Origin of the sequence: [Ruminococcus] lactaris ATCC 29176 (assembly GCF_025152405.1) — a bacterium.
GTDB classification, from domain to species: domain Bacteria; phylum Bacillota; class Clostridia; order Lachnospirales; family Lachnospiraceae; genus Mediterraneibacter; species Mediterraneibacter lactaris.
In genome coordinates this window covers 1,326,446-1,384,116 of record NZ_CP102292.1, presented here as the reverse complement: position 1 = coordinate 1,384,116, position 57,671 = coordinate 1,326,446, and the positions used below count along the sequence as shown (strand labels likewise).

Below are 57,671 nucleotides of genomic sequence, written 5' to 3'. Positions count from 1 at the left end.
GCAGTGAAAGTGGTGAAGGATCTGGATGATATCAGCATCTGCACGCTGACCAGCAAGGATGTTGTCAGACACCCGCTGGTACAGAAGATTGTAAAAGCGTATGAAGACTATGAGAAGAAATCCGCACGACCAAGAGAGAACCGGAGGAAAAAGTAATGAGTCTGTATATTGAAGAAGAGGGTTCAGTCACACTGCCGTTTGATACAGAGGAGATTGCCATTGCAGTGACAGAAGCAGCACTGGACTATGCAGAATGTCCTTATGAGGCAGAAATCAACCTGCTCCTGACAGAGAATCAGGAGATCCATGAGATGAACCTGGAACAACGTGGCATTGACCGCCCGACGGATGTATTATCCTTTCCAATGATCGAGTATGATGCTCCAGGTGATTTTTCAGTAATTGATGAGGAAACCGGAGATGCATTTAACCCCGAGACCGGAGAACTGATGCTGGGAGATATTGTCATTTCCAAGGAAAAAGTCCTCTCTCAGGCAGAAGAGTATGGACATTCTCCGAAAAGAGAATATGCATTTTTGATTGCACACAGTATGCTGCATTTATTTGGATATGACCACATGGAAGAAGAGGAACGGGCAGAAATGGAGGCTCATCAGAGAGCAATCATGGAAAAAGTAGGGATTCCACGCTGAGCAGACAGGTGCAGAGTTCCCGGATGGGACTGCCCTGGAAGAAAAGCAAGAACTTTAGAATATGAGAGGAAGAAGTATGTCTGATACACCAACTAAGACAAAAGGCAGAGCCAAAAAGGATGATTATATCGTCCAGGGTTCGATACTGGCCGCAGCGGCGGTATTGACAAAGATCATCGGTGTCGTTTACAGGATTCCGCTGACCAATATATTAGGTGACGAAGGAAATGGATTTTACGGATATGCATATCAGGTTTATGCTATCGCATTGATGATCTCTTCGTTCAGTCTTCCGACAGCCGTTTCAAAACTGGTTTCTGTCAGACTTGCCAAAAGACAGAAACGGAATGCATTTCGGGTATTTCTGTGTTCCCTTGCATTTGCAGTGGGAGTCGGTTTATTTATTTCGCTGACGATTTTCCTGGGGGCGGGACTGATCTCTACCCATGCGATGAAATCCCCGTTAAGTGTCTATGCACTCCGTGTACTTGCACCGGGCTTGCTGATCGTTGCGGTAATGGCGGTCATCCGTGGATATTTTCAGGGAATGGGGACGATGATTCCGACGGCTATTTCACAGATCATTGAGCAGATTGTGAATGCGGTTGTCAGTATTGTAGGTGCGAGCGTATTATTTGGGATCGGTACAAAGGCAGGTGCTGAAAAGGGAGAAGAACTGCTCGGACCTGCTTATGGAGCAGCAGGAAGTACGCTTGGGACGGTCGCCGGTTCACTGGCGGGACTTTTATTTCTGCTTTTCGTTATGATTCTTTATAAAAAAGTGATCCGTCGTCAGTTGAAACGTGACCGCAGTCAGAACGTGGAAAGTTATTCGTTCATTCTGAAAGCACTGCTTTTCACAGCGATTCCGGTCGTATTCAGCACAGCGGTCTACAATATCAATCAGATCATTGACCTGACGATTTTTAATCATGTGATGGAAGCACAGGGATATGTGGAAAAAGAATATATGGCCTTGCAGGGAATCTACACCGGTAAATATGATACACTGATCAACGTACCGATGGCAATCGCCAATGCACTGGGTACTTCTGTTGTGCCAAGTCTGACAGCAGTTGTGACAAATGGTACGAGAAAGCAGGTTCACAGTAAGATCAACCAGACTTTAAGGATTACGATGGTTGTTGCAATCCCCAGTTGTATCGGATATTTCGTGCTTGCTTCACCGATCATGGTTCTTCTCTATAATGACAGAAGTACAACACCTGCCCATCTGCTGATGATGGGAGCGATTGTGGTAGTACTGTATGGTCTTTCTTCTGTGACCAATTCGATCCTGCATGGATTGAATTATATGACAAGTCCTGCCAAGAATGCGGGAGTTGCACTGGTGATTCACCTTGCAGCCTTTGTCCTGATGATGACAGTATTTAAAATGAATGTCTATGCACTTGTAGGAGGAAACATCGTCTTTGCACTGGCAATGAGTATTCTGAATCTGATCAAGATCCGGAAAGTCAGCGGGTTCAGGATGGATCTGCTCAGCACGTTTGGCAAGCCATTTACGGCTGCAGCAATTATGGGTGTCATTACATATGGTGTGTTCCGATTATTTGACCTGCTTGTGGGAGGAAGAGTTATTCCTGTTCTGGTCTCTCTGATCGTGGCAGTACTCGTATATGCAGTCGTCTTATTGAAGATCGGAACGCTGTCAGAAGATGATATTCTGGATCTGCCAATGGGAGGAAAGATTCTCAGGGCAGCGAAGAAATTCCATCTGATGCCGTCATAGAGCAAGGCTTTTCAGAAAGAGACAGATACAGGAATGCAGGGGTCTGAAAAGCATATTTAATATCAATTTTTCTTATAGCAGAATAAAATTTAAAAAAAAGCCGATACTGTATAAAAAAAGGAGTGGTCCTTATGAAGAAAAAATACATGGTCGGCTTTTTCCTTGCTCTTTTCTGTATGGTATTGCTGGTATCGGCAGGATATGCAGCCAGTTACCGGTATGTTATGCAGCGGCAGGAGGCAAGAGTGGAAGAAGCGGAAAAAAGGGAAGAAGACTTTTTACAGCAGAGTGTAATGACCGAAGGAGATGCGACAAAGAAGACCTCCGGGTATTATTTAAAAGAATTAAACGGCTACGTTGCGGTCTATCGTGCGGATGGGACAAGCCTCTATGAGACAACCAATATTCCAGTAGAGGCATTACCGGATGACCTCCGGGCAGATCTTGACAAAGGCCGTTATATAGAGACACCGGAAGAATTATATGGATTTCTTGAAAATTATTCAAGTTGAACCCAGGAGGGTGGACGAATAAAGCGGAATCGTGTATAATACACTGCGGATATTTAGAAAAAACTGAGACAGATTTACAAGTTTGAAAGGAAATGAAGATGGATCAGCAAAAGATAAAAAGAATTAATGAATTATATAAAAAGTCAAAAGCTGAGGGACTGACTGACGCAGAACGGAAAGAACAGAAGATTCTGCGTCAGGAATACATGGAACTTGTCCGCCGGAATCTGCGTGGACAACTGAACAATATTGATATCGAACAGAAAGACGGTACCGTGATCAACCTGGGTGAAAAATACGGTGCTAAATTTGAAAAAAAGGGGAATTAAAAGATGTTGAACGGACTTCCTTCCGATCCGATGATCTTGTTAAGTGTTGTGAATACGAAACTGAGAGATTTCTATCCATCGCTGCAGGCTTTATGTGATGATATGGAGATCAGTGAGGCCGAACTGAAAGAGAAACTGGCACAGATTGATTATGAATACGATGGCTTGAAGAATCAGTTCGTTTAAAAAAATATACATAGAAAAGGAATGAAAATGGAAAATACGAAGCACCATAGACTGACTTCCTTTGCAGAGACTGCAAGTGAGGCACCGCTGCAGGAACCGGATCGTCAGTATTATTTTATTGAAAAAGCAAAAGATATTTTTGCAGAAAAATGTAAAGAAGCCGACAGGACACTGACGTTCTGTGTTACGACTTTCGGTTGTCAGATGAATGCACGCGACTCCGAAAAACTGGTCGGTATTTTAGAGCAGATCGGTTATGTGGAAGAACCGGACGAGGAGAAAGCAGATTTTGTTATTTATAATACCTGTACTGTCCGGGAAAATGCAAACTTAAGAGTTTACGGACGCTTGGGACAGCTTGGAAGGATCAAGAAAAAAAATCCGCATATGATGATCGCTTTATGTGGCTGTATGATGCAGGAACCGGAGGTTGTAGAGAAACTGAAAAAGAGTTACCGGTTTGTAGACCTGATCTTCGGCACACATAATATATACAAATTCGCAGAGCTTCTTACGAACAGCATGCAGTCTGACCGGATGGTAATTGATATCTGGAAAGATACAGATAAGATCGTTGAAGACCTTCCGGTTGAGAGAAAGTATTCTTTCAAATCCGGTGTTAATATCATGTTCGGCTGCAATAATTTCTGCAGTTACTGTATTGTACCATATGTGCGTGGAAGGGAACGCAGCAGAGACCCGAAAGCGATCGTACGTGAGATTGAGCGTCTCGTAGCAGACGGAGTTGTGGAGGTTATGCTTCTGGGACAGAATGTCAATTCCTATGGAAAGAATCTGGAGCATCCGATGACATTTGCACAGCTTCTTCAGGAGATTGAAAAAATCGAGGGACTGGAGAGAATCCGGTTTATGACGTCCCATCCAAAAGATCTGTCGGATGAACTGATCGAAGTGATGAGCAGATCCAAAAAAATCTGCAGGCATCTGCATCTTCCGGTTCAGTCAGGAAGCAGCCGGATTTTAAAGAAGATGAACCGCCACTATACAAAAGAGCATTATCTTGAGCTTGTAGACAAGATTAAAAAAGCGGTACCGGATATCTCTCTTACGACAGATATTATTGTTGGATTCCCTGGAGAGACTGAGGAGGACTTCCGGGAGACACTGGATGTGGTCAGAAAAGTCCGTTATGACAGTGCGTTTACATTTATTTATTCCAAACGGACGGGAACTCCGGCAGCAGTCATGGAAGATCAGGTATCAGAAGCAGAGGTGAAAGACCGGTTTGACCGTCTTTTAAAGGAAGTTCAGACGATTTCTGCACAACGTTGTGCTATCCATGAGGGAACAATCCAGAAAGCACTGGTAGAATGTCAGAATGAGCATGATCCGAGTCTTGTGACCGGAAGGCTGAGCAATAATCTTTTAGTCCATTTCCCTGGAGATCCTTCTTTGATCGGCAGACTTGTAGACGTAAGTCTGGATGAATGTAAAGGATTCTATTATATGGGGAAAATGAAAGATACAGAATAGAAAAGGATAACCTATATGAAGAAAGATTCTTTCAATGCAAATGAGATACCCGCAGACAAAGGACTGTCCGGGAATGAAAAGATTGAAGAGGCGATCGCTGCACTGCAGGAAGAACCGTCACAGGAACTTCTTGCACATACTCTGACAGTGATCCGCAGAAGGATGCAGGAAGACGGGCAGTTGATTCTGGCTGTAGAGCCTCCTGCAGGTGAAGCACAGCTCCGGATTCAGGCAGTGCAGACTTCAGATGGAAAGCAGTGGTGGTCTGCTTTTACAGGATTTGAGGAAGAACTGAAAGGAAGTGGCAGCGTCATGTCAACATTTCTTACTGAGATCCGAAAGTTATTTGAATCTGCATTAAGTGTAAATGAGATCCAGGGAATCATTCTCAATCCGTGGAACAGGACTCTGATGCTGGACAAGACTCTGCTCCGTATTATACTTGGAAAATAAATCCGGCAATTAAATATTCAGAAAACTGAACCGGATGATGCTTTGGTCAGACCGGACAGAATTATGAAATAGATTCGCTCAAAGCGGGGAAGACTAAACTACATCAAGAATCGGGAGTGTAGGCATGGTAATGAAACGTTTGAGCGAATATTTATTTTTCTGGACATTAGGTGGTACATTATATTATTCTTTTGAAATGATATTCCGGGGATTTTCTCACTGGTCTATGTTTATGCTGGGCGGGTTCTGCCTGGTTTTCTGTATACAACAGGGCATTTGGACGGGATGGGATTCGCCCCTCTGGCTTCAGGTTTTATGGTGCAGCGTTTTTGTGACTACGGGGGAATTTATTACCGGGATTTTAGTCAACAAAGTGATGCACTGGCACGTATGGGATTACAGTGATCAGCCATTTCAGTTAATGGGACAGATCTGTATTCCTTTTGCAGTCTTATTTTCAGGATTATGCGTAGTGGGAATCTTTCTCGGAAGTTATCTGATGCATTTTTTATACGGAGAAAAAATTCCTCATTTTCATGTATTGTAAGAAGATGCTGCTGCCTGTTAAAAAGTGCAGTACGAACCGTGCGATCGGAGGATGGGCACCAAGTCGCTATCTGTCCAGACTGGAAGCCAGGGAAAAGGTTTCTACATCCGTGCTTCTTGAGGCGATTGAGCAGGCAACAGGAAAGGTGATCGCAGGAAAAGACAGCGAAGAAGTTGTTGCACGGTTCGGAGCAAAATTAATCTGACGGAGAAGAAGAGATACTACAAAATGAAAAAATACATAGAATGGGGAGAATTTGAACAGACTTTCCCGATCCGGTTAAATGCACAGCAGAAAAGTGCTGTGCAGAGTGTCAATGGTCCGGTTCTGCTGTTGGCAGTACCGGGTTCCGGGAAGACAACTGTTCTTGTAACCCGGCTTGGTTATATGATCTATTGCAAAGGAATTGATCCGGAAAAAATCCTGACCGTCACCTATACGGTGGCAGCAACGAAAGATATGTCCCGGCGGTTTGCCGGATACTTTGGAGAGGAACTGGCTGACCGACTGGAGTTCAGAACGATCAACGGGTTATGTGCAAAGATCATCAGTTATTATGGAAGAATGATCGGGAAGAAGCCTTTTGAACTGGTACAGGATGAGAAAATAACGGCAGGGATGCTGTCCATGATCTATCAACAGAATGAACATGCGTATGCAACGGAAAGTGACCTGAAGACGGTGCGTACTCTGATTACTTATATCAAGAATATGATGCTGACTGAGGAAGAAATCCTTGAACTAGATGAAGAAGCTGATCTGAAGATTTCCGTTATCTATAAAGAATATTGCCGGCAGTTACGTGCAAAAGGACTGATGGATTACGATGATCAGATGGTATATGCCTATACAATGCTGCGTTCCGTACCGGAACTGCTGAGGCATTTTCAGGAACTTTACCCTTATATCTGCGTGGACGAGGCACAGGATACCTCTAAAATCCAGCATGCCATCATTGCACTGCTGGCATCAGGATCGGAGAATCTTTTTATGGTGGGGGATGAAGATCAGAGTATTTATGGCTTCCGGGCAGCTTATCCTGAGGCTCTGCTCACATTTGAAAAAAATTATCCGGATGCAAAAGTCCTGTTGATGGAAGAAAATTTCCGGTCGGATGCCAGGATCGTTCTGGGGGCAGACCGGTTTATCCAAAAGAATACTCTGCGTCATGAGAAGCATATGAAAGCCGCCAGAAAACCGGTATCTGATATCAGGGAAATTTCATTAAGGAGCAGGAAAGCTCAGTATACATATCTTGCAAAGCTGGCAGAAGGATGCACCTCACAGACAGCTATTTTATATCGTGATAATGAATGCATCCTTCCACTGGTCGATCTGCTGGAGAGAAACGGAATACCTTATCAGATGCGGAATGCAGAACTTTCTTTTTTTTCACACCGTACCATACTGGATATCATCAATATCATAAAACTGGCTCAGAATCCAATGGATACAGAAGCATTTCTGCAGATTTATTATAAAATCGGCACTTATCTCCGCAAGCAGGATGCAATCCGTATCGCCCGGATCAGTGAAGAAAAAAGAATCCCGGTCCTGGATGTGGCTGCAGAGGATCCTGATCTGAACGGTCATGTACTCGGTAGTGTACGGTCGATGCGGACACATTTGCAGAATCTATTGCAGGATTCAGGAGAACGTGCAATTTACAGGATTATGCAGTTTATGGGATATCAGGAATATCTGAACCGTTCAGGGATGAGTGACAGCAAGCTGGAAATTCTCAGGATTCTTGGAAGCAGGGCAGATTCCCCGATGGAACTTGCAGAACGACTGGAGCAGTTGAAAGTTATGATCCGGGAGAAAGAACCGGATCGGAAATGTCCTCTGATCCTCTCCACGATCCATGCAAGCAAGGGGTTAGAATACGACAGTGTTTATCTGATCGATGTGGCAGATGGAATTCTGCCTGAATCAATTCCACAGAATCTGCATCAGGCCTCAGCAGAAGAGCTGAAAGCATATGAAGAAGAACGTCGGCTTTTTTATGTCGGAGTAACCAGGGCAAAGGATCATCTGACACTTTTTACGACCAACAGACCCAGTACATTCTGTTCAGAGTTTCTTGGGAAATCTTCCGTGACAGAAGAAGGCAGGAAAAATCTGATGCCGGTGGAAAGCAGGACCAGCCGGACATTCAAGCAGGCAAGACCCTATGCCGCAGTCGCCGGCATCCGGCAGACAAAAGCTTCAGAAGAACTGTATTTCCGCCTGAAAGAGGAATTGGGGACAGGTGTGATCGTGGAACATAAAAAATATGGAGAAGGTGTAGTGACCCAGTTGGATGACCGGCTTGTTCATATCATGTTCCAGGATGATACGCTTCGTATGATGGATCTTAAAATCCTGGCAAATGCAGGATTATTAAAAGTAAAGAAATAGAATCAGATCAGGAAATGAAAGAGGATCTGACAGAAAATCCTCAGAAGGGGGAACTTAACTTTGGAGAAAAATTTAACATCGAGCAGTGTCCTGAGAACGATCATTTATTTTGCACTGCCATATCTTTTATCTTATTTTTTACAAACGTTATATGGAATGGCCGATCTTTTTATTGTCGGACAGTTTTATGGAGTAGACAGTATCACAGCAGTCGCAAATGGCAGTCAGGTTATGCATATGCTGACTGTGATTATTGTCGGTCTTGCCATGGGGACAACGGTGGCGATCGGTCGTGCAGTGGGTGGAAGAAGACTGGAAGATGCTGCCCATGCGATCGGGAATACGATCACTTTATTTATGATCGTTGCAGTGGTCTTTACAGCCGGGCTTTTATGCTTTGTCCGTCCGATCGTTCTTTTAATCGGAACACCGGAAGAGGCTATAGCGGGAAGTATCCGGTATCTGACGATCTGCTTTATCGGTATTCCATTTATTACAGCGTACAATATTATGAGTTCTATTTTCCGGGGAATGGGAGATTCCAAAAGCCCGATGTATTTTATCGGGATTGCCTGTATGGGAAATATTGTACTTGATTATTTCTTTATCGGTGCAATGCAGCTCGGACCGGCGGGAGCTGCACTGGGGACAACGCTGTCCCAGACATTCAGTGTGATCATTGCCCTGATCTCAATGATGAAAAGAAAGACCGGGATTCATCTGAAAAAAACTGATTTCCGTCCGAATAAAAAAGTAATGTGGCAGATCTTGCGGGTAGGATTCCCGGTTGCAATCCAGGACGGCTGTATCCAGATTGCTTTTATCATCATTACAGTCATTGCAAACCACAGAGGTCTGAATGATGCAGCAGCAGTTGGAATCGTTGAAAAAATGATCAGTGCGATCTTTATCATTCCTTCGTCCATGCTGGCAACTGTCTCCGCACTTTCTGCACAGAATATCGGGGCAGGAAGGCATGACCGGGCATCACAGACCCTGAAATATGCGACGATCATTACTACAGGTTATGGCCTGATCATGACAGTACTGATCGAATTGACCGGGAAGAATCCGGTTGGATTATTTACTAACGATACGGTTGTCGTTTTACTTGGAACGCAGTATTTGAGCGGATATATTATTGACAGTATCTTTGCCGGTGTACATTTCAGCTTCAGTGGTTATTTTGCAGCATATGAAAAATCCTATATTGGATTTATCCATAATATCATTGCCATTGTGCTTGTACGTGTACCCGGCTCTTATCTGGCGTCAAAAATGTTCCCGGATACATTGTTTCCGATGGGACTTGCAGCACCTGCAGGCTCACTGCTGTCTGTACTGATCTGTATCGGAGCCTATCTGTGGATGAAGAAAAAAGGAACTTACGGAGAGCAGAAAATTAGTTCGGATAAAATGTAAGAATGGAGCAGAATTATGACAAAGAAGGAATCCGGTTATAAAGTTATTGTCTCAGAGTCTTTGGTTGATTATATCGGACAACGAACAGATTATGCCAATATTGGGAAAAAATATGGCTTTACAGCCCGTTGGAATCTGAAGGATGTTCCCTTTCTGGTTCAGGACGGCCTGTCGGAAGAACAGGCGGAAAGCTTAAAGCTGGAACTGAGAAATATCGGCATGACGGCACAGATCATGGAAAGTGAAGAAAAAGTGCAGATAAAAAAGAAAAATGGCTTTTTATCAGTATTTAAGAAACGAAAATAAAGATAAACCGTAAGGTTTTTCGATAACTCAGCATAAATTTAACATTCATACACGATTTGACCCGCCCCGATATGAGCATCAAAGTCGGGGACTTTTGGCCCCCGACATATTTAACATAGATTTAACATGAACTTGATACAGAATGCATATGAGTTTTCTACAATGCTGTCGTAGCGTTGGAGAACAGACACAATAACATTGCAAACTATCAAAAGATATGAGAGGGATCGTTATGAATGAAAAACTACAGATAGCATTCGGACTCCTGGGGGGTCTGGCAATCTTTATTTATGGAATGAATATGATGAGTGAATGCCTGCAGAAAGCTGCCGGCGAAAAAATGAAAAGCATTCTTGCACTTCTGACAAAGAATCCATTGCTCGGAGTACTTGCCGGAGCTGTTACGACTGCAGTACTGCAGAGCAGCAGTGCAACAACGGTGATGGCAATCGGATTTGTGAGTGCCGGACTGATGAGCCTGCCGCAGGCAATTTCGATTATTTTTGGTGCAAATATCGGAACTACGATGACGGCACAGATCATTGCTTTTAAGATCAGTGACTATATTTACATTATCATTTTTATTGGATTTATTATTGCTTTTGTAACAAAATCAGAAAAAATAAAAAGTATCGGACAGACCATCTTTGCGTTCGGACTTCTTTTCCTCGGAATTGAAACCATGGGAGATGTTATGAAACCACTGGCTTCCAGTCAGGTCTTTACAGACCTGATCGGAAAAGTCGCACATATTCCGGTTTTAGGTGTCGGGGTTGGGACACTGATGACTCTGGTGGTACAGAGCAGCAGTGCAACCATCGCAGTCCTTCAGAATTTTGCTGCACAGCCGGGGGCGGACGGAATGACAAGTATTCTTGGCCTTGCCGGTGCAATCCCGATCCTGCTCGGTGATAACATCGGAACTACGATCACGGCACTTCTTGCAAGTATCGGACAGAGCAAAGATGCAAAAAGAACAGCAGTAGCTCATTGTATTTTTAATATTTCAGGCTGCTTTCTTTTTATCTGGTTTGTAAAGCCATTTGCAGCACTGATCCAGTATATTTCTCCAAAAGGACCTGAGATTGAAGTGATCTCCAGACAGATCGCAAATGCACATACTGTATTTAACATTACCATGACGCTGATCTGGGTCTGCCTGATCAATGTAATGGTCAAGATCGTTATGATGCTGATTCCTGACGGAAAAAGCAAAGAGATCGATCCTGCCCGCCCATTATACCTGGATGAAAAGATCATCAGCCAGCCGATAGCTGCACTGCAACTGGTTGCAAAAGAGATTCTTCATTTAAGCGATATGGTGAAAGAAGCAGTGAAAGATACGATTTCCATTGTAAAGACGGAAGAGACCAGCCGTATGAATGCACTTACAGAAAAAGGGCATCAGATCCAGACACTGGCAGACCGGATCACAGAATATCTTGCCCTGCTCTTTTCTTCAGGAACCATGACGGAGCAGCAGGCGTCTCAGACTGCCAGTCTGATGTATGTTTTAAGTGATGTAGAGCGTATAGGAACCTTAAGTGTTGAGATTGCCGGATGTATACAGGAAAAGGCAGATCATCAATATAAATATACAGAAGAGGCAATGGATGAGCTGCAAAAGAGTCTGAAAACCCTTGAAAAGATGTTTGATGATTCGATGAAAGCATTGCAGAACCGTGACTCTGTGCAGGTCGAAAAGTTGATCAAGCGGAAGGATAAGATCATTGATCTGGATATTAAAATGCGAAAGGCTCATATCCAGCGTGTAAATAAAGGAAAATGTAAATCGAGTATGACAGCACCATTTACTAATATTCTTCATCTGATCGACCGTATGGGCAACAGTTGCGTAAATCTTGCGGATGTGGCAACGAATGAGATCAGCCTCGAGTATTTTATGGTGCAGCATTAGAAAATAAAGATCAGATCAGGTTATCAGATCATATATGAGATTACGGTGGGATCAGGGACAGAACAGAGCGTTCCTGGTCCTGTTTTTTATGAGGGCAGCGGGGGTAAATCGCAAAGCGTATTTTATCCGTTATATGATGTCGGGGTCAAAAGCCCCCGACTTTGATGCCTACGGATTGCTCCGTGCTACGCACTCCCACAATCCTACCCAATATTCGCATATCGTGGGATTATCATCCCACTTTTATGCTCATATCGGGGCGGGTCCTAAGGTCTTTCACCCACCTATGAGCAAGCTCATGTGGGCTTAGACCTTTTGACCCTGGCATCGTTATATGACAGGGGGTAGAGAATGTGCTATAATCATTTTTGAAATTTTCAAAAGCAGAAGGAGAAAATGACAATGAATCTGATCAATCAGTTTGGAAGGACGGTGAGCAGTGAATCTTTAAAAGATCCTGAAAAAGCCCGCCGTCTTCTTCTTATGGGATACAGGCTTCAGGAGAAACGGCTGAAGTTTTTCCCAGATAAAAATCTTCCCGATTCTGCACATTATGTGGCACGAATCGTTATGAAAAATATTATTCATGCACTTGCCCGACCGGAAAATGCAGCTATGGTCAGCATTTTTGTTCCGGGAGAACTGCTGACCGCAGCGGGGCTGACCCCTTATTCAGTGGAGGCGTTATCCTGCTTTCTTGCCGGTACAAAGTGTGAGCAGGCATTTCTCAGAAAGACAGAAGAAGAGGGATTCCCGGAAACGATGTGTTCCTATCATCGGGTATTTTTAGGAGCTGCTTTAACAGGAATTTTACCAAAACCGAAATGTACGGTGTATACCAATCTTGCCTGTGACGGCAATATGATGACCTTTCCTTATCTGAAGCAGACGTATGAACTGCCTGGATTTTATATTGATGTGCCATATGAGAAAAATCAGGATTCTGTCCGGTATGTTGCGGGACAGTTACGGGAACTGAAGCGATTCCTGGAAGAAGTGACAGGAAAAAAGATACCTGAAGAGGCAGTGCAGAAGGCAGTTTCAAATAGCCGGAAAGCAGCCGTCAATTATCAGAGGCAGCTTGCATTACGGAAAGATCATGATCCTGTTTCCTCCATGACGAATGAACTTTATGCGATCTTTATGTGTCATCTGCTGGCGGGATCAGAAGCGTCTGTCAAATATACGGAACTGTTACTGGAAGATGTAAAGAAAGCTCCGAAAGGGGCAGGACTTCATGTTCTGTGGATGCATATTATGCCATTTTTGCAGGAACCGGTAATGGAAGTTTTCAATTACAGTGATACAATCCACATCAGTGCCTGTGATTTTGTCGCAGACGGATTTCAGATGATGGATGCTTCAGATCCCTATGAGGCGATGGCAGCGAAAATGGTCAACTGTATTTATAACGGAGCGGTAGATAAGAGAATTGAAATGGCAGAACGTCTTGCCAAAATAACAAATGCAGATGGTGGAATCTTATTTGCCCACTGGGGATGCAAAGGAACGATCGGAGCCTCCGGTCTGATCAAAAGTTCACTGGAAGCAGCAGGACTTCCGACCATGATCCTGGATGGCGATGGATGTAATCCTGCCAATACAAGTGATGGACAGGTTTCTACAAGACTTCAGGCATTCGTGGAAATGCTGGAAGAGAACAGGGAGGGAAAATCGCATGATACATTATGTTTGTAAATATACCCCGGTAGAACTGTTCCGGGGATTCGGTGAGGAATGTGCGGTTCTGGAGGAAATGCCGGAAAATTTTGAACAGTCTGATCAGATTGCACATGCAAATTTATGCGGTTTTGGAAAATCAGTGATCCAGGCAGTCCTGGAGGGGAAAGCCGATCAGCTTGTACTTGTAAACTGCTGTGATTCCATGCGTCGCGTGTACGATATTGTAAAAAATACCGGAAAATGTAACTTCTTATATATGCTGGATCTTCCTCATGAAGATAATGAATGTGAAAAAGTTAAATTTGCCGGTTCGATCCAACGTCTGAAAGAGGCATATGAAAAATACTCCGGGAAAAAATTTGACCGGACACTTTTCCTGAAGGCTTTCGCAAAGACATCTGCGAGCAGAACTTCTTATATTGGTGTACTTGGAGTGCGTGTCAGTGGAATCCTTGAAAAAATGATCCGGGACAATCTTCATATGGATGTAAGAAATCTGACCTGTACCGGTGGGCGAAACCTGGCAGTTCTTCCTGAAGAAATGCAGGAAATGGAAGAAGACAGGCTGTTGCTTGCATATGCAGATGCACTGCTTGGACAGATGCCATGCTTTCGGATGAATAACAATACAAGAAGAAACCAGCTTTATTTAGACCCGGATTTAAAAGGAATTATTTACCATACGATCAAGTTCTGTGATTATTATGGATTTGAATACGCAAGTATTAAAAAGAACATCCAGGTGCCACTCCTTAAGATCGAGACAGATTTTACAAGTCAGAGTGCCGGACAGCTTTCAACCAGAATCCAGGCATTTTCAGAAACGATCGAAGGGTCAGAAGATATGAATCCTGAAAAGGAAATCAGCAGGGAGGAAAGAGAAAAAATGGAATCAGGAGTTTACTATGTAGCCGGAATCGACAGTGGTTCTACCAGTACAGACGTTGTTATTCTGGATCAGGACGGGAAAATCAAATCCACTATGATCATTCCTACAGGTGGCGGAGCAATGATGAGTGCAGAGAAGAGTCTGGATCAGGCAATAGAAAAAGCCGGTATCAAAAAAGAGGATCTCGTGCGGATCGTTACCACCGGTTACGGTCGTGCCTATATAGACAGCGGGGATGACAGCATTACTGAGATCACCTGTCATGCAAAAGGAGCAAATTATCTTAATCCGGATGTACGGACGGTGATCGATATCGGAGGACAGGATATCAAAGCAATCAGTATTGATGAACATGGTGCAGTTAAAAATTTCCTGATGAATGATAAATGTGCTGCCGGAACAGGACGTTTCCTTGAGATGATGGCAAGGACACTCGGACTTTCTTTGGAAGAAATGAGCGTAAAAGGATTGGATTGGAAAGAAAATGTAGTTATCTCAAGTATGTGTACAGTTTTTGCAGAATCAGAGGTTGTATCCCTGGTTGCCCAGAATAAAGAGGTGTCAGATATTATTCACGGACTGAATGTATCTGTCGCATCCAAAGTAGGGGCACTTGCCGCAAGGCTTGGAAAAAATAATCCGGGTGAATATATGATGACCGGTGGTGTCGCCAAAAATCAGGGAATCATCCAGGCACTGGAAGAAAAGCTCGGAGCGAAGCTCTATATCTGTGATGAGGCACAGCTTTGTGGGGCTCTGGGTGCAGCAATTTTTGCTTATGAAAAATGTAAAGTACAAAAGATATAATAAAGAAATAAAACAATGAAGAGAACGTTTGTTCTAAAAATAACTTGCATTGCGAAACGTATGTTTGTATAATAGGACTATGAGTACAGAATTTATAAATAGCAATTATACAATACAGGAAAAACTGCAGATTCTCGCAGATGCAGCCAAATATGATGTCGCATGCACATCCAGCGGTTCAAGCCGCCGGGGAAAGAAAGGAGAACTCGGCAATGCTGAAGCATGTGGCATCTGTCATAGCTTTGCGGCAGACGGAAGATGTATTTCTCTGCTCAAGATCCTGATGACGAATCATTGTGCTTATGACTGCAAGTACTGCATCAACCGTGCCAGTAATGATGTCAAAAGAGCAACCTTTACACCGGAAGAGATCTGTGAGCTGACCATAGAATTTTATAAGCGTAATTATATTGAGGGACTGTTCCTGAGTTCCGGTGTTCTGAAGAATCCCTCTTATACGATGGAGAAAATGTGTGAGACGTTGTTATTGCTTCGGACAAAGTACCATTTTAATGGTTATATCCATGTAAAGACGATTCCCGGTGCTTCTGATGAACTGCTCGCAGCGGCCGGTTATCTTGCAGACCGTATCAGTGTGAATTTAGAACTGCCTACAGAAGCAGGACTTCGTACACTGGCACCCAACAAAACGATGCAGACCATTCTGAATCCCATGGGAAAAGTGCAAAGTACGATCGCCTCTCACCGGATGGCAATCGGTAAGACAGCTCATATGGAACGAAGTCTCGGGAACCGATATTTAGATCACGGGATTTTTTCGGAAAATTCCAGACAGAGATTCAGAAAAAGCCTGAGTATGGGGAATACAGTGTCAGAAGCCCCCCTTGTTTCGCTATCGGAAAATGAACTACCTATCTCATTGAAGAACGGAAAGAGACCGGCATCAGAATATGTACTGGGATGGGAGAATGCCACCCAGTTGGCACCACAGGATATGTCAAAGTTAAAGCGTAGCTTTGCTCCGGCAGGTCAGAGTACTCAGATGATCATAGGAGCTACCGGTGAAAGCGATTATACACTATTGCAGACAACGCAGGCACTTTATCAGGGGTTTGACCTGAAGCGTGTCTTTTATTCAGCATACATCCCGTTAAATGAAGAGGCAGTATTACCGCAGATCGGTACACCTCCGCCTCTTCTGCGTGAACACCGGTTATATCAGGCAGACTGGCTTCTCCGGTTTTACGGATTCCAGGCAGGAGAACTGCTGTCCCCGGAAAAGCCGGATTTCAATGAACTGGTAGATCCAAAGTGTGACTGGGCATTGCGGCATCTGGATCAATTCCCTGTGGAAGTGGGGACTGCAGACTATGCCGTCCTGCTTCGTGTTCCCGGGATTGGTCCAAAGTCAGCCGGCCGGATCGTAAATGCAAGACGTTATGGAAGACTGGATTTCCCCAGCTTAAAGAAAATGGGAGTAGTATTAAAGAGAGCCCATTATTTTATTACCTGCCAGGGAAAGCAGATGTACCATACGCCGATTGAAGAAAATTATATCATCCGGCAACTGGTTCATACAGATAAAAAAGAATTGTGGGAGACTCAGCATGCCAATGAATCATTTTCACAGATGACCCTGGCAGATTTTGGAATCCGATAGGAGCAGAAGATTATGAAAATATATACTTGCAAAGACCGGCTTGAAGATATTCTGACCTGTATTTATGATGCATGGTCAGCGGCACTGCAGGTCGGACACGACCAGATACAGTTAAGAAAAGAACCGGTATTTCAGCAGACAATCTTTGATGAATATATTCATGTGGATGGAGATACTTCCAAAGCAGAAAAAGTGATCCGGTCCATCCGCAGGGATATCTCGGATGAAGCTTATCTGTATGTGTATTATGCATCATTGTCTGATGAGGAAGATGCACTTCAGGCAATTTATCAGTTCCTGCGAGTTGGATTTGCCACAGGAAGCAGTGTATTGGAGCAATATGCGAATCCATCTGTGATGCGGATCGTAGAACTGCGGAGAAAAGTTGGAAACGAATGTCATCATTTCCGGGAATTTGCACGATTTGAGTCTTTAAATGGAAGCGTTTACGTCAGCCATTTAGAACCGAAAAGTGATGTGATCATGCTGGTTGGCAGACATTTTGCAGATCGTATGCCCTCAGAACACTGGATGATCATTGATAATAAACGGAAGATTGCATGTATCCACCCGAAAGACGGGACAAATTACCTGCGTTATCTGACAGATGAAGAGTTCGATACACTGCGAAAGACAGAAGAATATACAGATACATATACCGATCTCTGGAAAACCTTTTTCCATGCAGTCGGTATCAAAGAAAGAGAAAATTATATCTGTCAGAGGAATCTGTTCCCGAAATGGAAACGGAAGCATGCGGTGGAGTTCAGGGAATAAGCCGAAGAGCTGGCTGTTTATAAATCCCCGGAATCTGATTGACTTCTTTTGCGTTGAAATTTTGGCATTTTTAAGATAGGATTAATTTATCAAAGATCGGTTTGATAAAATGTGTTTTTGATTTGAATCCCATGGTAATATTTGATTAAAAACGGATTTAGAAATAACGAAGTTTTTACTACTTGTATTAGTTGAACGAAAGATAAGGGAGAGATAGCATGAAGACAGTCAGAGTAGTAGCAGGGATTATCATCGAAGATGGTAAAGTTTTTGCAACGCAGCGTGGATATGGAGAATTTAAAGACGGATGGGAATTTCCAGGTGGAAAGATTGAGCAAGGTGAGACACCGGAAGAAGCAGTTGTAAGAGAAATCATGGAAGAACTGGATACAGAGGTCGAAGTGAAAGAATTATTCGATACTGTAGAGTATGATTATCCAAAGTTTCATTTATCAATGGACTGCTTTATCTGTAAGATTAAAAAAGGAGATCTTGTACTGAAAGAGCATGAGGCAGCAAAATGGCTGACGAAAGAGACTTTGCATACGGTGGACTGGCTTCCGGCAGATTATGGACTGGTGGAAAAACTCAGAGAGATGCTCAGTTTACAGTAGAAGAAAATATGATCACTTATGAATACAGAAGTAAAAATATTTTTACAGAGGGAAAGAAAATCTGATTTTTTATGAAGGAGCGTGAAATAATATGGCAAAACTGGAAAGAAGCATCAATGGGAATATGAATGAGTTACTCAACAGGATTGAATCGGGAATCTTAAATGGTAGTATGTCTGCATCTTTGGAAGATGCCAGTGATTTTGAAAGTGGCACTGCTAGATGTAGTGTAAGGGTATTTGAACGGTACAGTTGTGCCGGAAGTAACAGAGTCAGCCTGAGTGTCACACTTTTTCAAAATGGAGACGAGCCAATTCAGCTTTCGGCTATTACTGCCGGTGGAAGTCAGGCAGTATTTTTCAAGATTAATACTTTAGGAGAGGAATCATTTTTGGAGAAACTGATTAAATTATTAGATGAGTAATTATAAATAATAGTAGGTGGCAGAAAATGATTGATAATATAAGATTGAAATCAGTGCTTGCAGGACAACAACTTTGGATTGAAGCGGCTGTGAAAAAACTGGAGAGCAATTTTGTAACGATTGATATAGCAAGACGCGAAGATGGTAAGTTAATTATTATGGAACTTGGAGATGGACAGGTATCCGGTATTGTAGCAGGCAGGTGAAGATGGTGATACCGATAAATGAAAGATTACTATCCGGGAGAAAATTATATATCTCACAGAATGGAACCAGTGGTCCAGTCATTTTCTGGGGAATGTATCCGCATCGGGGAAATGAAGTAGAACATCTGAGAGAGTCTTTGATGGAAATAGCCCCGGGACAAAATTTTATGCTTGTTGCATTTCAGGTGGAAGACTGGAATCGGGATTTTTCACCGTGGGAAGCACCTGCTATGTTTGGAACAGAAAAATTTTCCGGACAGGGTGCAGAGACATTGAGATGGCTTACAGAAGAATGTATGCCATATATTGATCAGACATTTGATACAGAACGACGGGAACGCTGGCTGATGGGATACTCTCTTGCAGGGCTGTTTGCTTTGTGGGCAGCATATGAGCTGGATTGCTTTTCGGGCATAATCTGTTGTTCAGGATCTTTATGGTTTCAGGACTGGGATATTTATGTGAAAGAACATACTCTTCACAGTAAATGTAAGATTTATCTGAGCCTTGGAGGCCGGGAAGAGAAGACAAAGAATAAAGTGATGGCAAGAGTAGGAGACCGGACAAGGGAACAGAAAAAGAAATTGGAAAAGGATCCAATGGCAGAACAGGTGTTTTTGGAGTGGAATGCCGGAGGACATTTTGCTGATGAGGGGAAAAGACTTGCTAAAGGAATCCGATATCTGTTTCATATTTCACAATCAGGAGGAAATATTAAATAATGACTTATTATGATCGAGAAGACCAATTCCTGCGGCAGAGGTTGCAGAAAGAAATTCCGGTTTTAACAGCGTTAATAAAGAATTTGTATGAAGGACTGGATCGGAGATTTCATCTGAATGGAGCAAAAGTACCGGTGACATTTGGATTTGATACCGATTCTTTAGGATCTTATACCCGGCAAAGTGCTCATAACGAGGAGCATTTTCATTTTTCACTGTTCTTCATTGCATATGGAGTAAAAAATCCACTGTCTAAAGAAGATCGTATCGATTTATTTAAGCATGAATATGCACATTATATGCAGTACAATATGTCAATACCTGAAAAATATCAATGGCAGACAGGAACGCACGGGAGTGCGTGGAAGTATTGCTGCTCTCTTATAGGGGCAGTTCCGACTCCTTATTATAAGGCAGGAGAAGCACTAAGGGATCACGACTACGATAAGGTATTAAAAAATCGGATCCATGATAAGACGGTGCCAATCCGGGATACCTATCAACGTCTGCAAAAAGCACAGAAGCAAAAGAATGAAATTATCCATTATAAAATTGGAGATGAAGTTGCTCATCCCCGATTTGGAAATGGAATCGTAGAAAAAATTAGTCCAAGATCTGGCGGAGTACATCTTCATATTCGTTTTGATGGTGAAGTGAAATGCATAGATCAAAAGTGGCTGATGAAAAGAAGAGATTCATATAAATAGTGGAGGTGATTTTTGTGACACATGAAGAATTTGAAAAAGCTGTAAATTATTGGAAGGATAAGCAGCAGACAGACATTAGAATATCAGAAATAATTTGGTGAAAAGAGGTTATAAGAGATGAATGAGACATTAAAGGTAATGGAAGCCAGAAGAAGTTGTAGAAATTTTGATAAAAAGAAAATGGTATCTGCGGAAGATATTGAGGCCATTGTAAAGGCCGGCACTTATGCTCCAACAGGAAGAGGAAAGCAGAGTCCGATTATTATTGCAGTTACGAATAAGGAATTAAGAGATCAGATAGCGACTGAGAATGCAAAGATTATGGGAACTGATATGGATCCATTTTACGGAGCACCGGTAATTCTGATTGTTCTTGCCGATAAAACAATCCCAACCTATAAATACGATGGCTCTCTTGTTATGGGGAATCTCATGAATGCAGCAGAAAGTCTTGGTCTTGGAAGTATTTGGATTCACAGAGCAAAGGAAGAATTTGAATCTGATTTTGGAAAAAAGATTCTCTCGGATTTGGGAATTGATGGTGATTATGAAGGAATCGGACATTGTGCAATCGGGTATGCTGCCGTACCGGCACCAGCATCTGCCCCCAGAAAAGGAAATTATGTATACTATGTAAAATAGAAAAACCAACGATAAATTTGTGCCATTTAAATGGTATTGGAACAGGTGGAAATATGAACAGAACACAAGAAGTAGAACTTACAAATATGTGCTTCATTTATGATGAAAACAGGATTCTTGTTGAAGAGAAAAAAGGAACAAAGTATACCAATGGATTAGTCTTTCCAGGTGGACATATAGAGCAGGGAGAAAGCTTCAGAGATTCTGTAATAAGAGAGATAAAAGAAGAAACCGGATTAGATATTTTTGAGCCACAACCATGTGGGTTTAAGGACTGGATACAGGATGATGGAACGAGATACATTGTTCTACTGTATAAAACCAATAAGTTTTCGGGAACACTCAGATCCTCAGAGGAAGGGCACGTATTCTGGCTGGACAGAAAAGATCTTGATGAGGCAAACTTCATTTGGGATATGAGAGAATTAATGGAAATATTTGAGACAGATCAATACTCGGAATTCTTTTTTGAATATAAAAACGGAGAACACGAACCGGGGCGATTGTTGAGGTAGGTGTTCATTAAAAATTCTATTACTTGGGGCATACGGTTGCGAATAGAACAACTGTGGGAGATGTATCAGGTGCAATAAATCAGAAGTGGAACAATCCGTAGGCATCAAAGGCGGGGGCTTTTGATCCCGACATCATATATATAGACGGGAAAAGGGCAGAGTGTACGGAAAACAGCATAGAGGTATCAGATAAATTATGCCCCGATCTTGATAAGAGATATAGCATTGAAGTCAAGAAAAACAAAGGAGGATTACATCATGGAACGAGTAGAAAAATTTTTAAAAGAAGCAGAAACTTACTATTTAGCAACATTAGAAGGAGACCAGCCAAGAGTAAGACCTTTTGGAACTGTTCATATTTTTGAAGACAAATTGTATATTCAGACTGGTAAGGTAAAAGATGTTTCAAAACAAATCCACGCAAATCCAAAGGTGGAAATCTGTGCATTTAAGAATGGCGAGTGGCTTCGCGTAGCAGGAGAACTTGTAGAAGATGATAGAAGAGAAGCACGTCAATCTATGCTTGATGCATACCCATCTTTACAGAAGATGTACTCGGCAGATGATGGAAATACAGAGGTATTCTATTTTAAGCATGCAACAGCAACATTTTCATCATTTACACACGAACCGGAAGTTGTGAAATTTTAATGACGAAAGGTGAATGGTACAAGCTATGAAGTTGAAAAATATTTTGATAGTAGTTAATGATATACAAGAATCTATTTGTTTTTATAAAGAAATATTTGGATTAGATATAATTACGAAGCAGGAAGGCAACGTAATATTGACGGAGGGACTTGTACTACAGGATGCAAAGGTATGGGCAGATGTCATCGAAAAATCTACAACACCATATAATAATATGACTGAGCTGTACTTTGAAGATAATGATGTTGAAGGGCTTGTAGATAAACTTATTTCACGAAACATTTTGGTGGAATTTAAAACTGAATTAACAGAACTCGCCAGTGGACAAAAAATGGTAAGATTTTATGATCCATCGGGGAATCTTATAGAAGTTCGAACACCAGTTAAGTATAGCTGATGTAGAGAATGTAAGTATATCACAAAAAATCTTTCATATTTGATGATAAGAGAGAGTATGGAATGACTCTTAAAATTGAATTTGTACCCAAACAGAAAGCGTAATATATGACTTATTAAAATAGATGTAAATACCTATGTCGGATAAAGAGAGGTGTCTTTCTTAGTGGTAGGCATCTTTTTTTATTTAAAACCGTGTGGTATATTTCGCACATTTATATTGACAAGAGAATATATAAGTGGTATTTTTGTAATATAAGAGCGAAATATATCACATAAAGGAGATGGAGATTATGAATAAAAAAGAACCGATGAGTTTGTCAGAACACTATAATTTACGATATACCCTGAATGGAGTTGTGTGGCTGATATACGCCGTCATAAATCTGTTGCCAAATAACATTGTTACAAAAGTGCTGTGTATCGTTGCTTTAATTATGGCGATCATAACTTCATGCATTGCTTTATTTGTAAAAGCGGATGCTGATGATGAGATGTCAATTTTACACATATCAAAAGCAAAGGCAATGACGCTTGATATCACAGTTTCATTGTTTTTGATTATTGGTGTAGGCTCGGTAGTTCTTGGAAATATGGTAGTAAATATAGCCAAGTTATATCCGTTCGTTATCGGAGTGGTTCAACTTCTTACTGGCATTTTATTCTGGCTGGAAGAAAGGACGAGTGATTGATATGCCTATACTAAAAACAAAGCTGCATGAACTCCGCAAGGAAAATAATATGCAACAGGCGGAACTTGCAAAGTTGGTGGGGGTCCGCCGGGAGACAATTGGAAATTTGGAAAATGGGAAATATAATCCGTCATTGAAACTTGCTATGGATATAGCGAAAGTGTTTGAACGTACTGTAGAGGATATCTTCTTTTTCGAAGAAGAGGAATAAGTCCGTTTTTTGGTACAATACCTAGTATAATCCACTTTAAATAACAAACTATTTTAATTCACATTCCTATTATGGTATAATTGAACCATCGAGGTCCAATTATGCCTAATACAATTAAAACTATTTCTTTAACAGATGATGATAAATCTTACTTAAATAAACTGCTGACAAACTTGATATTGGAATCAGTGTGGTAAAACGTTGTCTTAACAAATTTAAAGAGAACGGTGTTGAAGCTTCTTTACGTGATAACAAAGGCCGTGGAAGAAAAGCGGAAATCACCGATGACGATATCACCTGGGTAATCAGTAAAGCCTGCCAAAAACCGTAGGGATCGCAGGTCTTAACTTTGTTGGAAATGCGGTTTATGCCGAAGTGCAGGATGGCAAAGAAAATGTGGCACAGTTTGAGCTGATTCCATGGATTCTGGGGCAGTGTGCTTCCATGAAAGAGGTACATGAACTGCTGGATCGAATCAATATTGTAAATACTCCATTCAGCCCACAGTTTCCTCTGGCTCTGTTGATAAACAGAGAGGATGCTGTGAGGTGGCAGAGGGTAAATATGAGATTACCTTGTATACATCCTGCTGCAATGCCACGAAAGGTATTTATTACTACAATACCTATGAAAACCACCAGATCAGTGGAGTGGACATGCACAGAGAAAACCTTGACAGTGACCACCCGATCCGTTACCCGGCAATCCAGGGTGAAAAGATTCATTTCCAGAATTAGAACATCAAAGGCCAATAAGAAGCTTTTTGATTAGGTACGCGAGCAACGAGCCAAAGTCCGTGCGTGCACGAGACCTTGGCGACTGTCGCGATAGTGAGCTAAGATTATTTTGCAGAATCTGCGTCAATCACTGCCTTGATCTGTTTCATCAGTGCATCATAATTTTTCTGATCATCAACACCACCCATGAACTGCTCTCCAATGATATTTCCGTTCCGGTCTACCAGAACAGTGGTAGGAAATGCCATGATATTGGAAGCATATTTTCCTGCATCAGAATCGGAGGTGAGGGAAAGGTTACGATATTTTGCTCCCTGGCTTTTCAGGACCTTTTTTGCTTCCTTAATTGCAGATTCATTTCCATCAAAGGTTTCTGTATTGATACCAACAACTTCACCACCCATGGATTTGATGGCTTCGTTCATTTCATTCAGTTTGGATAATTCACCAACACACGGTTTACAACCGGTAAACCAGAAATTCAGAACAGTTACCGCATTGTTGGAAAACAGAGAATCGTCTACTTTATTTCCGTCATAGTCGGTGGCACTGAAGTTCTTGAATGGGGTATCTGCATCAGAAGAGTCAGCTGCTGTTTCCGGGGTTCCTGCACTTTCCAGAGCTGCAATTTTTTCTTCGATTCCACGAATAGTTTCGATATCTTTATGGAGAACTTCAAGTTCTTCCTCTGTAAATTCATCTTTGTTGGAGTCTACAAGATCAGCAAGATAATCCCCATAGTTTCCGCTTGGGTCTGCAGAGCTTTTGTTTGCCATAGCAAATGCTTTGTTCCATTCATCCTGATGATCTGCAAACAGCTGGTTTTCCTGCTGGAATAAATCGTTGATCTCAGAACTGGATTCCGGAGTCGATGCTGCATCTGTAGTCTGTGTGTCAGTAGTGTCTTTTGTTTCCTTGCCTGTACAGGCGGTAAGTGATAAAGCTGCGCAAAGAGTAAGTACAGTGATGATATTTTTTCTTGTTTTCATGATAAAATCTCCTTTTATATATGTTATTTTGTAACTATTCTATTTTGCAATTTTAATAAAGTTAATCAGTTAATACAAACTTTACTTTGTTCCTTTATGTTTATGTATGCACATGTCTTTCCCCATAAATTGATAGTGGATTGCATCCTTTGGACATACCTTCATGCAGGCTCCGCAACGGATACATTCCGGATGGTTGGGTGTCTTGAGCACATTTACGTCCATCTTACACGCTTTTGTACACTGTTGGCAACCGATACATTTATCATTTTCGATTTTAATCCCTAAAAATGATATTTTGTTAAATAAAGAATATATTGCTCCCAGCGGGCAGATCCATTTGCAGAAAGGTCTGTAAAACAGAATGCTTAGTACCACAACCGTAATAAGGATGATGCTTTTAAAAGTAAATAGTTTGCCAAGTGCCGACCGGATAGCTGCATTGCCAAGAGAAAGTGGGATGGCACCTTCCAATACACCCTGAGGGCATATGTATTTGCAGAAGAAGGGATCGCCCATTCCAATCGAATTGGTGACCAACATTGGCAAAAGGATTACGAATACCAGAAGAATCAGGTATTTCAGATAACGCAGTGGTTTCAGCTTTTGTGTAGAGAACTTTTTGCCTGGTATCTTGTGCAGCAGATCCTGGAACCATCCGAAGGGACAGAGGAAACCGCATATAAATCGACCTAAGATTACACCAAGTAAGATGATAAATCCCGTGATGTAATAGGAAAATTTGAATTTTGAAGACCCAACCACTGCCTGAAAAGCACCGATGGGACAGGCTCCTGAAGCGGCAGGGCATGAGTAACAGTTCAAACCGGGAACACATACCGTTTTCCCATTACCCTGGTATATTTTTCCTTTAAAGAAATTCGGCAGATGTATATTTGTAAGTAATGTGGCTGCTGCCTGAACCCAGCCACGAAATCGTGCTATTTGTTTTGAGATGATACTTGTTTTCTTATCCAATTCCTACACACTCCATACATAATTTTATTGCCTTGGCAAGTACAACAGCTGCCTCGCCTCTGTATGCTCCGAATACGATCATGAGCACTCCAAAGGCAGGTAGTACAATCTGTGTGATACGTCTGTAATTCAAGATACGGATACTCCTTTCTACTGTATAATTTTATAACTGTCCGCCAGCAAACCTTTTGTTTTGGATAACGCATGTTACAGTTCACACAGCAGCCAGACACTTGCTGTCAGACTGCGTAAGAACATGATTCAGGAGTGAGCAGGCTTCTTTTGCGAAACACAATTTCAGATGAGCCTGCGAATCGTTACTGGAACAAGGTACGAGTGAACAGTAACTAACGCTTCACTGCATAAGACTTTGTTGACCTGTTGACTTGGCTATTATACAATAGAGGGTGTAAAATTTCTGTTAAGAAACGAGAATGGAGAAAAAATATTTTGAGATTATTAATTGTGGAAGATGAAAAAGAATTATGCGACACTGTAGCAAAGAGCTTATATAGTGCCGGGTATGAGGTTGATACCTGTTATGATGGTGAAGAAGCCCTGGATTATGTTCTGACGGAAGAATACGATCTGATCGTACTGGATCTGAACTTGCCGGGGATGGATGGAATGGATATTCTGAGGGAACTTCGTATGAAAAACGAGGAGACAAAGGTGCTGATTCTTTCTGCCAGAAGCCAGATTGCCGATAAGGTAGAGGGCCTGGATGCAGGTGCAAACGATTATATGGAGAAGCCTTTTCATCTCCAGGAGCTGGAAGCCAGGATTCGAAGCCTGACGAGACGAAAGTTTATACAAAAGGATGTATGTCTTAGTTATGGAGATATCAGATTCGACACGAAGAAGAGGGAAGCCTGTGCCAATGGTGAACCTGTGTCTCTGACGCGTAAAGAAAATGGGATTCTGGAATATATGCTGCTGAATCAGGGGCGTCCCGTAAGTCAGGAAGAACTTATTGAACATGTATGGGACGCATCTGTAGACAGTTTCAGCGGTTCCATTCGGGTACATGTGTCTTCTCTGAGAAGAAAACTGAAGGCAGTACTTAGTTATGATCCCATTGTGAACAAGATCGGTGAGGGATATCGGCTGGAGAGGAAGGAAAAATGAAAAAATTGTCATTACAGTGGAGACTTACCCTGATCACAACTCTTTTTATTGCGATCATCTGCGGATGCCTTACCATGTTTGTCTACGGAAGTGGAGTATATTACATGGATTCTCTCCAGGAAACTGTAGATGCCCAGAATACAGATGGTGACGACAGCCATCAAAACGAAATCTATATCAGTATACCCGACGACAAATGGGATGACTTCGCCAATGATTTTTCTGTACAGGTATACAATAATAAAGCGGATTATAAAAAGAAAAGCCTGTTTTTTTCCATCTTTCTGGCGATTCTTGGAGGAGTTGCCACTTATTATTTCAGTGGCAGGTCTTTAAAACCACTGAAAGAGTTTTCTGAAAAAATAGAAGAAGTGGAAGCCAGAAACCTGTCAGATTCCAGAATCGAAGAAAATAAAGTGAAAGAACTGAATCAGCTTAGCATTTCTTATAATAAAATGCTGGATCGTCTTTCAGAATCCTTTGAGATGCAGCGTCAATTCACAGCCAATGCAGCCCATGAGCTGCGCACACCTCTTGCAGTGATGCAGGCACAACTGGACCTATATCATACAACCGGGCATCCTGCGACAGATGCCTGTACCGAGAAAACAATACAGATGGTAACGGATCAGAACGAACGTCTCAGCAAGATGGTGAAGACACTGTTGGATATGAGTGAATTGCAGACCGTGGCCAGAGATGAAAAAATTGAAGTGGATGCACTGGTTGAAGAAGTGCTGGCAGATCTTGATCCTCTTGCCGAGGAAAAAAATGTTATTCTCGAAAGTGTTTGCGATGCAGTAACGATGATGGGAAGTGATATCCTGGTCTATCGGGTCGTATATAACCTGGTGGAAAATGCCATCAAGTATAACAATCCCGGCGGTAAGGTACAGGTTACGGTTTGCAGTGATAAAGAACAGATCTGTATACAGGTTATGGATAACGGAAGCGGAATTCCTGCAGATATGAAAGAACGAGTCTTTGAACCATTTTTCCGGGTGGACAAATCCCGCAGCCGGGCTCTGGGTGGCGTAGGTCTTGGACTGGCACTGGTCCGTGAGATCGTGAGAGTCCATGATGGAGCGATCCGTGTGCTGGATAATTCTAATGGAGGCACAACCTTTGAGATTCTCTTTCCGGAAACTGTGTAGCGTATCATTTGAAATGAAATAACGTACCTGAACAGTTATGACTACTGTAAAGGTACGTTATGTGATTGGTTTGAGAATGAACGACGATTTGTGATTATGACTACAGCAGCCAATGAATCTATAAAGACTTAAAACAAAAACAGAAGAGTGCAATAGCGGATAAAACATACAAAATATACTTGAAGTTTTATCTTGAAAATCAGCGAATGCCGGATGTTACTGAAATGAATGATATATGCAAAAGTTTGTTTACGGCAGTTCAATCGCTTGCTCCTAAAACGGAATATGAAGAATTTTATAAAGAAGAAATATATCTTTGATCCAAAGTCTGGCGTAATTGAAGAGGCGACACCGGAGACTTATGTGGAAGATACATATTTGACGAAGAAATAAGGAAGTGAAAATATGCAGTTAGGATGGATAGATTTTTCAAAAGAAGACCGGCAGAAGGCATTAGATGTGATTAACCTTCTGAGTGAACAGGGAGCAGTCGATGAACTTGGAATCGGCATTATTCGTGATGCTTTTGCCAATTATTTCTTTCCAGGGACATCTACCGTCCAGACCAGAGCAAAGTACTTCCTTATTGTTCCATATGTGTTAAGGGAAGCTGTTGATGGCAAGTATGGAAAGGATGCAAATAGAGTTTTAAGGGCTATAGATTCTGCTGAAAAAGATTGTGGCATCAGATTGTTAGAAGCAGATCCCAAGGCAGAAGGTGTTATTGGAACCCGTGTATTACCAAAGGGCTGGGTAGCAAGAAAACCATCAGATATCTACTGGAATGGAATTCGTACCTTTGGAATATTCTGTGATTATGGTCTGTCTATACCAGAGTATGTTTCATTGGCAGTAAAATTAAAAGAACAGAGGTCTGTCAGCTGGTTAGGAAACAGGAATGATGATGCGGATGAGAATGACAAGGATGATTCTGATGCAGGAGATATCGGCAATATTAGATTCTGGAATCTTCCGATTTATCATGATGACTGGCGAGACAACCTTACGATAGAGTTGACACAGGAGGAAGCTTTCTATCTGGATAAGCAGATTCAGAAGTCAACGAAAGGGTCTCTTTTGGAATATGTGCTGAAAAATCACATTGATTTGAATGAATATGATGATTTTGCTTCTTTAACGGCTGAACTATCAGAAAAAGTAAGTGAAAAGCTGGCATATATGATGAAGCTTGCCTGCAATTTTAATAATCTGGTGTATATGGCAAGAGTAAGATACAATGTCATGCTTTCGGAAGGCGAGAATACATACGCAAATGATGAATGGAGCAGGATACTTCCGGATATAAAGCATAATGCGACAGTCGATCTGGATGCAGTGTTTGGAGAATTGCAGTTGATAAATCCAAGGGCAAAGAGCTTCCTGTGTGGGATACAAACAGCATTTATGGCATCGGATACTCATATGGCGGATGAACTGATTCGTAAGAGGGAACGGAGCCTGAAAGGAGCAGCCAGAGCGAAGTTAAGCAGAACAAAGGAATTTGATCACTCAAAATGGGTAGGCGGAGGAATGCTTGATTACAGATTTTCAAATGCCAGGAGAATTGTGAATGACATATATGCCGGGGAGGTGAGTGCTGATGTTTAGACCGGATTCAAACCGAGATAGAACGGATTACAGCGGTATTTTGATACCTCCAGACGGATATAGACTGGACAGAGCAGTAGGCACTACATATTCACTTGACCTGGAAGCACTCACAGCAGTGGCGATATGTCTTGGATTATCTGAAGAAACAGATAGTAAGCTTATGCAAAATCCAATTGGTATGCTGAATGCATTGCAGAAGGTATCAGATAAAATCGTGCTGTTTTGTGAAGCAGGACAGATTAAAGTGCCAACAAAACCGACTGCACTATCTATTTTATTAGAGAAAATGGTAGTAGAAGTTGCACTGCCAAAAGATAGACAGCTTGGTCGATACCCTTCATTTCATCCGAAAACATGGGTATTGGCATATGTAAACGCTGATGGAGATAAAAAATATCGTTTTGTGGTAATGAGCAGAAATCTGACCTTTGACAGGAGCTGGGATATCAGCTTCGTGATGGATAGCAGTAAAAATGTCAAACAGAAGAAAAAAACACAGCCTATCTGTGATTTTCTGGATTATCTTGTAACGAATGTACATAATACCAGCAATAATGCTGGGAAGAAAAGAAATCTGATTCGTGGATTATGTGCAGACATTAAGGATGTATCCTTTTCACTTGATAGTAAAATATTTGGCGAGGATTTTGAAGTGCTTCCGCTTGGAATTGGGGAAAATGCCTACCAGATGCAGGATGACATTCTATTCTGTACGGAAAGAGGAAATGCCAATTCGACATTTAATGAGCTTGTAGTGATGTCTCCGTTTTTATCAGAAAGTGTGATTGCTGATTTTAATCTTACAGACAGGGCATTGTCAGACTGTAAGAGAACACTTATTACCAGACGTTCTGAGCTTGGAAAACTCAAAGCATCAGATGTAGATAATTTTACCATCTATGCATTAAAGGATGAGATTATAGATGGTGAGGATGAAATCTCAGATGAGCTTGCAGATAAAAAGAAACAGGATATTCATGCAAAAATTTATCTGAGAAGGAAATATTCAGATGTTGACCTGTATCTTGGTTCCATGAATGCTTCCTATTCTGCAATTAATAAAAATGTTGAAATGATGCTGTGGCTTGGTACAAAGAATATGTATCTGAATGGGAATAAATTCTTAGAGGATATATTCTGTGGTCCAGCAGGAGATGTAAAAAATCCATTTGAAGAAGTTACAGTAGCGGATGCAGTTTTGGAAACAGAAAGTGACAATAGAGATCTGCTGGAGCAGAAAATCAAGGAATTGTGCCGTGTGAAAAGGCAGGCTGTAATTCAAAAGGATAGTGAGAATGCCGGAAAATATAAGATAGCGGTTGCTTTTAGCGGTATTGAATCTGATAGTACAATCACAGTATCGCCCTTTAATTCAAGGCAAGAGCAGACATTGTCAGAACACATAGAGTTTTCAGAACTTGAGATATTACAGTTATCTGAGTTCTATGAGATTACTGTAAGATCAGGTGATGATACAATCCGCAGAATTATTATGATCCCTACAAGTGGTTTCCCAGATGACAGAGAAAGTGCAGCAGTAAACAGTGTGGTAAAAGATAGGACATCATTTGTGGAATATATAGCTTTTGCCCTTGGCGATGATTATGTAGCATCTATGCTTGAAGGAAAGCAGATGGGAGAATCCGGATTTTTTGCTAATTCGAGTGATGCAATGCCGGCACTCTATGAAAAAATGCTTAAGACATCCGTAGAAGAGCCGGAAAGAATAAAAGATATCGGATATGTGCTTAAGATGGTTACAGATAAGGATATTATACCTGACGAATTCCGTGAACTGTATGAGACTTTTTGTAATACTTTGAAAATCAGAAGATAACGAGGTGATGTTATGTCACAATTTAATATAGATGAAATTGAAAAGCACACCCTCTCAGGTCTGAAAGATTTTCAAAGAGCAACTGTTGAGAGAGTGGATTATCTGTTCCGGCATAATCAAAATCGTGTGCTTGTAGCAGATGAAGTGGGGATGGGAAAAACTCTTATTGCCAGAGGAGCAATTGTAAAGACTGCAAGGCTTAAAATAGAAGAGAAAGATGATCTGTTTAAGATAATTTATATCTGCTCTAATCAGAACATAGCAAATCAGAATATCAGAAAGCTTGATGTAACAGGAAAGAATGCCATCGGTTCAGTATCAGATACCAGACTGTCTATGCAGCATTTAAAGATTACCGAGCAGGAGAACGATCCGCAGATAAAGGAAGGCTATATACAGCTTATCCCGCTTACGCCGGAAACATCTTTCCGTATGACTTCCGGAGGCGGAAGTGTGCAGGAAAGAGCACTGATGTATGCCATTTTAAGGAGAATGCCGGACTTTAAAGGTCATGCAGCTTCTCTTGAAAAATTTATGATACTGGATGCTGTAAAAGCATGGGATGGATGGGCAAAATGGAGCTTTGAAAATCGTGTGGTTGAATGTGAAAAGATGACGAATGGTGTCTACCCACAAAATGTAATTGATAAGATTTTAAATTATTCGGAATATAGTGAAATCAAGGACATGCTACTTAATCATTTACATGAAAGAAGATATAATAAACAGCTTACATATTCCAATTATTATGTGATGAATAAGCTTCGTGTGATGTTTGCGAGAATCAGTGTATCCATGCTTGAACCGGATCTGGTAATCATGGATGAATTTCAGAGATTTAAATTTCTTCTGTCATCTGATGACAGTGAACTTGGCATCCTTGCACATAGTTTTCTTAGCGGACATGATACAAGAGTGCTTCTGTTGTCAGCAACACCATATAAATTGTATTCTACGCTTGAAGAGATTGATGAAAATCAGCTGGACGAACATTATGCAGAGTTCTTTCAGGTTATGAACTTCCTTTTTGATGATGAGGTCAAAGATACAAGTTTTAAGGAAATCTGGAAAAACTATTCAGTTGCTTTAAGTGAGTTAAAAGCTGGAGACAGTGCAATTATCCGTATGAAGGAATTGGCAGAGAATGCGATGTATCAGGGAGTCAGCAGGACTGAGCGTATATCTGTCATGGATTCCGGTGATTATACGGATGACAGCAGCGTGAAGCATCATTTGCAGATAGATGAAAATGACATAAACTCCTATATACAGATGTCACGATTATTGTCAAAAACGGATTCAAATCACTCTTTACCGGTAGATTATGCAAAGAGCTGTCCGTATCTTATGTCCTTTATGAAGAAATATAAGATTAAGGAGCAGATTGAAAAATATTACACAAAACATCCAGATGAATTTGGAAATGAAAGAGAACAAAGTCTTTTGTGGCTGAATCGCAATAAAATCAATCAATATGCTGAATTGCCGAAAACCAATGCAAGGCTTGAGGCACTGAAAGAAAAAGCATTTATCGGCGGTGCTGAAAAATATCTGTGGATTCCTCCATCGCTGCCATATTATGAGATGCAGGGAGCATATAAAAACAGCAAAGGCTTTTCAAAAATACTTGTATTTTCTGCATGGGAGATGGTTCCACGAATGATAGGTGCACTTGTGTCTTACGAGGCGGAAAGACTTACAGTTGGAAAACTGGTACATCAGATAAAGAACCAGGATAAGAAGAATACAGGTTATTTTGCAGAAGGTTCGAGAAGATACCCGGTGGCAAGACTGAGATTTAATGTCTCAAATGGAGAAGTAAGAGGCATGAGCCTGTTTGCACTGCTTTATCCATCAAAGACACTTTCGGATATGTACTTACCGATTGAATCATTGAATAACCATGAATCGTTAGAAGCTATAGAAAAATCTGTACGGCTGAAACTGAAAGAGAAGCTTGCAATAATCGAAGAAAAATATGGTGATTCGGGTAACAATAAGGAAGATGCCAGATGGTATTATCTTGCACCGATGCTTATGGATGGAGTCATCTATGCAAAGCATTGGATAGAGGATATTGTGTGGGAAATGAATACAGACGAAGAGGATACAACATCTGAAGTCAGAAGCAGTTCAAAGGATAAGAGAAATAAAGGCTTTATTGCTCATATTGATAAGCTAAGAAGTTATTTGGATGCCCCAGAGGAGATTCATCTTGGAAGAAAGCCGGATGATCTTCTGGAAACATTGGTAAATATGGTACTGGGTTCGCCGGCAATATGCATTTATCGCTCTAATGGAAGAAGCACAGCCAGAGCAACATCGCTTGCAAAGGTATTTGTCAATAATTTCAATTTGCCGGAGTCAACAGCTATCATTGATCTTGCTTATGGCAGATGCAGGGATGATAATTCTCATTGGCAGAATGTTCTTAAATACTGTAAGGATGGCTGTTTTCAGGCAATGATTGATGAGTATATCCATATGCTGAAAGAAACAGCAGGTTTTCAGTCGGATGGAAATCAGTATCAGATTGTGCATGACATGATGATGGATTCATTGAAAATACATACAGCCACCTATATCGCTGATACTTATCCTGATTTCAAAAAGCGTATTAACGGAGCTGACAGGAAGAGCGATGGGTGTCGAATCAGGTCGAGCTATGCAGTTGGATTTACAAAGGATGCAGGCGATAATTCCAAGGTAGTCATGCGTAAAGAAAATATCAGAAATGCCTTTAACTCACCAATGCGTCCATTTGTGCTTGCCACAACATCAATCGGACAGGAAGGACTGGATTTTCATAATTACTGTCGAGTGATTATGCACTGGAATCTTCCAAGTAATCCCATCGATCTGGAACAAAGGGAAGGCAGAATCAATAGATTTAAGTGTCTGGCAATAAGACAGAATGTTGCTGATAAATATGGTAAGGCGGATGATATTACATTTAAGCGGGACATATGGACAGAAATGTTTGAAGCTGCTAAAGCGGAAAAGCAGAATGACCAGTCAGAGCTTGTACCATTCTGGTGTTTCGGGAAAAATCAGAGTGTAAAAATAGAAAGGCTTGTGCCAATGTATCCTATGAGTAAGGATGAGGTTAATTATGAAAGGCTGATAAAGGTATTGTCTCTTTACCGGCTTACATTAGGGCAGGCAAGGCAGGAAGAACTTCTGGAGTATTTATTCAAGGAGTTCAAGGACACAAACGGATTGAAGAAACTGTTTATCGACTTGAGTCCATTTTCAAAAGGAAAAGAAGGTTGATATGATGAGAATACTTTTTTGTAATATAGCGTGGATGAAGGAGTATCGAGGAAATGAAGATGGAAAGGATACTCCGTTAAATGGTGGAAGCTATGTTGATGAGACAGGAGATGCCCATGAAAAATATAATTTTACACCGGTGAATATGGAGGGCAGAGAAGGCTTATATTGTCTGGGATTTTTTGAGACAAAATCACATAATGGTAAAGATGTTAATCAAATGCGGATTGAGAATATTGCAGGTTGTGAGCTATTAAAAAAAGAAGAATCCGTAGATGATGTGCTTGTTGTGTACTGTGCAAAGCATCCGGCACATAAGTTTACGACAGTCGTGGGATGGTATAAACATGCTACAGTTTTCAGACATTATCAAGAGGCAGTGTTTGCTCCGGAAGATATACAATATTACAATGCAATGGCAAAATCGTCTGATTGTGTACTGCTTCCTGCAGGCATCAGATCAAGAAAGGTTCAATGGGAAGTTCCAAGAAAATCAAGTGGTTGGGCTTATGGTTTTGGACGAGCGAATGTCTGGTATGCCAGTGAAGAGGATAGCAGGTTGCAAGATTATCTTAAGAGATTAGTAAAACAGATTGATGAATATAATGGTGAGAATTGGATCGAAAAGTACCCTGAGTAGGTGTTAAACCAAGGATAGAACAGGGAGGAATAGCAATGGCATATGGAAAGTCTATAGAGCTGTTTTTGGTCAATGGAACAGCGGATAGCTTGACTATAGCGGAGTTGTCAAATTGGAATGGAAAAGCAATTAAGATACCAAGAATTGAGGTGTCTTCGTGCCATAGAGAGGATATTGCTCAAGCGGGAGTATATTTCCTCTTTTGCAAAGAAGATGATGGAACAGATTCAGTATATATCGGAGAAGCGGAAAATGTAAAAGAACGTTTGTTGCAACATTTGCGAGATTATCAAGCTGAAAAAGAGAAATATTATTGGACCACGGCAGTGATTTTTATAGGGAGAGACCTGAACAAGGCATTGATTCGTTATCTTGAAAATCGATTTGTGGACATTGCAAGACAGTGTAAACGGTATCTGGTGCTTACAAAAAACACTTATCGAAATACGGTGATGAAGGAATCACAAATAGCAGTCATGGAAGAATTTATTGATAATGTTAGAATTTTGATAAGTGTTTTAGGATACAAAGTATTGGAACCTGTCAATAAACCAGCAGCTATAGAAGAAAATGATGGTAACGAAATTGAAAAAGAAGAAATAAAGTTGCACTTGGAAAGAACAGTGAAGGGAATAGGAAAGATAGAAGCTGATGGTATCCGTACATCTGAAGGCTTTGTAGTGCTAAATGGGAGTCATATTGCTCAAGAGTATGATGAGACAATCTCAGCAGGTATTAAAGAAAAAAGAAGTAAAGCTAATATTGTAGAGGGTATTCTACAGGAGGATGTTTTGTTTTCAAGTCCATCTGGTGCAGCAATGTTTGTGGTAGGTAAGAGTGCTAACGGATTGACAAGCTGGAAAAATGCAGACGGTATTACACTTAAAGATATTGAAAGTGATGAAACAAAATGAAACTAATGTTATTGCAAATCAGATGAGAATTAGGAGATAAGGAGATATGTAATGCCATTTAAGATAATTCGCAACGATATAACAAAGGTAAAAGCAGATGTAATCGTAAATACTGCTAATCCAAATCCGATATGTGCAAGTGGCACGGACTTAGCAATATATGAAGCAGCAGGAAAAGAACAGCTTCTTGCCGAAAGAGCAGGTATTGGTAAGATTGCAAGAGGTGATATTGCTGTTACCGGTGCATATAATCTAAAGGCAAAATATATTATTCATACAGTAGGACCGGTATGGACAGATGGAAAGTGAATATTACGGTGCGGCAGAGCCGCCAGTCCGGTGTGGCGAGAGCCACCTGTCCGGACTAACGGAGCCACCCCATTTTATTTATTAAGTTACTTTGCCATTGCAGGATCCAGTCCATACACTTCTCTCATAGAGAGGTCTTTAGATGGGTCAACACTTTCAATATCGATCTTATAAGAATCATACGATATACGATCCATGATGGCATCAGCAAGAGTACTTTCACCATCACAGATTTGCTGGTACCATTCACTTTCACGGAACTGAGAACAAAAGATCGTTGAAGATTTTTTTCGTCTTTTATGTATCAGTTCAAAAAGATTTCTGGCTTCAGCTTCTGTCAATTTAAGAAGCAGCCACTCATCAATAATCAGTACTATTGGCTTAGTGTATTTCTTCAGGGCAGTCGAGAAAGTTCCATTGTCCCTGGCAGCCTGTAAGTCCAATAATAGATCAGGAAGTCGTACATACCGTACTGAGTAATAGTGCTTGCATGCTTCCATGCCAAAGGCACAGGCCATGTAGGTTTTACCGCTTCCAGTTGCTCCAGTAATAAAGATGTTCCGGTATTCTGTAATGTATTCACAGGTTGCCAGACGATTAATCAATGCTTTGTTCAGTTTTCGCCCAGAATGATAATCAATTGCTGCAATGCTCGCATCTGGCTGCTCAAGTTCAGCCTGGCGGATCAGCCTTTTCAGACGATTGTTTTTACGGTTGCTGTATTCGACATCAACAAGCATACCGAACCGATCCTCGAACGGCACTTCCTTCATTGTAGGATCATCCATCTGGATGCGGAATGCATCCGCCATAGCAGTCAGACGCATTTCAATAAGTTTATCGATTGTACTTTGATTTGTCATGATTGTTTACCTCCATAGTATCTGGCTCCTCTGGTTATGCCGTGTGGTTTTTCTGCTTGAGATGCTTCTGGTTCAGTACCAGGTACATTCTTCACAGCAGCCAATAGATTTTTGATACTTTTATAGCTGGGTTTACCGGAATAAGAAAGTGCCTTAGCACAGACCTGCTCCAGTTTTCCAGGCGAATATTTTTCTGCCAGTTTCAGTAATCCCATGCAGCTTCTGTAGGATTGCTGTTCAATCCTGCCGGAGGTAAGTATTGCATCGACAACCTTGCTTGTGTTAATTCCAATCGAATCAGCCCACTTACGGAACCGGTCACCGTTCCATTCCAGATATTTCTGGTGTTCCTGTGGCATATGTTCTGTCACTGTAGAATACTGACCGCTTCTTCCATAGAGTCGTCTGTGAGAGGCAATACGATTGTGATTATAAAATATTTCAACCGTTGTATCTGTTATACGCACATCCACCTTATTTTTGATATACTGATAAGGCACGGAGTAGAACATTCTGTCTACTGCGATGTGATAGTTAAACTGGACGGTGGCTTGTTTCCACTCAGCCAGTTCAAAAGGTGTAGCAGGCAACGGAGCCAGTAATGGCATTTCTTCCCCAAGAAATAAACTGAGTCTGCTACATTCCTTTTTCTGAAATTTACGGGCGTTGTAGGCATCCAGTTTTTCACGGATTGAAGCATTTAATTCTGCAAGAGAGAAAAACTGCTCATTGCGAAGGGCTGCTGTTATCCATGTGGATATCTTTCCTACTGATCCCTCTACATTCGGTTTATCCTTGGGTTTCCGGATTCTGGCCGGAAGGATGGCGAGATTGTAATGTTCTGCCATCTCATGATAAGTTGTGTTTAAGGCAGTGTTGTACCAGTCACTCTTTTTATGATTCACTGCGGTTGTACAGTTATCAGAAACGAGCATAGGTGTGACACCTCCAAAGAAATCAAACATCTGGACATGAGCTTTGATCCAGTTGTCGATTTTCTCATTCATATATGCTTTTACAAAAGCATACTGACTGTAAGTTAATACACCTACAAATATCCATGCATCTGTGATTTCTCCGGTGTCCGGATCAATGATGTGGGCAGGGTCACCGGCCCAGTCAACTTCAATCTGTTCACCTGGTTTTCTGGGGATACGCATGGTAGCCCTGCGTTTTTCTTCATCCTTCTGGATGTAGTAGCAGAACTGAGAATACATTAGAGGCTCTTCGCTGCTCATGCGGCACTCCTCACAGTATTCTACCCAGAGAAGCTTTTTGTTTACACCATTTCGCAGAAGTTCTTTGCGAATGTAGTCAAAGTTTGGCATGCGTTTATTCGTTGCCGACTTATCCTTAGGAAACATCAGCTCCTCTAGTGCACTGTCGGTCATGTCGAAATCCAGCGGCCATGAAAGCTTGATTTCCGCTGCCTTTTTCAAAACCTTAGCGACTGTGTTTCTGGATACACCGCAACTCTGTGCGATGTTCCTCTCACTGAATCCTAAGCTTTTCAAGCGTAGGATTTCACGATACTTGGTCATAACTTATGACCTCCTTTATCTGTATTCACACCAAAGGTGTGTATTTACAGTATAAAGGAAATATATGTAATAGAGCCAAATAAGGTGGCTCTGAATTACCGGAATATATGGCTCTCATTCTCCGGAATGGTGGCTCTCAAAGTCCGGACAGGTGGCTCAGAGAGCCCCGGAATAATCAGAAAGCATCATGAATTTGAAATCCTTGAGAATTGTTATCGAAAATCATTACAGAAAGCATTGGAACTTGAGTGTGAGAGTATAGCATTTCCATTAATTTCGACAGGAGTATATGGATTTCCGAAGGATAAGGCATTGCAGATTGCTGTGTCAGTATTCAGCCAGTTTCTTACTGAAAATGAGATTGAAATCATACTGGTAGTGTTTGATAAAAGGTCTTTTCAGCTTTCCGGTCAGATTGTGGGTGATATTGATTCCTACATAGATGCTAATTATGTCAGGGAAAGTCAAAAAAAAGAATATCCAGTGCGAAGCAGAAGTGGTGCTCGCATGAGAGAATTGTCAGAGGAAGCGTTCTATGAGGAGATGCTTCAAAGAGAGGCAGAAGATAACTATCCAATTAAGGAAGATACAGGGTTAGCAGAGCCTTGTATGCTGTCAGCAGACATTTCTTTGGAAGACCAGCTTGCAAATATTGGCGTTTCATTTCATGACAAATTATTTGAGCTGATCGACGAAGCACACTTTGCCAGGAATATGAAGAAACAAAAGAGCTCCGTAGAAACCAACCTCCACTATTTTTGTAGGAGATAAACCGCTATCATCGCAGAACTCAAATTTCCACTTTACAAATCGAAGTATAGTATATATACTCACAATATAAATAGCAAAATGTATTTTCGAAGGTTTTCAATGGATAAAAGCAGAAATTATAAAAATTACGTTTTCGATTTGTACGGGACACTGGTGGACATTCATACAGACGAGGAGCAGGAGCTTCTGTGGGAAAAGCTGGCGTTATTTTACGGATATTATGATGCGGTGTACGAACCAGAAAGGTAAGGGAAATTCTTCTAGGGAAAAAGGAGGAATAATAGATGGGGAAGTCAAGAAAAGCCAGCATTGCGGGTGTGTGCATTCTTTTGGCAGTAGTCGCAGTTGCATCATTTTTCATAGGCTATAAAGTGGCAGTGGATAAGAATAAAACTTCATGGACGAAGGAGGAAACAGAGACCTTCTATGCAACAATTACCCAGATTAACGATAAGAATTTTACTGTTAAGGGAATTGAGGCAAATGACATAAACTACCGTGGTGAGTTTGTGTTTTTACTTGCGGAAGAAACTGCTTTGGAGTGGAGAGGAACAGAGATTGAAGTGTCCGACTTGGCAGTAAATGATATGGTTTCAATAACATTTGCAGGAGAAATCCAGGAAACATACCCGGCACGTATAATGAACGTGGTAAAGGTGCAGCTTCTGGGGGAAAAATAACAGTAGAGCAATTTAAGATTGACATATCAAAAAAAATACTTATAATAGATATATCGCATAAAAATGCACGACAGTTCGTTTGTACCATCCTGTCGTTAAATAAAACCAGGGCTGCTAAGAAGACTTTTTATGTAATTTAGCCCTGTAGGTGTGTATACATTTACAGGGCTTTCTATATGTACTCATAGTGGGGCACGTTCTTTTCTAAGCAATTCTGTTTTTATAATTACCAGATTATATAGGAGATATTAGTATGTATTATTTAAAAACCGAGAGTAGCTTTGATTCTGCACATTTTCTTAAAGGGTATAACGGAAAATGCAGGAATCTTCATGGACACCGTTGGAGAGTTGTTGTTGAAATAGCAGCAGACCAGTTAAAGGATGAAGGGCAGACAAGAGGAATGCTTGTGGATTTCTCTGATTTAAAAAATGCCTTGGAGGATATCTGTGATGATTTTGACCACAGCTTGATTTATGAAAAAGGTTCTCTTAAAGGTGCGACAATTGCTGCTTTACAGGCGGAAGAGTTTCGTATGATTGAAGTTGGTTTCAGACCTACTGCGGAGCATTTTTCAAAATATTTCTATGAGCTGATGAGTGAAAAAGGCTTTCCAATCCACAGAGTGGAAGTATATGAGACACCTAATAACCTGGCAGCATACGAAGAATAAAGGAAAGAAACTAATATGAAAGTTGTTGAGAAATTTATAAGTATTAATGGAGAGGGAAGAAGAGCCGGAGAATTGGCGGTGTTTATCAGATTCAAGGGCTGTAACTTAAACTGCTCCTACTGTGACACAAAGTGGGCCAATGAGCCAGCTTGTGATTATGAGGAGCTTTCGCCGGATGATATTTGCGAATATGTCAGTGAGACAGGTATTAAAAATGTGACGCTGACAGGGGGAGAGCCTTTATTACAGAAGGATATTAGAAGTTTAGTAGAAAAGTTATTGAATAAATCGGACATCAGAGTAGAGATAGAAACTAATGGGGCTGTTGATATTGCTCCCCTTGCCAATGCATTTTCAAAAGAAAAACTTAGCCTTACTATGGATTACAAGCTGCCATCCAGCGGCTGTGAGGAGAAAATGATTCTCTCCAATATGGAAGTTCTAAGAAAGCAGGACACAGTCAAGTTTGTTTCGGGCAGTGTCAAGGATTTGGAATGTGCAGAGAAAATAATTGGAAAATTTCATCTGACAGAAAGGTGCCAGGTATTCATAAGTCCAGTATTTGGTTCAATTGAGCCAGTGGAAATCGTGAATTTCATGACCAGTAAAAGGATGAATGACGTGCGTCTTCAGATTCAGATGCACAAGGTAATCTGGAACCCAGAGGAAAGGGGCGTATAATGATAGATACGAAAGCGATTGAGGAGCATATTAGAGGGATTCTTGTTGCGTTGGGCGACGACCCCGAGAGGGAGGGCTTAAAGGATACACCAAAGCGAGTCGCGAAGATGTACGAGGAGGTCTTTCTTGGGATGAATTACTCCAATCACGAAATTGCACAGATGTTTGATAAGACATTTGAGGATGGAATTGAGGAGCTTGATACTTCAAAGGTTGTAGTTATGAAGGACATCGATCTGTTTTCTTACTGCGAGCACCATATGGCACTTATGTATGACATGAAGGCCACAGTTGCGTACATTCCTAATGGGAAGGTTATAGGCTTATCAAAAATTGCAAGAATATGCGATATGGTTGGAAGAAGACTGCAGCTACAGGAAAGAATTGGTCAGGATATTGCGGATATTATGGCAGAGATAACAGGAAGTGAAGATGTTGCCGTAGTGCTTGAAGGGTATCACAGTTGTGTGTCGGCAAGAGGAATTAAGAAAAACAACACGAGAACAATGACTGTAGAGCTAAGAGGAAGTTTTAAAGACGATGCAGCATTACAAATGTATCTAAGATAGGGAGGAAGTTATGAAAGCATTAGTATTATCAAGTGGTGGCGTGGATTCCACTACGGCACTGGCATTGGCAGTGAGCCGATATGGAAAGGACAATGTAATTGCTCTGTCAGTTTCTTATGGACAGAAGCACGATAAAGAAATTCAGGCGGCAAAGGCTGTTTCTGCATTTTATGGAGTTGAGCAGTTATTCTTGGACCTGAGTAAGATTTTTCAATATAGCAACTGCTCTTTATTGCAGCAGTCTACAGAGGAAATTCCAGAGGAGAGCTATGCCAAGCAGATTGAAAAGACGGAGGGCGAAAAGCCTGTAAGCACCTATGTGCCATTTCGAAATGGACTGTTTCTTTCATCGGCGGCAAGCATTGCACTAAGCAAGGACTGCAGCGTGATTCTTTATGGCGCACATGCAGATGATTCCGCCGGTTTTGCCTACCCAGACTGTTCACCGGTGTTTAATGATGCTATGAATCAGGCGATTTTTGAGGGCTCAGGACATCAGTTAAAGGTGGAGGCGCCATTTGTGAATATGACTAAGGCGGAGGTGGTGAAGATGGGCTTAGAGCTTAACGCACCATACGAGCTTACCTGGTCCTGCTATGAAGGGAAAGATGAGCCTTGCGGCAAATGTGGAACCTGTATCGACAGAGCGGCTGCATTTGCAGCAAATGGGGTAAGTGACCCTGCAATAAAATAGAAATTGGAGAAAGCTATGAGAGAAAAAGAGAATTTAACATTATTAGGCAACCAGCAGAACAATTACGAGACAGATTACAACCCTGACCTGCTTGAAACATTTGTAAACAAACATCCAGAAAATGACTATTTCGTGAAGTTTAACTGTCCGGAATTCACAAGTCTCTGTCCAATTACAGGACAGCCTGATTTTGCAAACATTATTATTTCGTATGTCCCAGGCGAGAGAATGGTGGAAAGCAAGAGCTTAAAGCTGTACCTGTTTTCTTTCCGTAATCATGGCGATTTTCACGAGGATTGCGTGAACGTGATTATGAAGGATTTGATTAAGCTGATGGAACCAAAATATATTGAAGTGTGGGGCAAATTCACACCTCGTGGCGGAATCTCCATTGATCCATACTGCAATTATGGGAAGCCAGGAACTAAGTGGGAAGATGTGGCATTTAACCGTATGGCAAATCATGATATGTATCCGGAGAAGGTGGATAATAGGTAAGGAAAAGCCATCTGTCAGATTTCCTCATAGCTCTTGCTACTTCCTTCGATTGCTTTCAATAACTCTTCAATATCCAGTTTGTCAGCAATTGCTTCGTTAGATGTACCCTCAGATTTGGTTTGTTATTTAAAGTGAATTATACTAGTTACCCAAAAACTAAGTGCTTACATTAAATCAACCACAAGTTAACTTTATAAACAAAAATCAACGTCAAATCCATTGTGTGTCTGGGTGAAGTGAGTATAATATAATCATAAACACTTAATCAAAGGAGTAGATTATATGAATATATTAGAAATCAAGAATTTTTCAAAGACCTACAAGGGTAATAAAAAGGCGGTTGATAATTTATGCATTACGGTGGAGGCTGGAGATATCTACGGCTTTATTGGACACAATGGTGCAGGTAAGAGTACTACTATCAAATCGGTAGTGGGAGTGTTAGAATTTACTGAGGGAGAGATTTATATTGATGGACATTCGGTAAAAAAGGAGCCTATGGAATGTAAGAGTATAACGGCATATATTCCAGATAATCCAGATATATATGAATTTCTTACAGGTATTCAGTATCTTAATTTTGTTGCAGATATATTCGGGATTGAACAGAGTGTCAGACAGGAAAGAATTAAAACTTATGGAGATCTTTTTGGAATTACAGAGAATCTTGGCGATTTGATTTCATCTTATTCCCATGGTATGAAGCAGAAGGTGGCTATTATTTCTGCGTTAGTTCATGAGCCAAAACTGTTGGTTCTTGATGAACCATTTGTTGGACTTGATCCTAAGGCTGCACTTGACTTAAAAAATATTATGAAGGAGCTGTGCCGACAGGGAAGTGCAATATTCTTTTCTACTCATGTGCTTGAGGTGGCTCAGAAGCTTTGCAATAAGATTGCAATTATTAAGGATGGTAAGCTTGTTACTTCAGGAAATATGGAAGAGGTAGTTAAGAATCAGTCCTTGGAGGATATATTTATGGAGGTGACGACGGATGACAAATAATCTTTTATCACTTCTTAAAACAGAGTTTCTAAACAGGTTCAGATTAGGAACTATTAGAAATGAAAGAAACAAAAAGGTTAAATACAGATACATAGCAATGGGTGTTTTATACATTTTCCTCGCAATTGTTCTGGCAGGTTACTGCTTTGGAATTTCATATGGCTACAGCTATCTTGGGATGTCCTATGTGGTTCCTGGCTATGCACTTATGATTACCTCTATTGTTATTTTGTTCTTCACATTTTTAAAAACCAATGGAATTCTTTTTAGCACAAGAGATTATGATATGCTTACAGCATTTCCTATAAAGACGAGGACAATTATTGCGTCGAAGTTTCTTTCTATGTATATTAACAATCTTGCATTTGCGGTGGTAGTAATGGTGCCAATGGCAGTGGGCTATGAAATGTGGAATGGCTTTAATGCAGGGACCGTGGCTTTCTGGTTCCTTGGAATATTGTTCGCACCACTGCTACCTATGACAATAGCTGCCGCTGTGGGAATGGCAATATTAGCCATTGGTGCAGGCTTTAAGCACAAAGCGGCAGTTCAGCTTATTGCTACGGTGATTTTGTTTTTGGGCATAATGTTTGGAAGCTTCTGGCTCAATCAAAATGCTATGGCTGATGAAGCCATGATGCTTGCAATGCTTACTGATATGGGTGCATTTATTTCTGGAATAATTCATAAAATATATCCAGTGTCATTGTGGTTTGACAATGGCGTTGTCTATGGAAATGTCCAGCATATTCTTTTATTTATTGGATTTTCGGTAGCTGTATATGCGGTATTTTTAGGCTTTTGTGCAAAGTTTTATGGAAGGATAAATTCTGCACTTAAGTCACATCAGGCATCATCTAACTATAAGGTTGGTCAGTTAAAGAAAAGCTCGGTACTTACTGCACTGGCGTACAAGGAAGCAAAGAGATTTACTTCCTCATCTGTCTATATGATTAATATGGGAATGGGGCTTATATTGGCTCTTATTGCCTCGGTTGCCAGTGCATTTTTGGGCGTTGATAAGCTGATTTCTAATGTTGATGGGGTAAATGCAAAGGACATGGCAGCACTTTTGCCAGTCATTTCAAATGTTGTACCATTTGGAATTTCTATGGTTGTAAATATGTGCAACACCTGTGCGGTGTCACTTTCCTTAGAGGGAAGAAATCTCTGGGTAGTGGAAAGTCTGCCTATTAGTAAAAGGACTCTTTATAAAGGAAAGATGCTTTTTAACATATGTATGGTGCTGCCAGTTTCTCTTATATGCAGCGTTATATTTATAATTTCCCTTCGTGTAAATGTAGTGAAAGCCCTGTTGTATATTGTATTTGCTGTGGCTTCGGTAACATTTTCAACGGTATTTGGAATGTTTATCAATATATGCTTCCCTAATTACCAATGGGAAAATGAGGTTGTAGTTGTAAAGCAGGGAATGTCCTCTATGATTGGAATATTCTCCAGTATTATAATCTACCTTGCCATGGCTGCGGGAACATTTTACCTGTCAGGAAATCTTGGCGGAGAGCTTAGTATACTTATGTTTAGTGGAATTCTTGCGGTGCTTGCGGCAGTGCTTTATGGACGATGCAAGTAGGTTAGTGTGTATGCAAAGGAAGGCAAAATATGGCTGAGATAAATATAGCAAAGCAGCTTTTGGCTGCTCGTCATGAAAAGAAAATTACACAGGAGGAGCTTGCCAGCTATGTTGGTGTTTCCAAGGCGGCGGTGTCGAAGTGGGAAAGTGGTGTGAGTTTTCCGGATATTACGCTGCTTCCTAAGCTGGCTACTTATTTTAACGTGTCCATTGATGAGCTGATAGGCTACGAGCCTCAACTTACGAGAGAGCAGATTAAGGAGCTTTACAGTCAGCTAAAGAATATATTTGCTAATGAAAAGTTCGAGGTGGCAATGGCGGAATGCAGAGAGCTGGAGAAGAAATACTATTCCTGCTTTCCATTCCTGTTACAGATGGCAATTCTTTACTTAAATCATGCAACACTTTCTGATGCACCGGCACACATTTATGAGCATTGTATTGAGCTTACACAAAGGATTAGAAGTCTTTCGGAGGACGTGAATGATGCAAAAGATGCACTCACATTGGAAGCCTCCTGTTATCTGCTTCTTGGTGAGCCGATGAAGGTAATGGACCTAATGGATGAGAGGCTGCATCCAATCAGCCGCGATACAGAGCTGCTGGCACAGGTCTATCAGGGTATTGGCAATATACAGGGTGCTATAGATGCATATCAGGTTGCGATGTATCAGCATCTGCTGTTTCTTATCTGTGATTCAGCACCATTAGCCCTGTTAAATGCGGCTGACATTACGAAGGCCGAGCAGATAATTACCAGAGCCATTGACTGTATAGACATTTATAATATGGATGAGCTTCATCCCAATACAACGGCAGGAATATATATTACTGGCGCTCAGATTTACTGCATGCATGGAGAAAATGCTAAGGCACTTGACATGCTTGAGCGTTACACATATATATGCGAGCATTGCTTCTTTCCGCTTGTGCTTCATGGCGATGCATTTTTTGACAGAATTGATGAGTGGTTTCTACAATTTGACCTTGGAAATCAGGCACCCCGTTCAGAAAAGCTTATAGTTTCCAGCATGGTAGAGGCAGTAGAGAAAAATCCCGCATTTGCTGGACTTATGGATGAAAAAAGGTATAATGGGGTTGTGAAGAGACTGAAGGGGATTGGTGAGAAATATTAGCCGATAAGTGAGAAAATGATGATGAGTAAAAGAACAAGGCAAATGAAACAAAAGGAGCAAATATGGAATCAGATATCATTAAAATCAGCCATCTGAATAAAAGCTTTGGCGAAGTAAAAGCGGTAAGTGATTTGAGCTTTCGTGTGAAAAAAGGAGAATTGTTTGCGTTTCTTGGAGTAAACGGTGCAGGGAAAAGTACAACTATTTCTATTCTCTGCGGACTGCTGAAAAAAGACAGTGGAATGGTTCAGGTAAACGGAATAGAAACTGACAAAGCCGGTGCACAGACAAAAAGGATGCTTGGTGTTGTATTTCAGGATAGCGTACTTGATAAACCGCTAACGGTGAAAGAAAACCTAAACAGTTTGATACATTTCCGAAGATTGCAAAATATTATGGTGTTCCGCTTAAGAACATTATGAAAGACAATCAGGTTATGGATGCACTGGTAGTCGCAAACAACATGATCTTTATCCGTAACCCACAGACAAATGTTCCATATAGTCCTGCACCGCTTACCGATCAGGATAAGATGCGGATTGACGGAGCATTGATGGGAAGAGGCCTGCACTGTGAATTTGGATTTGAACCAGTCAACTTAAATACTGGTAACTTCTACATGGATCAGTCCGATGCGACGATGAATGAGCTGAATGGGGAATTCTCCATTACAAGAAGCTACAATTCCAAAGGAACAGACCAGCATTCCATGTTCGGACGTGGATGGAGCTTTAACTATGACCAGTCACTTTCTCAAATGGAGGACGGAAGTCTTCTGTATATGAGAGGGGACGGAAGTTATCTGATCTTTGATAAGAATGAAGATGGAAGCTACACTGCTCCGGATGGCTATGTATACGATTTAAAAGCAGTCAGCTATAAAGATACAGACCATGACTACATCGGATGGGAACTGACAGATGCGGATCAGAGCGTCTGGTCATTTGATAAATATGGAATTTTACGTTATGTAACGGATGTGAATGGATTTAAGACAGTGTTAGATTATGACGATGATTATAATCTGAGCAAGATTACCACACCATCCGGAAAAACATTCGGGGTAAAACAGGATAAATTCGGGCATATCAAGGAACTGTCTCTTCCAGATGGTGGAAAAGTTTCTTACAAATATGATGAACAGGGAAACCTGATATCTGTAACAGACCCGAACGGAACAACAAAAGAGTACAAATATGATGATGACAGCCGTATGACAAGCTGGAAAGATGAGAATGGCAATACGGTTGTAAAGAATACTTACGATAAAGAAGGAAGAGTCGTAGAGCAGACCGATGCAGAAAAAGGAACGGCAACTTTCAAGTACGGAAAGAGTTCTACTACAACAACGGATAACGAAGGAAATAAGACCGTTTATCATTATGATGATCAGTACCGTACAACATCCATTGAATATCCGGATGGAACAACTTGTGAAAAGACTTATAATGCAGAAAATCAGCTTGCTTCCGAAACGACAGCAGCCGGAACAAAAACTTACACTTATGATGCATTTGGCAATGTAGCAACGGAGACAAGAGAGGATGGAAAGACAGCCTCTTATACTTATAATGAGCAGAATAAGCTGACCAGTGCAACCGGATATAACGGAGCAACGGTTACTTACAGTTATGACGGTAATGGAAATATGGTCACATCTACAAAACCGGATGGAACAGCCATTACTTATACTTACGATGACAAACATCGTATGGTATCCCAGACAGACGGCAGAGGTGTCACAACAACATATTCGTATGATGGACCGAACATGACCGGATATGTGGATGGAAATGGAGCAGCATGGGGATTCACGTATGATGCGATGAATCGTGCAGTTACCATGACAGATCCACTTGGAAATGTAACCTCGAACAGTTACGATGCGAATGGCAATCTGACTTCCAAGACAGCAGCCGATGGCGGTGTGACCGCTTATACACTGGATGGTGTGGGAAATATTACGGCAAGTACGGACGCACTGGGGAATACCACCACTTATACTTACGATAAGATGTACAACATGACCAGTGGTACAGATCCGAAAGGAAATCAGATCAGCTACGTTTATGACAAGAATTATCAGCAGGTCAAAGCAACCGATGCAAAAGGAAATACAATTACTTATAAGTATGACAGCATGGGACGTGTCATAGAAGAGAGTAATCAGGATTTTGGAACAAAGCTCTATGAATATGACAAAGCAGGAAATCTGAAAAAATATACCGACGGAAATGGAAATGCAACCGTATCCAAGTTTGATTCCCTTGGACAGGTGCTTCAGTCAAAAGATGCAGTTGGTAATATAACCAAATATGAATATGACGCATTAGGAAATGAAACAAAGATTACCTATGGAGATGGAAGCAGCCATTCCAAGGAATATGATAACTGCGGAAGGCTCGCTAAAGAGACAGATGAATTAGGTGCAGTTACCACTTATACTTATGATGCGGCAGACAATCTGGTATCAAAATCAGATGACAGTGGAAGAACCTGGACTTATACCTACGATAATACAGGAAACCGCTTAAGTGAAACCAACCCAGAAGGTGGAACTACCACATATACTTATGATAAAGCAGGTAATCTGGTATCTTCTACCGATGAAGAGGGAAGAACAGATACTTATGCTTACGACAAGGCAGGAAATCTGACTACATCCAAAGATGCCCTTGGATATACCGTATCCATGAAGTATGACTTAAATGGAAATCTAGTATCCTCTACCGATGAAAATGGAAATACCAGTACCATGACTTACGATGGTAATGGAAACATGACATCGGTAACCGATGCAAAGGGCAACATTACAGCAATGAAATATGATTCCACCGACAATCTGGAACAGACGGTGGACGCCCTGAAAGGAAAGACTACTTACGAATACGATTCACAGGGTAACAGCACAAAGATGACAGATGCCCTCGGCAATGCGTACAGCTATGTGTATGATAAAGAGGGAAATAACACATCCATAATACTGCCGACAGGAGACAAGGTGCTGCTGGAGTACGATGCCATCGGACAGCTTGTAAAATGTACGGATGCACAGGGACTCGTAATTACCTATCAGTATGACGGAGCAGGCAACCTGATCCATTCCTCCGACAATGGTGGAAACAGCATGGATTATACTTATGATGGTGCCGGAAATGTACTGACACAGACCGATGAACTTGGCAGGACAGCAACATACAAGTACGATCAGTACGGCAGACTCCTGAAACTTACTGAAGCAGACGGAAGTACCACATCTTATGAATATGATGTTATGGACCGCATTACAGCGGTAACGGATGCGGAAGGTCATAAAACAACCTTTACCTACGATAAAGTCGGCAACCAGTTATCCATGACAGAAGAAGAGGAAGCTACATATAAATATGCTTACGATAAGAAGGACCGGGTTATCTCTCAGACAAATCCACTGGGAGCATCCAGCACCTTTAAGTATGACGGAAATGATAATGTGACGGAATCTGTCGATGAAAACGGTACGGTTACCAAGTATACTTACGATAAAAATGACAACCTCGTATCCCAGACAGATGGAAATGGAAATACGACAACATACCAGTATGATGAACTGGACCGCAAGATCGGGGAGACTTCTCCGTTAAAAGAAACAAATGAATACCGTTATGATGCCATTGGAAATCTTACCAAATCAAAAGATCCGATGGGACTCATTACCGAATACAAATATGACAGCCTGAGTAACATGACGGAACAGATTTCTCCAAAGGGAGCAGTTACCAAATATGATTACGACAAGCATGGCAATGTCATTTCTGTAACGGATGCAAAGGGAAATGAGACACAGTACAGTGTTGACCTGAATGACAATGTCACAAAGATGACACAGGCGAATGGTGGAGAGTATACCTATAGTTATGATAAAGCCGGACGTCTGAAGAGTATGACCAGTCCACTGGGTTATACCAAGAATTTCTCTTATGATAAAGTGGACAACGTGGTAAAAGAAAGTGACAGCTTAAAGAGTACCACCACTTATACTTACGATAAGCTCCATAACATGAAGTCTTCTACCAATGCACTGGATGGAACAACCAGCTTTTCTTATGATAAGTATGGCAATCTGGTGAAGGAGACAGATCCACTTGGACGGAGCAATACCTACAGTTATGACCTGGCAGGCCAGATGACTTCTGCAGCTGATCCGCTTGGTAAGATAACTGCTTATACTTACGACCCGGCAGGAAATATTACTGAGATCACCAAACCGGGTGGAAGAAAGACCAGCTATGGATATGACAAGAATTATAATGTTACATCTGTAACAGATCCGATGGGCTATGTTGCAAAGACAGTCTACGATAAAGACAATCGTGTAACAGAAGAGACCGATGCACTGGAGCAGAAGGAATCCTATACCTATGATAAGGACAGCAGGGTAACTTCTATTACAGACAAGCGTGGATTCACAACAGGATTTGATTACGATGCACATGGTAATATTCAGGTTGTTACAGATAAGACCGGATTAAAGAGCCATCTGGAATATGACAAGAATGACAATCTGACCAAAGTAACCGATGCCCTTGGCGGTGTAACAACTTACGGTTACGACAACATGGATAACCTGGTGACCTTCACCAATGCAGCAAATAAGACAACGAATTATACTTATGATCTGGAAGGCAACCTGACATCCATCAAAGATCCGGCAGGAAGAACGGAGAAATTCGACTATGATGAAAAAGGCAGACTGACCGGATATACACAGGCAAGCGGCAAGAAAACCATGTATGATTACGACAAACTGAATGACCTGTTGGAGAAATCATATCAGAACGCAAAAGGCGAGAAATCCGAAAAGGACGTGACCTACGCATATAACAGTGCCGGGGAACGGGTATCCATGAAGGATCAGACAGGCAAGAGCAGCTACGAATACGATGCACTCGGAAGAATCACCAAAGTAACAAACGGTTCGAAAAAGGATGTCAGCTACGTCTATGATGATGCAGATAATCTGCAGGCAATCGTATACCCGGATGGTACAAAGATCAGCTATGAATATGACTTAAATGATAATCTGGTAAAACTGACAGACCGTAATGGAAAAGTAACCACTTACAAGCATGATGCACTGAATCGTGTGACAGAAGTCATTAGAAGCAATGGAACAAAGACGGAAGTATCTTACGATGCAGAAGATCATATCACAAAGATTGTGAATACCTGTGGTTCCTGCGGCAAAGTAATCAGTACTTATGAGTACAAGTACAATGATCAGGGATATGTAGTTGGAGAAACAGCTACGGAACTGGAAGCCGGAACAAGAAAGACGCCAAGCTGGGAAGACTGGTACAACTGGGGCGATACACAGAAAGAGACAGACAAAGCAGACTGTGAGCATCAGGAAAAAGAGATCCAGACAACACGTACTTATGAGTATGATGATAACTGGGAACTGACACGCTGTACGGAAAAAGTAGAAGGCGGTAAAAAGACAGTTCATAATTATACTTATGACAAGATTGGAAACCGGACCTCTTACGAGAAGATCGAAGATGGTGTCAGCAAAGCAAAATATAACTATAAGTACAACGATTCCAACCAGCTCATCAAACGCACCAATGCAAAGATCTGGAGCGATCCGGGAACAACCTACAGCTATGATAAAGATGGCAATCTGATCCAGGAATGTGATAAGACAAACAGTGCAGATCCGGTTACTTATGAATACACAGCAGAGAATCGTCTGGCAGTAGTAAAACAGGGTGGAACAGTCCTGATGGCAGCCATGTACGATGGAGATAACAACCGGGTATTCGAACTTGATAACACCTATAAATGGGAAGACTGCTATGGCGATGAAGTCCTGATTCCGGCGAACCAGCGTACCGAAGATGGAAACAGCCCGAAAGAGCAGCTTGCCTCTCTGGTAAAAGGCGGTTCAAATGCCAAAGGTTACACATTGACAGAGTATATCAACGATATCAATCGCGAGAATACAGAAGTCCTTGCAGAGTATGGAGCAGACGAGAAAGTACGTCAGGCTTATACTTATGGAGAAAGTGGAATTGGAGAACGGGTAAGCGTTGATAAATCGGAAGAAAGCAGTTATTATTTATATGACGGAAGAAACAGTGTAACCGGAATCCTGACAGAAAATGCTAACCTGACGAACAGTTATCAGTATGATCCATACGGTAACCTTACATCAGGAACCGCAGATGGAGTCAATTATTACGGTTACAATGGAGAGTCCACAAATGTAAAAACAGGACTTCAGTATCTGCGGGCAAGATACTATAACGCAGAGAACGGAACCTTTACAACTGAAGATAGTGATCTTGGAACGACAGAAAATCCATTAACCAGAAATCGCTACGATTATGCGACCAATAATCCGCTGAATTACAGTGATCCGACAGGACATTCATTATGGAGCAGGATTAAGAGTACAGCTAAGAAGGTGGCAAAAAAGGTTGTAAAAACGGTTGTAAAAGCAGCAAAAACAGCTATAAAAACTGTAAAAAATGTTGTTAAGACAGTAAAAAATGCAATTAGTCATACGAGCCGATCTTCGAGAAGTAGTACAATAAGTAGATCAACAAGAAATGTTAGTACTAATTCAAATGCTTATAAGAATAATACTTTTTATACTAATGCTTCTTATAACAGAACAAAAATGTCTAAAGGAGTAAAATTAGTCGGGGGACATAGTAAAAGCAAGAATAAACAATATAGTTCGTTTTATAATTTTGCAACAATACGATCAAATGAAATTAGAGCAAATATTAATCGGATTATGTGTAGCACCAATAAAAGAATAAATACCCTGATTACTGGGACTAAAGATAATGTAAATCTGACAGTTACTAGAGGAATTAATATATCGGGTACATTAGGTGTTTGGACTTATGATTTCTCAATAGGGCTATCTTTTGATGCCAAGGGAAATGTTGGAATACAACATAGCTTCGCTGGGGGAGTCACAGCTTCTGCAGCACCTAGTATAACCGTTATTAATTAACTGGACTTTTGAATTGGCAACGTATCAACCACCACCTCTTCACTTGAATTAATTTCTTCAAGCTTATACTTCCAGTGATATACGACAGGTTGTTCGTTTACTTCATCGAAGTATCTATAGATACGCTGCACAAGTTCATCCTTAGTTTTTACACGTATGCCTTTTAGCATCTGACGTGTGAGTTTACTAAAGAATCCCTCAACAAGATTCAACCATGAACCATGCTTGGGAGTAAACACAAATTCAAATCTTCCCGGCTTTGTCGCAAGGTATTTTCGGGTTTCCTCTGAAGAATGAACTTTCAGATTATCCAATACCAGACGAATCCGGTCAGTCTCCGGATATTTTGAATCAAGTATTTTTAGAAACTCAATATATTCCTTGCTGCTGTGTTTATCTTTTACAAGCGGAATTGCTCCCCTGTTTGTAAGTCGATTCCAGCAAGCAGTGAAATAGTTCCAAGACGTTTATATTCATAATCACGGCTGACCGTCTTGTGATTTTCATCCGGCAAGAGGTCTTCTGTGGTATTGGCAATTGCCTGAATTCCGGGTTTTTCATCATAGGAAAGTACATGTACAACCTGTTCATCCTCCTTAAACGGAATGAGCTGTCCCTTCTCGTCAAACTGTAAAGACAATTGTTTATATACAAGAAGAACATTATGCATTTTCTGGTCAAAATCAGGGTCACGATTTTCGCAGTAATAAGTTATTTTGTTAGGCTTAATATCCGCTTCTTCCAGTATTGTGCGGACCTTTGACTGACTGATTGTTGACAACCTTGTATGACCTGCTTCTTCGGCAAATTTATTAATATGTTTTGTAAGAAGAGCACGCGTCCATACTTCTGCTGAATATCCAAGATTGACAGGCTTCTGACAGGCGATATTTATTATCCAGGCTTTTTCATCATCGGTTATTTCAGCATTCCTGCCACGACCGGGTGCATCAAACAGAGCATTTTCCACACCACCCTCAAGGTATTTATTGATACAGAGCATGACGCTTTTGCGATTCATTCCTACTTTGTCTGCAATATGGTCAACTGAAATACCTTCTGCTTTGAGTAGTAAAATTCTTGCCCGAATTACTGTCTGGGCTTGAATTGTTCTTGCACGCATCTGAGTTTCAAGATATAAACGTTCGTCCTCGCTAAGATTAATAGTGGATGCTTTTCTTCCCATAGTTTAATGCTCCTTTTGATTTGATGAGAACAGTATACTACAGAAAAGAAATATAGTCCATTTATTTAAAAACTTTTGTACTAGTATATCTGCAGCTGGATATACAACAGTTACTAATGCTCCAGATATATTTGAGTTGGAGAATGAAGGAAGTAATGTTGGTGGTGCTTTAGCAGCACCAGTAATGGGTGTACCGGTTTATGCTAGTGGAGATTTTGTAGTTACGGGTGATCCTAATAGCTCAGATAAACATTATTATGGAGTAACTGTGGCAGGAGGAGTAGGAACACCTGGTGGAGAAGTACATGCGGAAATTTCTACTACAAAGACGGATGCATCAATAAATGTATTTGATATTATAAAAAAGAAGTAAACTAGAGAGAAGGAATAATATGTATAGTATCCCACTGTTTTATATATTTTTTTGTGTATTAGCAATTAGTTCGATATGGATTATTGTAATGCGCTGGAAAAGATATATGAAATATTCTAATGGAACATATAAAAATGCAGGACAGAATTTAATTTTTAAAACAGAACTATCTCAGAATGAAATAATTCGAAAATTGGAAACACATGATGCAAAGGATACATTGGATTATGATTTTTATGAAAAAAATGGTGAGTATTTTCTTAAAGTAAAAGGAGTAAAAAGACTTGTTTTTAATGGAATATTAACAGCGGATTTTAAAGTCGATTTTTTAGAGAATGCACAAAGATATATTATTGTTCATCAGAGTAACAATTTTCAAATGTTATATTCATCAGGATATGAGGCAGAAATATTTGAGTTTATGGTAAAAAAATTAAATTGTATTCCTCAAGAAAAGATAAATGGGTAAAAATGAAAAGATATAAAAAAATAATGAGTGAAGGTATTACAATTTCACATAGTATAACAATAAGACCAGCTAGTTATAGTCAATACCTAAAAGACAAAAAATAGATATTTTTCTTTTATGTTTTGAAACCTAAAAATGAGTAACTTTAACAAACGTAAATCACTTGGATTTTCGTCAAGAAGCTCCTATGGTTTTATATAGCTGCATCTTTATGCAGCTGCTAAAGCAGGTCTTTGATACTGCTTACAGTGTTCTTCTGGTGACCGAAGCTCAAATGCCTTTTCATCACGAAGAACAGCAAATACGATGTTGCAGACTTTATGCATTACAGCACCGATTGCAACCATCTTAGGCTTTTGTCCAGACTTTAATTCGTAATACTTACGGAGGTATGGATTGATGCCCTCTCCATTACGTTTTGTACGAATGGAGGCGAGTGCTACTGCAAAGATAGCACGGCGCGATTCTGGAGCCACGTTTGCTCATATGTAACTGAGTGCCAACGAATTTTCCAGATTCATTTACTTCAGGATCTAATCCGAAGTAAGCAAAAAGTTGTTTTGGATTACGGAATGCTGAGAAATCACCTATTTCGCACATGATTGTTACAGCAGTCAGAAAGCCAACACCTGGGATTGTATTTAAAAGTTTAATCTGCTGAATAAACTTCTCGTTTTTATTGAATGTAATCAGCTGCCTAATACGATTCAGTATGGAATCCAAAGCAGAATCAAGCTTTTCAACAAGGTCCAAAGTTAAAAAGATATTGAAGTAGATACTGTCTATTTGACATCCAAATGTCTTTGCAGCATTAGCTGCAGCACAGAGT

At 41.0% G+C, this 57,671-nt stretch carries 58 protein-coding genes and 2 pseudogenes (2 of these 60 running past the window's edge); 53 read left to right on the top strand and 7 right to left on the bottom strand.

Going from position 1 to position 57,671, the window contains the following annotated elements; translation table 11 throughout:
* The 30 genes and pseudogenes from NQ541_RS06575 to NQ541_RS13140 form a co-directional block, all read left to right on the top strand.
* Positions 1 to 156: the 3' portion of a PhoH family protein gene (locus NQ541_RS06575; protein ID WP_023923360.1), read on the top strand. It extends 834 nt beyond the left edge of the window; only the last 156 of its 990 coding nucleotides appear in the window; its start codon lies off the left edge, out of view; the stop codon is at positions 154 to 156.
* Positions 156 to 653: an rRNA maturation RNase YbeY gene (gene ybeY, locus NQ541_RS06570; RefSeq protein WP_005612253.1), complete on the top strand. Its 498-nt coding sequence runs from the start codon at positions 156 to 158 to the stop codon at positions 651 to 653. Before NQ541_RS06575 ends, ybeY begins: the two co-directional genes overlap by 1 nt.
* A gap of 76 nt (positions 654 to 729) precedes the next feature.
* Entirely contained in the window at positions 730 to 2,406 is a 1,677-nt protein-coding gene (locus NQ541_RS06565; protein WP_005612255.1) for a putative polysaccharide biosynthesis protein, read from the top strand.
* A 131-nt stretch (positions 2,407 to 2,537) separates the two neighbouring features.
* Positions 2,538 to 2,918: a hypothetical protein gene (locus NQ541_RS06560; RefSeq protein ID WP_005612257.1), complete on the top strand. Its 381-nt coding sequence runs from the start codon at positions 2,538 to 2,540 to the stop codon at positions 2,916 to 2,918.
* Between the two features lie 98 nt (positions 2,919 to 3,016).
* Complete coding sequence (locus NQ541_RS06555) at positions 3,017 to 3,247, top strand: DUF896 domain-containing protein (protein ID WP_023923364.1); 231 nt, start codon at positions 3,017 to 3,019, stop codon at positions 3,245 to 3,247.
* A 3-nt stretch (positions 3,248 to 3,250) separates the two neighbouring features.
* Complete coding sequence (locus NQ541_RS06550) at positions 3,251 to 3,433, top strand: DUF4250 domain-containing protein (RefSeq protein ID WP_005612260.1); 183 nt, start codon at positions 3,251 to 3,253, stop codon at positions 3,431 to 3,433.
* 27 nt (positions 3,434 to 3,460) lie between these two features.
* A complete protein-coding gene (gene miaB / locus NQ541_RS06545) occupies positions 3,461 to 4,927 on the top strand; it encodes a tRNA (N6-isopentenyl adenosine(37)-C2)-methylthiotransferase MiaB (protein WP_023923365.1) in 1,467 nt (488 codons plus the stop codon).
* A gap of 15 nt (positions 4,928 to 4,942) precedes the next feature.
* Complete coding sequence (locus tag NQ541_RS06540; protein WP_005612262.1) at positions 4,943 to 5,380, top strand: SseB family protein; 438 nt, start codon at positions 4,943 to 4,945, stop codon at positions 5,378 to 5,380.
* A 124-nt stretch (positions 5,381 to 5,504) separates the two neighbouring features.
* On the top strand, positions 5,505 to 5,927 hold the full coding sequence (locus NQ541_RS06535) for a putative ABC transporter permease (protein WP_005612263.1): 423 nt from the start codon (positions 5,505 to 5,507) through the stop codon (positions 5,925 to 5,927).
* Positions 5,917 to 6,132 (top strand): hypothetical protein, encoded by a 216-nt coding sequence (locus tag NQ541_RS06530; RefSeq protein WP_005612265.1) that lies wholly within the window; start codon positions 5,917 to 5,919, stop codon positions 6,130 to 6,132. Before NQ541_RS06535 ends, NQ541_RS06530 begins: the two co-directional genes overlap by 11 nt.
* A 23-nt stretch (positions 6,133 to 6,155) precedes the next feature.
* Positions 6,156 to 8,327: an ATP-dependent helicase gene (locus NQ541_RS06525; RefSeq protein WP_005612267.1), complete on the top strand. Its 2,172-nt coding sequence runs from the start codon at positions 6,156 to 6,158 to the stop codon at positions 8,325 to 8,327.
* A 60-nt stretch (positions 8,328 to 8,387) separates the two neighbouring features.
* The gene (locus tag NQ541_RS06520) at positions 8,388 to 9,749 is read left to right on the top strand and encodes an MATE family efflux transporter (protein ID WP_044940990.1); all 1,362 of its coding nucleotides are present in this window, start codon (positions 8,388 to 8,390) and stop codon (positions 9,747 to 9,749) included.
* A 15-nt stretch (positions 9,750 to 9,764) separates the two neighbouring features.
* A complete protein-coding gene (locus NQ541_RS06515; RefSeq protein ID WP_005612273.1) occupies positions 9,765 to 10,055 on the top strand; it encodes a hypothetical protein in 291 nt (96 codons plus the stop codon).
* A 232-nt stretch (positions 10,056 to 10,287) separates the two neighbouring features.
* Entirely contained in the window at positions 10,288 to 11,973 is a 1,686-nt protein-coding gene (locus NQ541_RS06510; protein ID WP_044940992.1) for a Na/Pi cotransporter family protein, read from the top strand.
* Positions 11,974 to 12,375: 402 nt separating this feature from the next.
* The gene (locus tag NQ541_RS06505; protein ID WP_044940995.1) at positions 12,376 to 13,671 is read left to right on the top strand and encodes a 2-hydroxyacyl-CoA dehydratase subunit D; all 1,296 of its coding nucleotides are present in this window, start codon (positions 12,376 to 12,378) and stop codon (positions 13,669 to 13,671) included.
* Positions 13,652 to 15,352 (top strand): acyl-CoA dehydratase activase, encoded by a 1,701-nt coding sequence (locus NQ541_RS06500; RefSeq protein WP_005612283.1) that lies wholly within the window; start codon positions 13,652 to 13,654, stop codon positions 15,350 to 15,352. Before NQ541_RS06505 ends, NQ541_RS06500 begins: the two co-directional genes overlap by 20 nt.
* A gap of 79 nt (positions 15,353 to 15,431) precedes the next feature.
* Entirely contained in the window at positions 15,432 to 16,973 is a 1,542-nt protein-coding gene (locus NQ541_RS06495) for a putative DNA modification/repair radical SAM protein (RefSeq protein ID WP_005612285.1), read from the top strand.
* Between the two features lie 12 nt (positions 16,974 to 16,985).
* Positions 16,986 to 17,750: a TIGR03915 family putative DNA repair protein gene (locus NQ541_RS06490; RefSeq protein WP_005612287.1), complete on the top strand. Its 765-nt coding sequence runs from the start codon at positions 16,986 to 16,988 to the stop codon at positions 17,748 to 17,750.
* A gap of 218 nt (positions 17,751 to 17,968) precedes the next feature.
* Positions 17,969 to 18,364, top strand: a complete 396-nt coding sequence (mutT, locus tag NQ541_RS06485; RefSeq protein ID WP_005612289.1) for an 8-oxo-dGTP diphosphatase MutT — start codon at positions 17,969 to 17,971, stop codon at positions 18,362 to 18,364.
* A 91-nt stretch (positions 18,365 to 18,455) separates the two neighbouring features.
* The gene (locus NQ541_RS06480) at positions 18,456 to 18,788 is read left to right on the top strand and encodes a DUF6054 family protein (protein ID WP_005612291.1); all 333 of its coding nucleotides are present in this window, start codon (positions 18,456 to 18,458) and stop codon (positions 18,786 to 18,788) included.
* A gap of 26 nt (positions 18,789 to 18,814) precedes the next feature.
* Positions 18,815 to 18,994, top strand: a complete 180-nt coding sequence (locus tag NQ541_RS06475; protein ID WP_005612293.1) for an ATP-grasp domain-containing protein — start codon at positions 18,815 to 18,817, stop codon at positions 18,992 to 18,994.
* A 2-nt stretch (positions 18,995 to 18,996) separates the two neighbouring features.
* Complete coding sequence (locus tag NQ541_RS06470) at positions 18,997 to 19,716, top strand: alpha/beta hydrolase (protein WP_044940999.1); 720 nt, start codon at positions 18,997 to 18,999, stop codon at positions 19,714 to 19,716.
* Positions 19,716 to 20,423: a hypothetical protein gene (locus NQ541_RS06465; protein WP_005612298.1), complete on the top strand. Its 708-nt coding sequence runs from the start codon at positions 19,716 to 19,718 to the stop codon at positions 20,421 to 20,423. The genes NQ541_RS06470 and NQ541_RS06465 overlap by 1 nt, the downstream gene beginning before the upstream one ends.
* A 117-nt stretch (positions 20,424 to 20,540) precedes the next feature.
* Positions 20,541 to 21,065, top strand: a complete 525-nt coding sequence (locus tag NQ541_RS06460; RefSeq protein ID WP_005612300.1) for a nitroreductase — start codon at positions 20,541 to 20,543, stop codon at positions 21,063 to 21,065.
* 53 nt (positions 21,066 to 21,118) lie between these two features.
* Positions 21,119 to 21,580: an 8-oxo-dGTP diphosphatase gene (locus tag NQ541_RS06455; protein WP_005612302.1), complete on the top strand. Its 462-nt coding sequence runs from the start codon at positions 21,119 to 21,121 to the stop codon at positions 21,578 to 21,580.
* 258 nt (positions 21,581 to 21,838) lie between these two features.
* Positions 21,839 to 22,231 (top strand): pyridoxamine 5'-phosphate oxidase family protein, encoded by a 393-nt coding sequence (locus tag NQ541_RS06450; RefSeq protein WP_023923391.1) that lies wholly within the window; start codon positions 21,839 to 21,841, stop codon positions 22,229 to 22,231.
* A gap of 25 nt (positions 22,232 to 22,256) precedes the next feature.
* Positions 22,257 to 22,628 carry a VOC family protein gene (locus NQ541_RS06445; RefSeq protein WP_023923392.1) on the top strand — a complete coding sequence of 124 codons (372 nt, stop codon included), beginning with the start codon at positions 22,257 to 22,259 and terminating at the stop codon, positions 22,626 to 22,628.
* A gap of 292 nt (positions 22,629 to 22,920) precedes the next feature.
* A complete protein-coding gene (locus tag NQ541_RS06440; RefSeq protein WP_023923393.1) occupies positions 22,921 to 23,319 on the top strand; it encodes a hypothetical protein in 399 nt (132 codons plus the stop codon).
* Position 23,320: 1 nt separating this feature from the next.
* Positions 23,321 to 23,530 (top strand): helix-turn-helix transcriptional regulator, encoded by a 210-nt coding sequence (locus tag NQ541_RS06435; RefSeq protein WP_023923394.1) that lies wholly within the window; start codon positions 23,321 to 23,323, stop codon positions 23,528 to 23,530.
* Positions 23,531 to 23,851: 321 nt separating this feature from the next.
* Positions 23,852 to 24,267, top strand: a pseudogene (locus NQ541_RS13140) (linear amide C-N hydrolase); the annotation flags it as partial.
* Between the two features lie 104 nt (positions 24,268 to 24,371).
* Here NQ541_RS13140 and NQ541_RS06420 read toward each other — a convergent pair.
* From NQ541_RS06420 to NQ541_RS06410, 3 genes are all read right to left on the bottom strand, one after another.
* A complete protein-coding gene (locus NQ541_RS06420) occupies positions 24,372 to 25,256 on the bottom strand; it encodes a TlpA family protein disulfide reductase (protein WP_005612314.1) in 885 nt (294 codons plus the stop codon).
* 81 nt (positions 25,257 to 25,337) lie between these two features.
* Positions 25,338 to 26,234 (bottom strand): 4Fe-4S binding protein, encoded by an 897-nt coding sequence (locus NQ541_RS06415; RefSeq protein ID WP_005612316.1) that lies wholly within the window; start codon positions 26,232 to 26,234, stop codon positions 25,338 to 25,340.
* Positions 26,227 to 26,367: a CD1871A family CXXC motif-containing protein gene (locus NQ541_RS06410; RefSeq protein WP_005612318.1), complete on the bottom strand. Its 141-nt coding sequence runs from the start codon at positions 26,365 to 26,367 to the stop codon at positions 26,227 to 26,229. The genes NQ541_RS06415 and NQ541_RS06410 overlap by 8 nt, the downstream gene beginning before the upstream one ends.
* A gap of 317 nt (positions 26,368 to 26,684) precedes the next feature.
* Here NQ541_RS06410 and NQ541_RS06405 point away from each other — a divergent pair, with 317 nt between their 5' ends.
* The 8 genes from NQ541_RS06405 (at position 26,685) to NQ541_RS06370 (ending at position 37,100) form a co-directional block, all read left to right on the top strand.
* Positions 26,685 to 27,362 (top strand): response regulator transcription factor, encoded by a 678-nt coding sequence (locus NQ541_RS06405; RefSeq protein WP_178037888.1) that lies wholly within the window; start codon positions 26,685 to 26,687, stop codon positions 27,360 to 27,362.
* Entirely contained in the window at positions 27,359 to 28,516 is a 1,158-nt protein-coding gene (locus NQ541_RS06400) for a sensor histidine kinase (RefSeq protein ID WP_005612322.1), read from the top strand. Before NQ541_RS06405 ends, NQ541_RS06400 begins: the two co-directional genes overlap by 4 nt.
* A gap of 405 nt (positions 28,517 to 28,921) precedes the next feature.
* Positions 28,922 to 30,124, top strand: coding sequence for a DUF6361 family protein (locus NQ541_RS06395; protein WP_005612326.1), 1,203 nt, complete (start codon positions 28,922 to 28,924; stop codon positions 30,122 to 30,124).
* Entirely contained in the window at positions 30,117 to 31,964 is a 1,848-nt protein-coding gene (locus NQ541_RS06390; RefSeq protein ID WP_005612329.1) for a phospholipase D family protein, read from the top strand. The genes NQ541_RS06395 and NQ541_RS06390 overlap by 8 nt, the downstream gene beginning before the upstream one ends.
* A 12-nt stretch (positions 31,965 to 31,976) precedes the next feature.
* Entirely contained in the window at positions 31,977 to 35,237 is a 3,261-nt protein-coding gene (locus NQ541_RS06385; protein ID WP_005612331.1) for a C-terminal helicase domain-containing protein, read from the top strand.
* Position 35,238: 1 nt separating this feature from the next.
* A complete protein-coding gene (locus tag NQ541_RS06380) occupies positions 35,239 to 35,877 on the top strand; it encodes a hypothetical protein (protein WP_005612333.1) in 639 nt (212 codons plus the stop codon).
* Between the two features lie 35 nt (positions 35,878 to 35,912).
* Complete coding sequence (locus NQ541_RS06375; RefSeq protein ID WP_005612335.1) at positions 35,913 to 36,791, top strand: GIY-YIG nuclease family protein; 879 nt, start codon at positions 35,913 to 35,915, stop codon at positions 36,789 to 36,791.
* Between the two features lie 51 nt (positions 36,792 to 36,842).
* Positions 36,843 to 37,100, top strand: a complete 258-nt coding sequence (locus tag NQ541_RS06370) for a macro domain-containing protein (RefSeq protein ID WP_005612338.1) — start codon at positions 36,843 to 36,845, stop codon at positions 37,098 to 37,100.
* Positions 37,101 to 37,186: 86 nt separating this feature from the next.
* Here the strand turns inward: NQ541_RS06370 and istB are convergent, their stop codons facing one another.
* Both istB and istA read right to left on the bottom strand, forming a co-directional pair.
* The gene (gene istB, locus NQ541_RS06365) at positions 37,187 to 37,963 is read right to left on the bottom strand and encodes an IS21-like element helper ATPase IstB (RefSeq protein ID WP_005608787.1); all 777 of its coding nucleotides are present in this window, start codon (positions 37,961 to 37,963) and stop codon (positions 37,187 to 37,189) included.
* The gene (istA, locus tag NQ541_RS06360) at positions 37,960 to 39,504 is read right to left on the bottom strand and encodes an IS21 family transposase (protein WP_005608790.1); all 1,545 of its coding nucleotides are present in this window, start codon (positions 39,502 to 39,504) and stop codon (positions 37,960 to 37,962) included. The genes istB and istA overlap by 4 nt, the downstream gene beginning before the upstream one ends.
* Positions 39,505 to 39,741: 237 nt before the next feature.
* Here istA and NQ541_RS06355 point away from each other — a divergent pair, with 237 nt between their 5' ends.
* The 13 genes from NQ541_RS06355 (at position 39,742) to NQ541_RS06295 (ending at position 54,814) form a co-directional block, all read left to right on the top strand.
* Positions 39,742 to 40,275 (top strand): macro domain-containing protein, encoded by a 534-nt coding sequence (locus NQ541_RS06355; protein ID WP_233417835.1) that lies wholly within the window; start codon positions 39,742 to 39,744, stop codon positions 40,273 to 40,275.
* A 99-nt stretch (positions 40,276 to 40,374) separates the two neighbouring features.
* Positions 40,375 to 40,524, top strand: coding sequence for a hypothetical protein (locus tag NQ541_RS06350; RefSeq protein WP_005612342.1), 150 nt, complete (start codon positions 40,375 to 40,377; stop codon positions 40,522 to 40,524).
* Positions 40,525 to 40,559: 35 nt separating this feature from the next.
* Positions 40,560 to 40,955 (top strand): hypothetical protein, encoded by a 396-nt coding sequence (locus NQ541_RS06345; protein WP_005612344.1) that lies wholly within the window; start codon positions 40,560 to 40,562, stop codon positions 40,953 to 40,955.
* Positions 40,956 to 41,208: 253 nt separating this feature from the next.
* Positions 41,209 to 41,628: a 6-carboxytetrahydropterin synthase QueD gene (queD, locus tag NQ541_RS06340; protein ID WP_005612346.1), complete on the top strand. Its 420-nt coding sequence runs from the start codon at positions 41,209 to 41,211 to the stop codon at positions 41,626 to 41,628.
* A gap of 15 nt (positions 41,629 to 41,643) precedes the next feature.
* Positions 41,644 to 42,309, top strand: coding sequence for a putative 7-carboxy-7-deazaguanine synthase QueE (gene queE / locus NQ541_RS06335; protein ID WP_005612348.1), 666 nt, complete (start codon positions 41,644 to 41,646; stop codon positions 42,307 to 42,309).
* On the top strand, positions 42,306 to 42,878 hold the full coding sequence (folE, locus tag NQ541_RS06330; RefSeq protein ID WP_196809889.1) for a GTP cyclohydrolase I FolE: 573 nt from the start codon (positions 42,306 to 42,308) through the stop codon (positions 42,876 to 42,878). The genes queE and folE overlap by 4 nt, the downstream gene beginning before the upstream one ends.
* Before the next feature lie 10 nt (positions 42,879 to 42,888).
* The gene (gene queC, locus NQ541_RS06325) at positions 42,889 to 43,572 is read left to right on the top strand and encodes a 7-cyano-7-deazaguanine synthase QueC (RefSeq protein ID WP_005612350.1); all 684 of its coding nucleotides are present in this window, start codon (positions 42,889 to 42,891) and stop codon (positions 43,570 to 43,572) included.
* A gap of 15 nt (positions 43,573 to 43,587) precedes the next feature.
* The gene (gene queF / locus NQ541_RS06320) at positions 43,588 to 44,070 is read left to right on the top strand and encodes a preQ(1) synthase (RefSeq protein WP_005612351.1); all 483 of its coding nucleotides are present in this window, start codon (positions 43,588 to 43,590) and stop codon (positions 44,068 to 44,070) included.
* Between the two features lie 288 nt (positions 44,071 to 44,358).
* On the top strand, positions 44,359 to 45,075 hold the full coding sequence (locus NQ541_RS06315) for an ABC transporter ATP-binding protein (RefSeq protein ID WP_044905753.1): 717 nt from the start codon (positions 44,359 to 44,361) through the stop codon (positions 45,073 to 45,075).
* Entirely contained in the window at positions 45,065 to 46,669 is a 1,605-nt protein-coding gene (locus NQ541_RS06310) for a putative ABC transporter permease subunit (RefSeq protein WP_005612353.1), read from the top strand. Before NQ541_RS06315 ends, NQ541_RS06310 begins: the two co-directional genes overlap by 11 nt.
* Positions 46,670 to 46,698: 29 nt before the next feature.
* Positions 46,699 to 47,805 carry a helix-turn-helix domain-containing protein gene (locus tag NQ541_RS06305; RefSeq protein WP_005612354.1) on the top strand — a complete coding sequence of 369 codons (1,107 nt, stop codon included), beginning with the start codon at positions 46,699 to 46,701 and terminating at the stop codon, positions 47,803 to 47,805.
* 62 nt (positions 47,806 to 47,867) lie between these two features.
* On the top strand, positions 47,868 to 48,227 hold the full coding sequence (locus tag NQ541_RS06300) for an ATP-binding cassette domain-containing protein (RefSeq protein WP_005612355.1): 360 nt from the start codon (positions 47,868 to 47,870) through the stop codon (positions 48,225 to 48,227).
* Positions 48,224 to 54,814, top strand: a complete 6,591-nt coding sequence (locus tag NQ541_RS06295; protein ID WP_005612356.1) for a DUF6531 domain-containing protein — start codon at positions 48,224 to 48,226, stop codon at positions 54,812 to 54,814. Before NQ541_RS06300 ends, NQ541_RS06295 begins: the two co-directional genes overlap by 4 nt.
* Here NQ541_RS06295 and NQ541_RS06290 read toward each other — a convergent pair.
* Positions 54,811 to 56,000, bottom strand: a pseudogene (locus tag NQ541_RS06290) (IS630 family transposase). The gene NQ541_RS06295 and the pseudogene NQ541_RS06290 sit on opposite strands and share 4 nt — an antisense overlap.
* Positions 56,001 to 56,136: 136 nt before the next feature.
* Here NQ541_RS06290 and NQ541_RS06285 point away from each other — a divergent pair.
* Positions 56,137 to 56,373 carry a hypothetical protein gene (locus NQ541_RS06285; RefSeq protein ID WP_005612357.1) on the top strand — a complete coding sequence of 79 codons (237 nt, stop codon included), beginning with the start codon at positions 56,137 to 56,139 and terminating at the stop codon, positions 56,371 to 56,373.
* A 106-nt stretch (positions 56,374 to 56,479) separates the two neighbouring features.
* Positions 56,480 to 56,842: a hypothetical protein gene (locus NQ541_RS06280; protein ID WP_226979125.1), complete on the top strand. Its 363-nt coding sequence runs from the start codon at positions 56,480 to 56,482 to the stop codon at positions 56,840 to 56,842.
* Positions 56,843 to 57,253: 411 nt separating this feature from the next.
* Here NQ541_RS06280 and NQ541_RS06275 read toward each other — a convergent pair whose 3' ends face one another.
* Positions 57,254 to 57,671 carry the end of an IS110 family RNA-guided transposase gene (locus NQ541_RS06275; RefSeq protein ID WP_259936674.1) on the bottom strand. 671 nt of this gene lie beyond the right edge of the window, so only the last 418 of its 1,089 coding nucleotides appear in the window; the start codon falls outside the window, past its right edge — the gene reads right to left on this strand; its stop codon occupies positions 57,254 to 57,256.

What these genes read in the sequence shown, in the direction of transcription:
- ybeY (WP_005612253.1), top strand. Translation starts at nt 156, where the DNA reads ATGAGTCTGTATATTGAAGAAGAGGGTTCAGTCACACTGCCGTTTGAT.
- NQ541_RS06565 (WP_005612255.1), top strand. Translation starts at nt 730, where the DNA reads ATGTCTGATACACCAACTAAGACAAAAGGCAGAGCCAAAAAGGATGAT.
- NQ541_RS06560 (WP_005612257.1), top strand. Translation starts at nt 2,538, where the DNA reads ATGAAGAAAAAATACATGGTCGGCTTTTTCCTTGCTCTTTTCTGTATG.
- NQ541_RS06555 (WP_023923364.1), top strand. Translation starts at nt 3,017, where the DNA reads ATGGATCAGCAAAAGATAAAAAGAATTAATGAATTATATAAAAAGTCA.
- NQ541_RS06550 (WP_005612260.1), top strand. Translation starts at nt 3,251, where the DNA reads ATGTTGAACGGACTTCCTTCCGATCCGATGATCTTGTTAAGTGTTGTG.
- miaB (WP_023923365.1), top strand. Translation starts at nt 3,461, where the DNA reads ATGGAAAATACGAAGCACCATAGACTGACTTCCTTTGCAGAGACTGCA.
- NQ541_RS06540 (WP_005612262.1), top strand. Translation starts at nt 4,943, where the DNA reads ATGAAGAAAGATTCTTTCAATGCAAATGAGATACCCGCAGACAAAGGA.
- NQ541_RS06535 (WP_005612263.1), top strand. Translation starts at nt 5,505, where the DNA reads ATGGTAATGAAACGTTTGAGCGAATATTTATTTTTCTGGACATTAGGT.
- NQ541_RS06530 (WP_005612265.1), top strand. Translation starts at nt 5,917, where the DNA reads ATGTATTGTAAGAAGATGCTGCTGCCTGTTAAAAAGTGCAGTACGAAC.
- NQ541_RS06525 (WP_005612267.1), top strand. Translation starts at nt 6,156, where the DNA reads ATGAAAAAATACATAGAATGGGGAGAATTTGAACAGACTTTCCCGATC.
- NQ541_RS06515 (WP_005612273.1), top strand. Translation starts at nt 9,765, where the DNA reads ATGACAAAGAAGGAATCCGGTTATAAAGTTATTGTCTCAGAGTCTTTG.
- NQ541_RS06510 (WP_044940992.1), top strand. Translation starts at nt 10,288, where the DNA reads ATGAATGAAAAACTACAGATAGCATTCGGACTCCTGGGGGGTCTGGCA.
- NQ541_RS06505 (WP_044940995.1), top strand. Translation starts at nt 12,376, where the DNA reads ATGAATCTGATCAATCAGTTTGGAAGGACGGTGAGCAGTGAATCTTTA.
- NQ541_RS06500 (WP_005612283.1), top strand. Translation starts at nt 13,652, where the DNA reads ATGATACATTATGTTTGTAAATATACCCCGGTAGAACTGTTCCGGGGA.
- NQ541_RS06495 (WP_005612285.1), top strand. Translation starts at nt 15,432, where the DNA reads ATGAGTACAGAATTTATAAATAGCAATTATACAATACAGGAAAAACTG.
- NQ541_RS06490 (WP_005612287.1), top strand. Translation starts at nt 16,986, where the DNA reads ATGAAAATATATACTTGCAAAGACCGGCTTGAAGATATTCTGACCTGT.
- mutT (WP_005612289.1), top strand. Translation starts at nt 17,969, where the DNA reads ATGAAGACAGTCAGAGTAGTAGCAGGGATTATCATCGAAGATGGTAAA.
- NQ541_RS06480 (WP_005612291.1), top strand. Translation starts at nt 18,456, where the DNA reads ATGGCAAAACTGGAAAGAAGCATCAATGGGAATATGAATGAGTTACTC.
- NQ541_RS06475 (WP_005612293.1), top strand. Translation starts at nt 18,815, where the DNA reads ATGATTGATAATATAAGATTGAAATCAGTGCTTGCAGGACAACAACTT.
- NQ541_RS06470 (WP_044940999.1), top strand. Translation starts at nt 18,997, where the DNA reads ATGGTGATACCGATAAATGAAAGATTACTATCCGGGAGAAAATTATAT.
- NQ541_RS06465 (WP_005612298.1), top strand. Translation starts at nt 19,716, where the DNA reads ATGACTTATTATGATCGAGAAGACCAATTCCTGCGGCAGAGGTTGCAG.
- NQ541_RS06460 (WP_005612300.1), top strand. Translation starts at nt 20,541, where the DNA reads ATGAATGAGACATTAAAGGTAATGGAAGCCAGAAGAAGTTGTAGAAAT.
- NQ541_RS06455 (WP_005612302.1), top strand. Translation starts at nt 21,119, where the DNA reads ATGAACAGAACACAAGAAGTAGAACTTACAAATATGTGCTTCATTTAT.
- NQ541_RS06450 (WP_023923391.1), top strand. Translation starts at nt 21,839, where the DNA reads ATGGAACGAGTAGAAAAATTTTTAAAAGAAGCAGAAACTTACTATTTA.
- NQ541_RS06445 (WP_023923392.1), top strand. Translation starts at nt 22,257, where the DNA reads ATGAAGTTGAAAAATATTTTGATAGTAGTTAATGATATACAAGAATCT.
- NQ541_RS06440 (WP_023923393.1), top strand. Translation starts at nt 22,921, where the DNA reads ATGAATAAAAAAGAACCGATGAGTTTGTCAGAACACTATAATTTACGA.
- NQ541_RS06435 (WP_023923394.1), top strand. Translation starts at nt 23,321, where the DNA reads ATGCCTATACTAAAAACAAAGCTGCATGAACTCCGCAAGGAAAATAAT.
- NQ541_RS06420 (WP_005612314.1), bottom strand. Translation starts at nt 25,256, where the DNA reads ATGAAAACAAGAAAAAATATCATCACTGTACTTACTCTTTGCGCAGCT.
- NQ541_RS06400 (WP_005612322.1), top strand. Translation starts at nt 27,359, where the DNA reads ATGAAAAAATTGTCATTACAGTGGAGACTTACCCTGATCACAACTCTT.
- NQ541_RS06395 (WP_005612326.1), top strand. Translation starts at nt 28,922, where the DNA reads ATGCAGTTAGGATGGATAGATTTTTCAAAAGAAGACCGGCAGAAGGCA.
- NQ541_RS06390 (WP_005612329.1), top strand. Translation starts at nt 30,117, where the DNA reads ATGTTTAGACCGGATTCAAACCGAGATAGAACGGATTACAGCGGTATT.
- NQ541_RS06385 (WP_005612331.1), top strand. Translation starts at nt 31,977, where the DNA reads ATGTCACAATTTAATATAGATGAAATTGAAAAGCACACCCTCTCAGGT.
- NQ541_RS06380 (WP_005612333.1), top strand. Translation starts at nt 35,239, where the DNA reads ATGATGAGAATACTTTTTTGTAATATAGCGTGGATGAAGGAGTATCGA.
- NQ541_RS06375 (WP_005612335.1), top strand. Translation starts at nt 35,913, where the DNA reads ATGGCATATGGAAAGTCTATAGAGCTGTTTTTGGTCAATGGAACAGCG.
- NQ541_RS06370 (WP_005612338.1), top strand. Translation starts at nt 36,843, where the DNA reads ATGCCATTTAAGATAATTCGCAACGATATAACAAAGGTAAAAGCAGAT.
- istB (WP_005608787.1), bottom strand. Translation starts at nt 37,963, where the DNA reads ATGACAAATCAAAGTACAATCGATAAACTTATTGAAATGCGTCTGACT.
- istA (WP_005608790.1), bottom strand. Translation starts at nt 39,504, where the DNA reads ATGACCAAGTATCGTGAAATCCTACGCTTGAAAAGCTTAGGATTCAGT.
- NQ541_RS06350 (WP_005612342.1), top strand. Translation starts at nt 40,375, where the DNA reads ATGGATAAAAGCAGAAATTATAAAAATTACGTTTTCGATTTGTACGGG.
- NQ541_RS06345 (WP_005612344.1), top strand. Translation starts at nt 40,560, where the DNA reads ATGGGGAAGTCAAGAAAAGCCAGCATTGCGGGTGTGTGCATTCTTTTG.
- queD (WP_005612346.1), top strand. Translation starts at nt 41,209, where the DNA reads ATGTATTATTTAAAAACCGAGAGTAGCTTTGATTCTGCACATTTTCTT.
- queE (WP_005612348.1), top strand. Translation starts at nt 41,644, where the DNA reads ATGAAAGTTGTTGAGAAATTTATAAGTATTAATGGAGAGGGAAGAAGA.
- queC (WP_005612350.1), top strand. Translation starts at nt 42,889, where the DNA reads ATGAAAGCATTAGTATTATCAAGTGGTGGCGTGGATTCCACTACGGCA.
- queF (WP_005612351.1), top strand. Translation starts at nt 43,588, where the DNA reads ATGAGAGAAAAAGAGAATTTAACATTATTAGGCAACCAGCAGAACAAT.
- NQ541_RS06310 (WP_005612353.1), top strand. Translation starts at nt 45,065, where the DNA reads ATGACAAATAATCTTTTATCACTTCTTAAAACAGAGTTTCTAAACAGG.
- NQ541_RS06305 (WP_005612354.1), top strand. Translation starts at nt 46,699, where the DNA reads ATGGCTGAGATAAATATAGCAAAGCAGCTTTTGGCTGCTCGTCATGAA.
- NQ541_RS06300 (WP_005612355.1), top strand. Translation starts at nt 47,868, where the DNA reads ATGGAATCAGATATCATTAAAATCAGCCATCTGAATAAAAGCTTTGGC.
- NQ541_RS06295 (WP_005612356.1), top strand. Translation starts at nt 48,224, where the DNA reads ATGAAAGACAATCAGGTTATGGATGCACTGGTAGTCGCAAACAACATG.
- NQ541_RS06280 (WP_226979125.1), top strand. Translation starts at nt 56,480, where the DNA reads ATGAAATATTCTAATGGAACATATAAAAATGCAGGACAGAATTTAATT.